The organism is Microcoleus sp. S1D4, from assembly GCF_036700765.1.
In the GTDB taxonomy this organism is placed as follows: domain Bacteria; phylum Cyanobacteriota; class Cyanobacteriia; order Cyanobacteriales; family Microcoleaceae; genus Microcoleus.
Window position 1 is genome coordinate 1 of record NZ_JAUBPP010000012.1, and the last position, 57,671, is coordinate 57,671.

Genomic DNA, 57,671 nt, shown 5'->3' on the forward strand with positions numbered 1-57,671 from the left:
GTAGGCATCTGGTTTACCGCTTTGGGTATCTCCACGATGGCTTTCAACTTGAACGGTTTCAACTTCAACCAATCGATCATCGACTCTCAAGGTCGTGGTATCAATACTTGGGCTGATGTGATCAACCGCGCTAACTTGGGTATGGAAGTAATGCACGAGCGCAACGCTCACAACTTCCCGCTTGACTTGGCTGCGGCCCAAACGACTCCCGTAGCAATGGTTGCTCCTTCTATCAACGGCTAAGTTTTAGTCTGAGATTACAAAAAGCGCTCCTAGAAATAGGGGCGCTTTTTGTTTGGGGAAAATTCTGTATTTGTATTAGCACTTACGCACGGGTGGTCAAAAACCGGGTTTTACGAAAATTTTTCGTTATAGTCCACAGATTAGCTAAAAAACCCGGTTTCTTTGGTCTAATGGGTAAGTTCTTGCGATCGAGTTTTATTCGCGGATGGCAGATCAATATGATGCGCTGAATGCTTTTATGCGATCGTTGAGATAGAAGTTCAGAAGTGCGATTAAAAAAAAATTATGAAACCTCTTGCACTCATGCACTCTCCTCTCTTGAAGTTATCTGCGTTTATCTGTCTGTTATCTGCGGTCACTCTATTTATTAATTAAATATTTTGCATGGTGCGTCACTTTGGCATTTTTTGCCCAAACTATCTGTCATATCAAATCCGGTAGCATCGGAATGATTCAGATATATATTCTCGGACTCTGTGTACTCTGCGTACTAATAAGGTTAAATCATTCCGATACAAGCGGAAACGATATCACAGGTGATGCACCCTACATCTATCTGTTAATAATCAAATAGCGATCGCCCCATCCCCTCTCCAATAACAAAAGAAGACCGATCGCACCCAAAATACTCTGGATACCGATACCGCAGGATCGTGGGGGGTTCCCGCTGCTTTTACCAACGTCGAAGTTTGGGAGGGGTCGATCGCAACTTTGGGCCGATTTGTCGCTCAAATTAAGTGGCCGCTGGGAATCGGTACGCTAATGTTGGAGGACGGCTCCATGGTGCAGGGCTTTTTGTGCGAATCTTATGCTGTCGCAGGTGCGATGGATATTTCTAATTTCGGCGGTTGACGAGCTGATAACTCCGGCTTTTAAGCTAAGTTAGAATGGCAAATTTCTACCACTGTGCCAAATCATGCCATCAGCAGTACCTAACATTATCATCATCACAACTCCAACCCCCTCCAGCGGTGGTACCAGCCCCGGAGGGTCAGTAAAGGCTAAGAATGGCACCAGCGGCCCCGACTCCCTCAGCGGTACTGGGGGCGCTGACTTGATATTCGGTTTGGGCGGGCCTGACAGCATTTTCGGCTTGGGGGGAAACGATTCCCTCTACGGCGGCGACGGCGACGACTCAATTACAGGCGACGCGGGCAATGATTTGCTGTTTGGCGGTTCAGCCCGCGACAGTGTTTTTGGCAACGCGGGCGACGATACTATCTACGGCGGCAAAGGTGCTGACTCGGTAAGCGGCGACGAGGGCAATGATTTGCTATTTGGCAACCAAGACAGCGATACTTTGTTGGGCGGCGCGGGCGATGATACCCTGTTTGGGGGTAATGGTGACGACTCGCTGTTTGGCGGTATTGGCGATGATTGTTTGTCGGGCGATAGCGGCAGAGATACTTTAACTGGCGGCGCTGGAAATGATACTTTTGCGATCGGGCGTTTTGCAGATGGCGATGTGATTACCGATTTTACTGTTGGTACTGATAAAATTCGCTTGAGTGCCGGCCTCACCTTTGGCGAACTCAATATTTTCGCTGGATCTGGAACTTCGACGAGTACAATTATTCAAATTACAAGCAGCAAGGAAATTCTGGCTACTGTATTGGGAGTTACTTCTATCCCTAGGGCGGACTTTATTTTTTAATTGGGAATCGATAATCGGGAATTGGTAATTGGGAATTAAGCTTGCGGGTACTTTTGAATCTGAAGTTTTTAATGTTGAAGTTTTCAACTCAGGTAAGGCTTGGGCGTTGTCAGTAACCAAGATATCTCAAAACTTTTCAACTTCCTTCTACCTTCTTCCATCTATTCCTGAAACTTGTCAAAAAATCCGTTGCCGAACTTCCTTCTGACCAATGACCAATGACGGATGAATGGTGAATAATGAATGATGAATTAGAGGGCAAATTTTGCCTTTTTTCTAGTTACTTGTATCATATGTTATTAGCTAATACCACCCTAAACAATGCTAATATCTATTGATTTATGACTAATAGATAAGGGTAATTCTTGCTTTTTTTGTTCATTTTTATCATGTATTATTAGCTAAAACTGACCCATAAAATGCTAATAATTGATAACGATCATTCGACTTCGCTCAGGCTAAAATAACTAACAACTAACAACTGCCAACTAACCACTGACAACTACCAACTAACAACTAACAACTAACAACTGCCAACTGCCAACTAACAACTGCCAACTAACAACTGCCAACTGACAAATGACTATAGACGGTTTTCTCAATCTTAACAAACCTGCGGGCATGACATCTCACGACTGCGTGGGGCGAGTGCGCCGAATATTGCAACTCAAGCGAGTCGGACACGGAGGAACCCTCGATCCTGCGGTGACTGGCGTTTTGCCGATCGCCCTGGGTAAAGCAACCAGACTGCTGCAATTTCTCCAACACCATAAAGCTTACCGAGGTACGATTCGGTTTGGTTTAAGTACCGCTACCGACGATTTAGAAGGAGAAATCATCCATTCTCAACCTGTGCCGGATTTGAGTTTAGAAAAAGTCCAAGCTGCACTGCCGAATTTTCTGGGAAAAATTGAGCAGTTTCCGCCGAGTTTTAGTGCGGTTCAGGTGGGAGGAAAACGTCTTTATGAGTTAGCTAGAAAAGGCGAAACTCTGGAAGTGGCTGCTAGAAATGTTGAGGTTTTTCGGCTGGAAATCTTGGATTGGCGGCCGGGGGATTTTCCTGAGTTGGATTTGTCGATCGCCTGCGGGCCAGGTACTTACATTCGGGCGATCGCGCGGGACTTGGGCGCACTGTTGAATGCAGGCGGTACTTTGGCTTGTTTGACTCGTACCGAAAGCAGCGGTTTCTCGATCGACCAAAGTCTCACTTTTGCACAATTGGAACAGCAAATACAGGAGAATACATTCAGCCCGATTTTGCCCTCGGTGGTTTTGGGACACCTAGGCGCGATCGTCCTTTCTCCTGAATATACCAAACGCTGGTTTCAAGGACAGCGCCTCCCCATTCCCGAAACAATAACACCGCAGGAAACACAGAACAATTCCCCCGCAAACTTAAACTTAATACCCCAACCTCCCTATCCCTTGCAAGTTTACGATACAAATGGTAAATTCTTAGGTATCGGTCAAGTAGCTTCCTCAGAAACAAGTACCATATTGTCTCCTCAAATTGTGCTTTAGTTATCCAAGAGGTAAAAATGAAAATAGGTATAATTGGCGCGGGAAATGTTGGCGGAACTCTGGGACGAATTTTAAGTCAAAAAGGTCACTCGGTTGTATTTGGTGTCAGAGATCCGCAGAGCGCAAAAGTACAGTCTGCTGTAGCTTCTACAATAGGAAATGCACGAGCTACTAGCCTTGTAGAATCTGCCAGTAACGGTCAACTTTTTATCTTAGCAACGCCTTGGAATGGCACGCAAGAGGCGATCGCCGCTGCGGGAGATGTGACTAGAAAAATTATTATTAACGCTACAAATCCGATCGAGCTGACACCCGCTGGACTTGCTGCAGGACTGACAATCGGACACACAACTTCGGCGGCAGAAGAAATTGCAAAATGGGCGATCGGATCGCAAGTTGTGAAAGCTTTTAACAACATCAGCGCAAGCTGTTTAAAAAATTTGCACTTCTGTTCGCAAACAGCAACCGCTTTTATTTGCGGAGACAATATAGATGCCAAGAAAATTGTCACTAATCTCGCGCAAAACATCGGATTTGAAGTTGTAGATGTCGGGGAACTCAAGCAAGATCGATTGCGGAAACCGCTGGGGATGTTGTGGATTAACCTAGCTTTCAGCGGTATGGGACAAGATTTTGCGATTAACTTAATCCAGCGCTGAGGTGAAAATTGTGAAAGCATTGCCGATCGGATTAATTCGATGCTACAAAATGGTGATTTCTCCTTACTTACCTAACGCCTGTAGGTTTCAGCCCACTTGTTCGCAATACGCGATCGAAGCCATAGAAAAATTTGGGACACTCCGCGGCAGTTCAATGGCCGTTAAGCGGATTTTGCGCTGTCATCCTTTTCATCCTGGGGGTTACGATCCAGTACCTCCCAAGGATAACGAGGAAAATTAATTTTTAGTTATCAGCATAATTTTAGCTATTAATTAGTGCGATCGAGAGGCTTTGCACCCTCATGGCTAACACTCCCGAGGGGAATTATACCATTTGAAATACTTCGACTTCCTTGGGCTAAGCTCCTCGGACAAGTCGCCCTCCAAGTTTGAAATTGAACAATTGAAAATGGCTGATGAATTAAGGGTTTCCAACCAGGGCAAAGGAGTTGCATTATTCTAGGGGATTGATACCCCGACCCGATCCTGGGTATGGTGTATTGATAACAACAAAATTGGAGCGGTGCCGACAAGAGTACGCTCGATCGGTTGCGTACTCTTCTAGGCACATATTCGTTTTGGTTATGGTCATCGATCTGACATGATATGATGCGGTTAAATTCGCAGCACCAAGTTTTTTTAAATGAATAAAATTCAGTAATATTACTGTTATTGTTCACAACTCAGCAGCTATATAATGGTACAAACAGAGTACAGGGGATGCGAGTTGATATGTCTGCTACCGCAATCGGATACAAAATGTTGTCCCATACTATGGCCGTGCTCGGCCAAAAACAAGCAACTGGGAAACTCCTGTTAGAACAAGGGGAACAACAGTGGCAACTTTACTTTTTTCAGGGTTGTTTGGTTTATGCTACAGGAGGATCGCACAGGGCGAGGCGCTGGTACAGGGCGATCGGGCAACACTGTCGCAACTTTCAAGTCGATCTTAGAGACCTTGATGCTGGGGAACTTTGGGAATATCAACTGCTTCAACGAGGGATAGCAGACAGCGAAATGAGCCTGGAACAAGCTAAGGCGATCGTCCGCAGCAGCATTTCCGAAGTGTTCTTTGCTCTGATCGGTCAATCGGGTTTGCGCCGGGAGTGGCGTCCCTCTTCAAAATATTTTTCTAAAGTTATCTCTACTTTGATGCTGTCCGTAACGGAAGTAGAGCAAATTTTGTGTTCTACAGAACAAATTTGGCAGCAGTGGAAAGCAATGGGTCTGTGGCTGGTAGATCCAGAACAAGCACCGCTTTTAAAAGCGTCCGCCGAATTGCAGAAAAATCGATTTAGTTCTAATTCTTTGATGGCTTTGGCTAACGTCTTTAACGGCGAAAATACTCTTTGGGATATTGCATTTAAGAAAAAACAGTGCGTCACAGTGGCAACTCGCGCTTTAGTTAATTACATCAAGCAAGGTTTAGTAAATTTCCGCACAGTACCAGATTTACCATCGCCGATCGAACAGTGGCGCCTTGCCGCTGCGATCGCCCGCCCCGGTCGCCCTTTGATTGCTTGTATCGATGACAGTCCCACAGTCTGCGAATTTTTAGAGCAAATTTTATTGCCGGCAGGGTATCGAGTCCTAAAAATTCAAGACCCGATGCAGGGAGTGGGCATTATTGCCAAACACAAGCCTGATTTAATTTTTATGGACTTAGTGATGCCGAATACAAGCGGCTTTGCTTTGTGCAATTTTTTGCGAAAAACACCGGCTTTTCGCGAAACTCCGATCGTGTTTTTGACAGGTCAAGCCAGTATAATTGACCGCACGCGAGCAAAATTAACAGGTGCTTCCGATTTTTTGAGCAAGCCTGCGAGTCCAGAACAGGTTGTGCAAATAGCTGATAAGTATTTGAAGGCAAAAGGCGATCGCAGCCCTTTAGCCACGCGCCACCACGATTTACTCAATTCGCACCAACTTACCTTAGTAAATTCTTGAACCAAAATTCTGCTTAAAAAGTATCGCTGCCGATCGTGTGGATCAGCCTCGGGCGCACTCTACAAGCATTTAGGCCGCAAGCAAGCTCTCAACCGTGACAGTCATCAGTCATGAGACTTGAGTTGCACTCAATCGCAAACCAGATTGAATGTATCTGCGTCCATCAGTGTTTGTACGCTTGAAATCTGCGGTTAACATCATCAGAGATTGACGGATTGAGGGATTGAGGAATCAATACCTTATTTTTCGCTGGAATTGCTATAATCCATCAAACTTAATATTTTAACTATGAGCGATCGAACCCCGCAGGTAAGCGTGGTAATTCCGGCTTACAACTGTGCAGCTTACATCTGCCAAGCCGTAGATAGCGTGCTGCACCAAACCTATACAGACTGGGAAATTATTGTAGTAGACGACGGTTCCCGAGACGACACCAGATTAATTTTGGAGCAATATGGCGATCGAATTCGTTACATTCACCAACAAAATCAAGGAGTTTCCATCGCCCGAAATCGCGGTATTGAGCTAGCCCGAGGAGAATTCATCGCCTTTCTCGATGCAGATGACTACTTTTTACCCCACAAATTAGCAGCACAAATGGCTGTATTTGCAGCGCAACCAAATCTAGGAATAGTCCACAGTGGCTGGCGTCAAGTCACCAGTACAGGCGAACCGATAAAAGATGTCCAACCCTGGCAAAACGTCCCTAAATTAGACTTAGAAATGTGGCTGCGGTGGAAACCAGTATTACCTAGCGCGATGGTATTTCGCCGCCATTGGTTAGAGCGCGCCGGCGGATTTGACCCTCGATTTCCCCCAGCAGAAGATACAGATTTAGTGCTGCGTTTAGCCTTAATGGGATGCGAAGCAGATTGGCTGCAGCAAATAACTGTTTGCTACCGCCAGCACGAACAAAGCGCCATGTACAAAGGTTTACCGCAGGCTAAATCCCTCGCAGCCGTCACGGACAATTTTTTTGCCCGCCCCGAATTGCCCGATAAAATACGTTTGTTGGAAAAGCAAATCAAGTACAGTACCTTAGTTTGGATTGCTTGGTATTTGTACCGTACCGGGCATTCTGTTGAAATGGTAGAGTTTTTGCAGCGTTCTTGGAATTATACGCCTTATTTGCCTGTGGAAACAGTAATTAATTGGGCGGACTGTTTTGCAGAATTTTCGCGGGATGCGGGGAATGAATTCGATGCAGATTTATTAGCTCAATCTGCTGAGTGGCAGCAGTTAATGCAGTGGACAATGCTGGCGATCTAATTTGGCTTTAAATTGTCTGTCAACAATCGGAATAGTCAATTCACTGTTAACAGTTAACAGTTAACAGTTAAAATCATTCCGGTGTTACCGGAATTGATATGACACACTAGGGCGGGTGAAACCAAGTTTTTCAGCGTTGTTAAAGACTAAGAACCCATATTTGCTTCAACTCTCAACTGTTGAAGGTTTCTGTTCGTTAGCCGCCTGGATATCCTGCCACCAAACATAGACATAAGGCCAGATCAATGTCTCATCATCTAGCTTCACTGTCACCTCATAACGGTTAATATGCGTGAGTTCCCCAGTTCTGCCATTCAAATACAATTGTTTGGGATTGTCGGTGATAATTTCTACTTTTTGATTCAACAGCGGCTGCATCTGGGTAGAAGAACCATGAAACGGATTTTTGCCTTTGAGCACATAGCCACCAATCACAGATAAGTACATTGAAGCCATAAAAAATACCGTCAACAAACCCACCATTAGCAGAGTTTTTTGTGGCAAGAAATTGGTATAAACGCTCGCAACTCCTAGTACCATAGTTCCGAAAAACAAACAACTTGGCAGTACCAGCCCATCTCCCAGAAACACGATACCAAAAAATATCAGTACGAGCTGACAAGCAAATAATGCAGCCACCCAACTCCACCCAGCTAGCAACGATGAAGACAGCAGCCAATTCATTGCTACAATCAGGACGATCGCCATTGCCACAATCCAAACCGGTGGCGTATCATACTGTGTGAAGGGAAGAAGCACAAAAAACACTAAAGCATAGGCACAACTCGCAATAATATAGGCAAATTGACCAATTATTTCGTTCCTGTTCAACATTGTTAAAAGAGTGACACTGTCGATTACTTGGGGTCGATAGACTTAACAAATTGTTGCACGGGCTGCGGTAGAGCGGGCACAAAAGTTTTTCTAAAACCCTTAACATCAAATACTCGCCACAAAATACCCACCGCCACCGTCAAGAAAAATAACGCTCCCAAAAAATTGAACGCACCAGACAAAAAACTGCTATTTCTTTTTTTAGGTGGCGTAATATTTTTCATCCGATATACAGCCGGCTCGTAATCTCTAGACTCCTCGCGAATGCGGGGCGGCTTTTTGGCGCGCGGAGTCGCACTGCGGTTCCCAGTGAAACCCGTGTGATTAGTTTTAGTAGAAGCGATCGGCGAATTCAACTCAGAAGTGCCGCGCATCCCCGTGAACTTGCTAGCAGAAGTCCCGGTTTTACCGACAGCAACATCCTGAATTCTGCTGTTAGAGCGCTGAGTCGATTGGCGATCGGCGAGGGTACGCATCAAGCTTTGCAATTGCTGAGTCACCGCCGGCGGGCGTTCCCCTTTCCTCGCCCAATTTAACAGCATCGCCCCGGTAATCCCGCAGAGATTCGCAGCCCCGACAGAAGCCAGCCGCTTCAGTAGAGGCTGGCTGTTTGACACAAAAATCAACAAAGCCTCCGGGTGTTCCTGAGCCAAACCGTAAACGCACTGAGCCGTCGCCACCACGAGCATTGCTTGCTTGCTTTGATTTTTGATCGAAGGTTCAAGACCTCGGTGCGTCTCTTGAGCGTCAGTTGCAATCCAGCCGCTTTCGGCAAAAAAGCGCATAAATTCCTTAGCGATTTGTTCGATAGCCGGTTCCACCGCTTCGCCGGTAAGACGATCTATTTCGTCGTACACTACTTCCGGGATATAGCAAGTTCCCACCTTGGCATATTCTTGCCAAACTTGGGTTCTGCCAGCCATCAAAACATCTGCATCAAAAGTTACCAATATAGGAGGAAGTTGATTAGCCATGACTTTATCCTAGATGTTCAGATAAGTTATTTAAACTCGATCGAGTTTAAACAAATTTTGGGTTGTTCAAAAATCTACTTTCGGTAAAAGATAAATTGCTAGGGGCCGCGCCCTTAATTGGAAATTAGTAGTTAGGAATACCGTCGCCTTCAGTTCCCCAGTTCGATCGCCTAATTCCTAGATTTGACTAATTTACTGCAACGCCAGAGTCTGTTACCAAAGACCGGCGGCTGCTGTTAGTTCCCGATTCCCAAACGGCCGGCCAAAGCCGGAGTCAAGGGTAAAAGCGCAGCAATCATCAAAAACAAAGCTAGCAAACCCAAAGCCGCACGAGCGTCATCAGGCTCAGTCAGTTCGTTGAGGCTCGGCCGCTCCAGATTCCGCTGTAAAATCAGAATCACGATCGCCCAATATAGAGCCAAGGGATTAACTAAAGAAGCGATCGCCAGCACTACAAACGTTGCCAAAGTCGCGCGACTGGCAATTTTGCGGCCGTAGATTGCTTGTATAATTCTACCCCCATCCAACTGTCCTGCAGGCATCAAATTAAGCGCCACGATTACCAAGCCCAACCAACCGATAACTACCAGTGGGTGAACGTCAACAATCGGCTGCAGCAAAGCCGAACCCAACACCACTTTTGCCAAAGCCCCCACCAAAACCGAGCCCTTGAAATATTCTGCAGGAATTTGAAACAAACTGCCGGGGTGAGAAAGCAGCAAACCTGTAATCAGCATTAGGAGAGAAACTATTCCGCCAGCCGCCGATCCGGCAAAAGCGATATCAAACAAAACTTTACGGTTGGGAAGCAGCGACTCAAAACGTTCGATCGCCCCAAAAGAACCTATTTGCAAAGTTGGTATAAAAAACGGCCAACTCAAACCAACATTGTATTTATTTGCTACCACTCGGCGAGCAATTTCTCCCGATCCTAAAACCGCCCAAATTCCCGCCGCCACTGGCAGAACTTCTAGATATCGATGCGGAGAACCAAAGAAATCGAAACCTAGCAGCAAACCGCCAGTTTCCAAGCTAGTAGCAATTGTTGCCAGCAGCAGCACGACTGCTAGGATTTTTTGAGATACGGTAGTTGGCTGCGGGTCATTTGTGCTTGGCAAGATAATAACTACCGGCTTTTCGTCCTGATTGTCTACTAAAAATAGGCGGTAGCGATCGTTTAATCTTGCTTGCAAACTTGCGGTCAAACGCGAGTGTACTTGTTCGGGGTCTCCCCGGAGATTGCCTTTCAAGATTACCCCATCTTGATAGGGAATTGTTTCTGTGGCAAAGAAAGTATCAATGCCAAAAATGCCTTGAATTGCCTTGAGGTCTTCAACAGGAACAGGAATTATTTCTACTTCATTGGTTCCTGGTGGCGAGGTGACGGTTTTAATCGTTTCTTTGGCTGATGTCGGCTGCGAGTCGGGGGGCGAGAAACCATCGGTTTGGGGCTTTTCTTGGGCAGTATCGCGCGACTTTAGCACTGCATCCAAGGCAGCCTGACGCAATTGCCGGCCCAGATAAATGTATAATCCTGTGGATGCCACCAGCAGCAACAATACTGCCACTAGATTGAGGTAAATCCCGGCGGCGAACAAACCAAAGAACAGCAGCCAAGGAGTCATCAGCGCCACTGACTGCAACCAAGCCAAAATTCCTAGTTTGCCTTGATCTCTGGCGCGATAAAATCCCCAACCCAGAATTCCCACAGAAAGCAATAAGAGTGCAATTGTTGCCGTATTGTCCGATGCAATTAGTGGCATTCCGGTTGCTTGGGCTAATAGGGGCTTTAATCGATCGATCGCGGTGTCGTAGGGCAATAGCATTAAATCTTGGGGAATATACAATATATTTGCTGGGATCATTATCCAAACCTGTCGGAAACTAGCCTGAACTAAGGATAACTCTTGAGGGCTACTCGGCCCACAACAGCGGTCGCTGTTTTAACTTTGCCAGCGACAGGCTATTGACACGATGGTTTTTTTATGATAATACACCGACGGCGACCAATAGATGCGGAGATGAGTAGTGTCGATCGGGAAGCGGGAAAATGGGTAGCAGTTGGGCCGGCGGGACTTTTTTACAGATTTGACTTAGTGCGGGATGACCGAATTCGGAACAAATGCAGGACAAACAAGGTTTGAACCAGTCTCGCCATTCAAATCAAAAACGTCTGAAAGCATTGCTGTGTATAGTGTTGTTTTAACGGGTACGGCAGGACTTGAACCTGCGGCTCGCTGCTTAGAAGGCAGCTACTCTATCCAACTGAGTTACGCACCCAACTCAAAAATCGCTAACAACATTATTGTATCGGTGCAGTGTGCGATCGAGCAAGTAAATATCTGATAATTTATCCAGAAATCGGTTTGATCTACAAAAATAGGGCATCAAGGGCGATCGCCCTCAATGTCAAAAACCGAGACGATAGGAGCGATCGTATTACCAAAAAACCAGATCTAGTCTCTGGATTTGAGTCACAAGTCGATCCTCAGTGACTAACTTGTCGCTCATGAGCGATGTTTGGTAACATTCGGCTCAACTTGATATTTGATCAAAATGTGGTAGAACTAGGAGTGAAAGACTCAGGTGCAAATCCCTGATGGTACGGAGCCAATATATAAGGTTCCTCTACGACATCAAAGCAAAATAGTCGATCGCCCGATCGGTACGATCGCGAAAATCAAGCGTTGCCAGTACAGCATTCCCTGGTGCGCGGGGAATTTTTTCCTTAGTGCATTAGTTGAAACGCCATGGTTGAGAAACAATCTCAACTGAGAAATTTGTTAGCATTAGTTAGCAAAAAAAGGATCGCAACGCTTGAGGAGGGCAATCCTGCTAATGTAAGTGGACTCATTAAATCAAGAATCCCCAAACCTAAAGGCTAGGGGAACCTCACAAGCACAGCACCTCGGCCATGACAGGAGTCAAATCGCAGTGTCATGTTTATTCTGAAACGGCAGGACGTTGAAATAACCAATTATCAACATCCAAAACGGGATCAACAAATTCCCATTCTCAATTATCAGGGGCAGACTTTTCGCCTGATCAGCGCCTTCAACGGCAAACAAGCAGAAGACGCCAGAGCCTTGTGGCGGGACTTAACCGACAATCGAGGCAAAGCCTGCGTTCTGCTAGAAGAGCCGGATAGGTATAGCGTCTGGGGAAAAGTCCGTTTAGATCAGCTTGCGGGTGAAGAACAAGCAGGTACAGAATCTGCATCATCACCGCTGTTCGCGCAGGGTTGCCTGCTGCTGCTCCAAGCTGTTTACTTCGATGTAGAAGACCTCTTAGGCGCAAGGCAAGCCGCATCGTTTCAGAAAGATATCGCCAAGATATTTCAGCAGGGCAACTTCCCCCAGGCAGACTCGGCTGATGCGATCAAAAATTGGCTGACCGTTAGTCCCTTGCAAAATCATAAGGTGCCCCCTTGGCAAGAGCAACATCTCAAAACCTTATTGCAAGAACTCCACCGTTTGGGCAAATCATATTTTGGCGATACGGGCTTCGCTGAGGGAGTGAGCGATGTACTGCAAGATATGCCAGCACCGGAGCGCACTCAATTTTTAGATTGGCTGAAACAATCAGCCCTCAACAAGTTATGGATTGCAGCATAAACAATCTTTGACAATTGCTCAGACAATTGGCAGCAGATAATTAAGCTGAGATAATTGCACTGTAGGGGGTACGGGATATACACGTGGGAATGCCAACTTGTACGAACAACCAAATTGTTGAGTCGGTTTTGGTGCCACCTACAGTCTAGCAATTTAACTAAATTTCGATCGCAGTCCCCACTCACAATCATCGATCTGATTGGGGTAGTGCGAAACAAAAAAAACAGAGACAGCAACATTTGAGGGTATGATTTCAGAGATGGATTTGGTACTGTAAAAGCCTTAATGGTGAAGACACAGACCTTACTTCTATCATTTATTATTATTTCCGGACAAAAGATCGACTAACAACTAATTCCTCGAATTAGTAAATAGATATTATTCTTGCTTAGTCTTTCTCTTAGTGTACGAGGGCAAAAGTCCCGACGGCACGCTGAGGACGCCAGTTTTTCCGGGAGCGTCAGACAAAGGTTATTTGGCGAAAGAATCCTCATCTACAATCACAAATTGAGATGGGGTGGGTTCAACCGCTAGTTAGGTTTCGTGAAATCCCTATGAGTAGCACTTCAGAAAAGTCATCTACATCTGCATCTTTACTGTCAGCTCAGACCCTAGTAATTGTGGGCATTGTCTGGGCTGTAATGGCACTGCTGTTCTTTTTGCTGTTCAGCGTTCCCCTCTCACCAGAAGAGGGCTTACCTCTTTGGTACTCGATCGGCACCTATGTTTTTGAATGCGGAGCATACCTAGGAGCAGCTTTAGTTTGTTTTAGAAACTGGCAAAGCCCGCACATGGTCAGCGGGCGCAACGTTTGGCTGGGCATTGGTCTAGGGATGCTCTTCTATTTTATAGGCGGAGTGCTGTTCGGGATTTGGGAACTCTATTTCGAGTTAAACCCGGACGTTTCCCCAGCCGATGCCTTTTATTTGGGCAGTTACGTGCTACTGATTGGGGGCATGGTTGCCGCCGTGACTTCAAAGCGGCTGAATTTAGAAATTTGGCAGTGGGGTTTGTTAGCAGGAATTGCAGCCTTCGGAATTGCCGTAGCTATCTGGGTTGCGGCACCAAACTCTTGGAGAGCGCAGCTAGGAATGGCTCCGCCACCGAGTCTAGAAATATTAACAGAAACCGATCCAGCAACCCAACCAACAGCCTCCGCCCCTGCTTTGGATTCGTCCAAGTCAAAGACAAAAGGAGCGGCTGCGGCCGCTGCTGTAGAGGCACCTGAAGAAGCAGTAGAACCAACTAAAGCTCCAGGATGGATTGTAGCACTTGACAAAATACTGTCGCCTTACGCCTATGCAATCAATTTGTTTTACATCGTCGGGGACGTTTTCCTGCTGATTATCGCTACTGCACTGCTGCTGGCGTTTTGGGGAGGACGTTTTTCGCAATCTTGGCGAATGATTGCGGCTGCAACTTTTTCGCTTTACGTCGCAGATATGTACTTTAAATGGCGCGATACTCAGGCTGAGGGTAGTTATCAAAGCGGTAGTTTGCTGGAAGTCTTTTTTGTTTTCAGCGCCATCCTGTTCGGAATAGGAGCTATCTTGGAACATGACATCTCAACCCGTTCTCGCCAGAGCAGGCGGAGTCGCCGCGCTGCGTAGCGATTGGAGACTGGGATGTCCGAAACAAGAGATGGGGAGGCGAAAGCTTTTTTACGCTCGCCTGCCTCTCTCAACTTGAAATCACAAATGAAAAATCACAGTTCGCCGATCGCACTTCCTGCGTTTTTTCATATCTTTTTGCTGGAAAACTTGGCATGACGCCTACAAAACTCTCCGATTCAGACAAACGGGAACTCCTGCGGCTGTACCGACAGTCAGACGAGAATACTATCACTCTAGCAAAGCGCTACGGAGTAAGTAGTTCGACAGTCAGGCGCATCATTCAGGGCGCTTTGTCGGAGTCGGAATACGAATTTCTAGTCCAGCAAAAACAAAAGCGTTCCTCCGCCAGCAGCGCTGTTTCTGAACCGACAGATATAACTGCCGAGTCGGCGGCTGAGGGCGAAACCGATCCGGCTGTTGTCACCCTGTCGGAGTCAGTCCCTGTCCCGAAGTCAGCCTCAAATTCGAGGCCTACTCTGACAAAGCGTTCTTTATCGGCCGCCCAGTCGGATTTGGTTTCGGCTTTGCCAGATACTTTATCAACCGATGTCGATAGCAGCGACAGCGCTGCTGTGACTGGGGGACAGCAGCCTGTGCTGCTAGAAGCAGAAAAGGTGGCGGGTGAAGATTTTAGCGATTTCGAGGAAGATGAGGACGATTTAGATGAGGACGATTTAGATGATGACGACGCGGACGATTTAGACCATTTCGACGAAGATTTAGAGGATGAAGATTCTCTGTTTGAAGCCAGTCTGCTGGGTTCGATGTCGGGGGATTCGAGCGAATTTCGGGCTACTGGGCTGATTGAAGTTTTGCCTTTAAGCGAAGCGTCTGTGCCCCAAATTTGCTATTTAGTAGTCGATCGGGCGTCCGAGTTAATCACTAGACCTCTGAAAGCTTTTGGCGAACTCGGTCAAATTCCGGCGATCGAAATTCGCGAGAAAACCCTACCAGTATTTGACAATCACCGAGTAGCGCGCCGATTTGCCACTCGCAATCAAAGAGTTTTCAAAATTCCTGACGGCCGGATGCTGCAAAAAGCTGCGCCTTACCTGCTAGCTAAGGGAATTACTCGGCTGTTGATTGACGGTCAGGTGTATTCGATCTAAGCCTTCAGCAATTAACTTAATATTCTGCGGTGTCGGAGTCTTGTGAATTTGCCTGAAAGTTGGCACGCGAACCTTGGGACTCTGAAAGGTTCCACAGCGGTTGCAGCAGCGCACCGCCGATCAGTCCTGCACTAATACTCAACGCCAATACTAATCCTACGGGCATTTGTATGGATTTAAAAAAGATAAAGTTTAAGGATACTGGGGCCGCGTTCTGTACAGAGATTATGCCGATCGCGCTGGCTAAAATTGCTACTAAAAAACTAATGGCGAGTAGAGGAATTGTTTTCATAAAAGGCTTGACAAGCTAATAATTTAACTGATATTATTTTTTAATAATAGAAATTTTTGTCAAAATATTATTTTTGCAACCATCCCATTATTAGATAATATACAACGAAATTCCCGAAAAAGTCAAGTAGATACTAAAAAAATTAGGTTATTTTTAATTTAAACCAAGAAAAATAAAAATAAACTTTAACAAATCCAACTGTATTGCAAGTATATAACTGGCCGAGCAGTATCAATGATTAATTTTAGTTATTGTAATATTTTAATAGGGTGCGTCAGTTGTAAAATCTTGGCTAAATACAGAGTGGATGATTGCTGGCACACCCGAGGGACTAGGGACTCAAGAATAGGTAAGGTGCGCGCTGCGCGCACCTTACAATCTCAAGGCTTAGGGAAATGCCCCGCATTGGGATAAGTTAGAATTTAAGCAGCAGGTTCTAAATGGGAAATGACCTTTTCCATGTATTCAGCAACTTTGGTTTCTTTTTCCACAGAGTTGGTTTCCATGTAAACGCGCATCAAAGGTTCGGTTCCCGAAGGCCGCAGCAGTACCCAACCGCCGTCTTCTAGATAAAGTTTAATGCCGTCTTTGCGGCCGATTTCCTTAACGCCAATACCCGCTATTTCCGTGGGGGGATTCTTGGTAAAAGAATCCAAAACGGCTGCTTTGTGAGCTTCCTCTAGGTGCAAGTCCAAGCGTTTGTTGTACAGGGGGCCGTCGGCTTCCTTGATGGCTTCTTCGACTAGCTGAGAAAGCGGTTTGCCTTCGTAGGCGATCGCCTCAGCAACTAGCATATCAGCCAAAATCCCGTCTTTTTCGGGGATGTGACCCAAAACGCTCAAACCGCCAGACTCTTCGCCTCCGATGAGTACCGCAGTTTCCCGCATTTTTTCGCCGATGTATTTAAAACCGACTGCAGTTTCGTAGATTTTTAAACCGTATTTGGCGGCCATATTGTCGAGCAAGTGGGTAGTTGCGACGGTACGGACGATCGCCCCAGTCAAGCCTTTATTCTTAACCAAGTGGCGGCCCAAGAGCAACAGCACAGTGTTTGGAGTCAAGACATTTCCCAACTCATCAACAATACCAAAGCGATCGGCATCGCCATCGGTGGCCAAACCTAAATCAGCCGAATCTTTTTTAACAGATTCCACCAACTCGACTAACTGTTCGCCCTTGGGTTCGGGCATTCCGCCACCAAACAGCACGTCGCGGTAGGTGTGAAAACTTTCGACATCACAGCCGCAGTGTTCCAAAACTTCGTCAAGATAACCGCGAGAAGTCGAATAGAGAGCGTCGTACTTGACCTTTAACTTAGCAGAGCGAATCCGCTCCACATCGATCGAGGCATAAAGAAACTTCAGATATTCGGGTTTCGGATCGAAAGTGGAGATTTTATCGTTGTGGCTACCGATTGCTGGCGCATCAGAAGCACCAGCAATATTTGCCACAATTGTATCGGTAATTTCTGGGGTAGCCGGGCCGGCGTAGTCGGGGATGTATTTGATGCCGCAGTAAGGTGCGGGATTGTGCGATGCGGTGAACATCAAAGCGCCTGCGGAGTTTAGATGCTTGGCGCTGTAGGCGATGACTGGTGTCGGACAATCTCGATCGACCACAAGCACAGTCCATCCCAAATCTGCCAATATTTCCGCCGACGTGCGGGCGAACTCGTCTGCCAAAAAGCGGGTATCGTAGGAGACTAGAACTGGGCGGTCTTTGGTGTAAGCGGTTTCGAGGTAACTGGCGATCGCCCTAGTGACTTTTCGCACGTTGGCAAAAGTAAAGTCATGGGCAATCAATCCTCGCCACCCATCGGTTCCGAACTTAATTTCTGTTGAATTGCTGGCGCTCATTTTATCACTTCCTCTCGTCCTACTAATCCTACCCGAAGGCATAGCTTTAAAGACGTAGTGGCCGCGGTCTTTTTGAGGTGCGCCGAAGCGATCGCCAGCAAGAATACCCGCGCCAAGCCCAATCAACCCGATCCTATCCTTGTGTGGGCCCGATCCGACTTTTGGCAGAGGGCTCGAAGCAGCTAGAGTTGGTAAAATCTGATATTGGGCGCGCCAGTTTATCTAAATTCGGGTTTTGAAAGCTGGTTGGGCGATCGAATAGAGGGGGAAAAGTTGCGGGCGATTCATCAAAAAACCCAGAATCAATTAGTCCGAGGGCGATCGCGAACTGTCACATAAATTTTACTAAAATCATAAATTTAATTATTTATTTATAAAAGCCTCTCCTAGAATGTGTTACTGTTTTCTAACAATCGCAAGGCTAAAAATAAAGTTCTTGCTTCACCGAAGGAAATAAATTAATCAAAGTTATCGTTATAGCGTGATGTAGAGTAGATTCTTTGAGAAGGCAGGAATTTACAAAAACGAACCATAACAAAAATTAAAATTTTCAAGCAACAGTTTTTTTAAGGTCAACGAAATTTTAGTTCTCAGCTTTTAAGACAAGTTGAAATTATTTTAAGCTTTTTTTACCACAAAAAATCGGTTGACAGACTCCCCTTTTTCAGGTGACAGCAAACAGTTGACAGTTAGAGAAAAAAATTAAGGTATATAGCGGTTATCAAGCATTATGAGGTATGCCCGATGCCCGATGCCCGATGCCGCATAGTACCTCATATGAGAGCTTCAAAGGCTATAGCAGTTCTATCTCTCATAGGAGGTATCCCTCAGTTGAACAATTTCTCAATCCCCAAATCCCCTAATCTAAAATCTAAAATAGACTGATGAGGTATCCCTCAATTGATTAATTTCTCAATCCCCAAATCCCCCAATTCTAAAACCTAAAATCTAAAATTATTACTGAGCGACTTGCACACTCGCGTCTTGGGAACCCGCGAAGTCGAAGCAAGTCTAAGTAAGCTGAAGTATCTAAAATAGATTGACTCCTCACCACGCTTGAAAAAGGCTATGAAGATCGCCATCTACCTGTGATCCAGCGCACAATCAATAGCGCTATTAACGTGCAATCTATAAAAGATGCAGGCAGTCAAGCTAAATAGCTTACTGTTTTAAGCACAATGGCGGATGACTTTTAGCCTCAAAATGGAGAAAATTGTAGTTAACAACTGTAAAAATCAGGAAATCGATCGGGTGCGAATTTATCAAAAAACGAGGTTTATCATGACAAGTATTTCACAAGTATATTTGAAGTCTTTATCAGCAACCAACGAGATTCAACAGGACGACAGTTTTGTAACACGGGGGATGAATGAATCTGACATTCAAAAAAATCCCGAGGCGGGGGGTGTTAACGTTTCTTCCTTAGCAGTTAGCTGGGCAAAAAAATATTACAATACAGTCGAAGCACGAGAAAACCAAGCATCGCGGCAAATTCCCCACAGCCCGCAGTCAAATAATTTTGATGAAAATCGAGTCCAAATTGTTGACAAATTGATAGATACCCTAAAAGTAGGTAGCGAGATAGCTTGGAATAAAGTAGAAGCTGTTTTAGGGGGACAAATAGAGCAGCAGGCGATCGATGCGAGCTTAATTGATCGTGAAGAAATTTTGGCCGACACTCGCGCTTTATATCGCAAAGCAATAGAGGCTTACGGCGATAGAGAACCAGCTTCTCGTTTGTCAGTGCTGGTGGGAAAAGATATTGTCAAAGTGAGGCGGAAATACTCACAGAGAGATTCCTTAGTGCTAGGATTTGTGACGTTGGAGTTTCAATATACTAGCAAAATCTTGTTAGGATGTCTTTCGGAGTCAGAGCGATCGGAATTTACACCCTACTTAAAAGTTGTAGATGACTACCTGCACAGTCCCTACGGAGAGATTAACGAGGCTGCAGCGAATCAGCCACCGAATTCAAAAGCTATCTTAGCGGTTCAGCATTTGTTGCAGCACGCGACTCAGATTGCTAGTGCAGTGTACGATCGAGCTAGTTCCCAGCATCCAGGATACCGCAGCAGCAGCGGTTATTTGAGCGATCGCGATGTAAAAATTTCTAGTATGCGGGATGTCGAGATTTTTCAAAGCTATTTGTGTTGGTGCGTTTTGGAAGAAAGCATTGGCCCGGTACAGCAAGAATTGTTTCCAATGTGCGTGATGCTTTACCCAAAACTTCATGTAAGTTGGGAGTTAGTGCAGGATATGCTGCTGATTTTGTTTTGGGAAATATCCGATCGGCTTCCTGCTGAAGATTTAATAGTATTTTTACCTTATTTGCGGACTGTGACAGAGATGTTTTCCAGCGATGTCTTTGAAAATTAATGAATTGAAAATTGGCCTCAAAATTTAGCCACAACCTATTTAAAACTAAAAGCTGCGACGGCCAAACATCCCCAACCGACAATAAAAGCAACTCCCCCCAGTGGCGTAATTGCACCCAGCCATTTGATGTCAGTCAAACTCAGGGCGTACAAACTGCCTGAAAAGACGATCGTGCCGGCAATAAAAGCCCATCCAGCCACTGCAAAAAACCTTTGAGACTCTTGGGCGCGGCTTAATAGCAAAGCGACGAGTAATAGAGCTAGGGCGTGGTACATTTGATAGCGGGCTGCGGTCTCAAAAATTGCTAAAGCTCGATCGGTCAATTGATTTTTCAAAGCGTGGGAGGCGAAAGCACCGCCTGCAACGGATAAACCTCCGAAGAGGGCCGCGGCTGTGAGGAAGATTCGGGTTAAGATTAGTGATGACATATTTTAATGATAATTGAATTTTATTTTATTTAATTTTACGGTTGGGTGGGGATTGTCGATCGGGTTATTGGTTGGTAAGGACGGGTTTATCAAGATAATCTGTGGGCGACGAAAATCATCGTTGAACCCGCCCCTACAAATTTATCCTAATATTTTACCATACCTGTAGGGGCGGGTTCGCCTAAATCTTTGAGACCCACCAACAAATTATAAAAACCCGCCCCCACCCAACCCAGAAATCAAAAAATAATTCAATTTAAAGGTTAAGCGGGGATAGTTGATCGGGGTTATTTGTGGGGTGGGGGCGGGTTTACAAAGATGATCTGTGGGTGGCATAATCGATCGGTTAACCCGCCCCTACAAACCTGAAATAGCTACCACTCAAGCTCAAATTTGACCCTCCTTGCAAAATGCCAATCAATTCATTTTGAGCCCCCTTGCGGTAAATTGCCGTACCAGTTTGGTTAGCTTGCGAGAAAGGAACTAGCACGTAATCATCGGCTTTACCCTGTAATTGAATACTATCTTCACTGGCATTAAAATCAGTAATGAGCGCATAGTCACTATCGCCGTTATCGTAGTAAGTGTTAGTGACATCTCCCAAAACGAAAATATCGCTGCCACCTCCGCCAGTTAAAGTGTCAATTTCCTCAATTCCGGGGTTAATGGCATTGATATCAACTCCGGTGAGAATATCGTTGCCACTATCACCTTTAATCGCATCGTTACCAAGTCCGCCGAGAAGGGTATCATTTCCATCTCCACCGATGACAATATCTTGCCCTTTTTCACCATCTAAGTAGTCATCATTGAGATTGCCTGATAACACATCTTGACCTGAATTGCCAAATATTTTATCATTTCCTTGACGGCCGGAAATAGTATCATCTTCCTGGGTTCCATTGATAATATCATCTTGAACAGTGCCTTGCAAGCCATTATTCGGGTTAGCAAAACCGAAACCTCGGCTACCAAAAACGGCATAACTTTTGCCGGGAGAATCTTGAAATAAACTGCCGGGTGCGCCAACAATTATATCGTCAATGCCATCGCCGTTAATATCTCCGCCACCGCTGACAGCAGTGCCAACTAAACCATCGGTTTCTACTCCATTTAAAACTAAGGCATTCTTACCGTTAGCTTCTGCTAAGCTGAAATTAGCTGGAAATTCCTTACTTCCAAAAACAACAAATGTTTTGCCTGCATTGTTTTTATCGTCAGAATTGGCGCTGGAGGCTCCTATTAATAAGTCGTCAAAGCCATCTTTGTTGATATCTCCGGCATAGCTAACGGCGTTTCCTGCTGAGCCTTCGGCATCGAAACCGAAGATGGTAAAGCCGTTACTGCCGTTCAAGTCAGCAGGGTTGAGGATGACAGGAAATCCCTCTTTTTTGCCAAAAATTACATAGGTTTTACCGGCGTTAATTTGGTCGCCAACTGTCGCACCGGGAGCACCAATTACGATGTCTTTATTGCCGTCACCGTTGATATCTCCTGTGGCTGTAAGTGCGATACCGGAACGTTCTTCAGCACTGATGCCGGCGATGACAAATCCGGTAGTTCCATTTAATTCTGGGACGTTAACGCTGCCAGTAAATCCTCCTTGCTGACCGAATATAACGTAAGTTTTGCCTGCATTAATGCCGCCGTTGGTAGTACCGCCATCTGCACCAATTACGAGGTCAGGGATGCCGTCGCCGTTGATGTCGCCGCTGCTGGCAGTACCGCTAGAATTGCCGTCAATGCCGTTAATTACAAAGCCGTTGTTGTTGTTAATTTGAGCTATGTTTAAGTTAGGAGAAAAACCTGTGGTGCGGCCGTAGATGACGTAGCTTTTACCGGGTGTGCCGCCGAGGGGGCCGGGTGCGCTGATGAGTATGTCATCAATGCGATCGCCATTAATATCGCTAATGCCTGTGGCAAAGAGGCCGGCGTAGTCAAAGGTGTTGCTTCCTGTGACGGCAAAACCATTATTTCCGTTCAAATTAGCGAGGTTAAAATTAGCAGGAAATCCTTGGTTTGTGCCGAAGACAATGTAAGTTTTTCCGGCATTATTTTGACCGTTGACAGCGGCACCGAAGGCACCAATAATAAAGTCTTTGATGCCGTCGCCGTTGATATCGCCGGCACTGCTGACTGTTCCGCCGCTGAAACCTTCGGCATCAGTGCCGTTGAGGGTGAAACCATTTTGTCCGTTGAGTTGGGAAAGATTGACGCTGGCGGGGAATTTTTGATTGCCAAAGATAACTTGACTTTTGCCTGCGGCGTTGACGTTATTGGGGTCGGCACCGAACGATCCGACTATGATATCGTCAATTTTGTCGCCGTTGATATCTCCGGTTTTGCTAACAGCAACTCCTGAGAAATTACCTGCTTCTGTGCCGTTGAGGACGAAGCCGTTATTGCCGGAAAGGTTGTCAAGTTTGAGGCTGTTGATGTTGATCTTAACGGTGGCGGCTTGTATTTGTTTGCCGTCTGTTAGGAGGTAGTTAAATTTATCAGTGCCGGTGAAGTCTATGGGTGGGGTGTAGGTGAGTTTGTCGTCGCTTTTATCGTCTGGGGTATTGTTGTTGTCGAGGGTGATGATGCCGCCGGCAAGGGATTTTGCGTTGAATTCTTTGATGGAGAGGGGGTCTTTTGCGGTGGTATCGTTGGCTAAGACATCGATTTTTGTGGCTGTGTTGACGGTGGTGGTGGTAAAGTCGCTGTTGGCGGTGAATGGGGAGGCGATCGCAAGTATGCTATCTGGATCGGGTGCGTTGATTGCTTCCTCAAGAATGTCTGGATCGAAGTCAGTGAGTACGAGGTCGATGATAGCAGCTTCGCGGGTGGTGGGATTTTTGATGCGATCGCCTATTAGTTGTTCGGCTTTTGCAACATCAGCGGGGATTAAGTCGGAGATTTTAACTTTCTGGCGGGGGTAGTTTTTCAGGGTAAAGGTGTTGGTGTTTTCACCCGGTTTGTAGTCGAATAAGGATTCTGTTTGATTGACTCGCCAGCTATCAGAGTATTCGCCGTAAAGTTGCTGTTGGGAAACTGGTTCAGGAATTACAGTTCCGTCGCGTTTTACTAAGTCATCTTTGGGGTTTTTGTTGAAGTTGCCAAGTAGTCCTTTGACTTTGCCTTCGCGATCGTCGGTGAGGTAAACTTCAACATTGACCCGACTTCCTACCTTTGCAACTAATTGATCGCCTGTGGGATAAACAACGGTATATGTGTTCCCTTCGCGATAGATACGGCCTTCTCCAATCGCAAGTGCATCATCGTTGGCAATTTGGGTTGGTTGGCCATCAATTAAAAGTCCTTGGTCTTTGTAAATTCCTATGCGTTTCCCACCCAAAACTGTTGCTACGGCGGTGTTATCGGAGACGTTGCTGCGGGGGTTGTTGTTAATGGGTTGTTGCCGCACTTGAATTTTTAGGTCGCCAGTTGTTGATTCAATTAACGTGAATTCTCCTGCGGCTTGGAAGTCGTGATATTGTTTGTCGATGGTGACGATGCGGGGGTCGTTGTAAGTTTTGCCTCCATTTTTGGGCTTTTCGGGTTTTTGGTCGTCGTCGATGATAGTGCCTGTGGCTTCAGAGGAATCTGTGCCTTTACAGTCAGCAAAGAGTTTACCAGCTTGATCTTTGACTGTAAGTGTGAAAGTTTCATTGTCTTCGGGTGTTGTATCTCCAGTAACAGGAATTTTAATTTCGCCACTGGTTTGACCTGCTGCAATTGTGACTGAGCCACTACCTTTAGGTGAGCTATATGATAACGTTACTGCCTCGTTTTGCACATCGCGTAGTGTTACTGGGAACACCATGTCTTTAGTGCCGCTATCTCCTTCATCTATGCTTGCGTCTGAGACTGAGACGGGTAAGTTGTAGGGGATTTCGTACTCGACTTCAACAGTTAGACCTTTCGCGCCTTCAGAATTAGGTTCAACTTTCTTGGGTTCAATTTTTTTGTAAAAAGGGTATTTCGATAGATCCTGCAAGTCAGTTCCCCATAAAGGAAGCGGGTCGGCAATCGAGGAAGTTGAAAATTTATTTTCTAAAGATAAAGCTGGACCAATCTGAAAACCTGCACTACCTGACTTTGCTGGAAATTCAAGTTTAGCCTCAAGCTTGACTGCTTCAGCTTTAATAGAACCCTGCGTTACGAACCCAAAGTTATTCTCTACCTCGCCAGAGAGTTCATACTTAGCTTTTACCTTTAAAACTCCGCATCCTTCCGAAGGGACTTGAAAGCTGTACTCTTTACCAAAGTCTTCTAGTGTTCCTGCTTGGGTTTGGATCGGTTTTCCCTCTTCCTCGACTGACATTGTAACTTTGACAGTTTTAGGATCAAACTCAAGGTCTTGCTGTATAGCAAAGCCTCCACTGGCTTTGAGATCGAGAAGATCGTATCCTAGTTTTACTTTTCCTCTTGTTTCTTTAGCATTTTTATCGGCTGTGTCAAAGTTATTTCTGGCTTGTTCTGCTTCATTGGTAAGCCTTTCAGCCTCTTTTAATGTTTCAGGAGTAGGAGATAGTCGAAGAAATTCTAGCTGATCTTTGAGATCGTTTTTGGCTTTGTCTTGTGCCGCCTTTTCTTTAAGAGAGTTTGGAAACGATATACTATTACCTAATGCCTGTAATGGTGGGAAAATTAAAGATAACGCCTTGTCCACATCAATTTCTAAGTTGATAATGTTATTTGATGTACCTGATGCTGCTATGCTTGGCAAACTACTAATGCTATCTTTGGGAGTGGATTTTTTGAACGCTAGAACCTTAGGCAGTTCTAAACCTATGCTACCTATGTCATTGGGAAACTTGATTTTTGTACCTTCCTTCAATAAGGTAGATAAATTATAGTTTAACTCTGCTTTTCCAAGAGAGCCTCCCAAGTCAAAACCATCTAACTTAAAAGGGTTGCTTGGATTAAAGGGGTTTTTGACTTCTATATCCTTGAAACTGAATTTGCCTGGTTCTAAACCAAACTTAATACCTGCATCTAACTCTAATCCTTCCGAACCTGTAAATGAGCCACTAGAACCTAATGCTAGAAAATTTTCTGTGTTTAATTTAAGAGTGATTTTCTCATTGGGTTTAGCATTTTCAGGTAATCCCTCAACGTCTACAGTGATAGGATAAGAGAATTTTAATTTTCCTGAATCAGCCTTAGCATAGGCTTTGCCAACTAATGTTGCATTAAGTTCTCTGGTGAACTTGATACCAGAACTGTCAATAGTCTCTTTTGGCAATTCATATGTTTCTTTGAAAAAATCTATATCTCCATCAAAAGAATCAAAGTCAATTCCTTCCGCAAAAAAGTTGAGTGTCTCTGACTGAGTTTTCTGCTCAATTCTCACCTTTTCTCCACCCAAAACAACCACCGCCGAATCATCCTCACCCTTCAACCCCGCCAATTCCCCCTGACTCAACACCTTACCTTGAACTAAATCCGAAAAAATCTCCCCCTCATCCCCGATCGCATCTACACTATTAATCTGCGAATCAACAAAATGCCCAAACTCTTCCAGCAAAACACCCGCAACAGCCGTAACATTCTCCGCATTTTTGGCAAGGAATTCCCGCGACAGATAAATCTTCCCAGTCGCAGCCGCAAACGCACCCAAAGCACCATTAATCTCAGCTTCGGAACGAATCTCAATCTCTGGAAATTCGCTAAAATTTCCCTGTGTCCAAGCTGATGCTAACTTGACTGCTTTCTCAACATCAAAGCTATTGCCGAATGCTACCTGCATCTTAGTCAGAAAATCTGGACTTGTCGCCAAACTGCTGAGGGAATTCTGCGCGATGCCTACGGCTGGCTTCGCCTCCGCACTTCCCATTCTCAAAGCGCGATCCTCAACACCTGTACCCACTTCAGTACCGAAAAACTCATCATCTGTTAGCCATTTCATAATCCGATCTCCTCAAAAAGCTAATTGTTGCCAAAAAAACAAGAAGCCGGAGAAGGGGCGATCGCACATAATGCGTAATCACCACTTCCCCAGCCCCGCGAAATTCACAATCGTCTCGGACTGTATTCAATTGTTTGAAATTACGATGCTTGAAATTACGACACTGCCGACCATCCCAGTCGTACAGGATAGATGCTTGTGGGTGTACTTCCCGTCAATTAATAATAAGCTACAGCATTTAATTTAACCTGTCAATACCTTGCCCTATCTTTGTTGTACAAGTTTCATAGTTGGGTTAGGGCGGGTTTATAAAGACGATCTGTGGGTGACGAAAATCATCGGTGAACCCGCCCCTACAAATTTATAGGAAAATTTTACCAGACCTGTAGGGGCGGGTTCGCCTAAATCTTTGACACCCATCAACAAATTATAAAAACCCGCCCCCACCCCACCGATCGCACCTATTCCTTTGAATTCCACTCCCGAACATCTTCCTCAGAAATATGATACCGATAATAAGTTGAACCCTTCACAGTCACTTGAATTTTACCTTTACCCCTTTCCGCCCTCTCACTCTCAATAGTCACCTTGCCAAACCCTGTTTCTTTCCAAGTTTCACACAAAATCTTCTCAACTTGATTCAAAACCTTATTAATCGGAGTCTCTTTGCTTTCTGGCCCTGATGGCATATCTGTTTCCACCTTCTGAGTAGACTTAGCTTTGCTGTTGCTGTCGCCTGCTTTATTATCCCGATCGCCTGCTGCATCCTCTGATACAAACCTCATAGCTTTTTACCCCCTAAATTTCAGCATCTATATAGATTTCGGAAATAGCCCTATGTTTTTACGCATAGTTCCAGCTTTTGTAACAAACATTTACACGATCGCTCCCAGTGTCGCAGACGATGACGCACAGCATCGCACAACAATTAGCAGCGTTGCATCCGTACAATTCCCATCCGCCAGAAACTCCATACTTCTTACCTCCAAAATGGTATTTGCAAAAATTTAATTATTGAATAAATTTTTAACCCGTAACTCAGTGTAAAATCAATAAACATTCAAAACTCACAATTGTGCAGTCACAAGCAGCAGTCATTCGATTTTAGATTTTAGATTGGATGATTGAAGAATTGACCCCACGGATCGAGACGGGGGCTTGAGGATTTGAGATTTGGGATGCTTTCGATTGATTCCACGGATCGAGACGGGGGCTTGTACCACCTTTGAAATTCTCGGTCGCCAACTTCTGACATGGCGCTGCCACGCGCGCTCGCACTTCCACAGGCAAACTACCCATGAATCAAGCAGAATTTATCACCATTTACAACAATTTAGGCAACAAATGCAAGCAAGTTTTGCAGCAAAAACTAGCTGGAAAACCCAACAAACAAATCGCCAAAATTATCGAAATTAAATCAGAAGCAACTGTACGCCAACATTTGACAACAGCATATCAAGCCTTTGGTTTAGGAGACGACAAGCGTTCTAGCTGGTCAGATTTGCAGTCATTGTTTTTTCAATTCATGCCCGAACTAATCCCAACGAAACCAAAACCACAACCATTAAATTCTCGCTGGGTAGAACGAACTTCAGATATTACTAAACTCCAAAAATGGACATCAGAAAACTTCAAAATATTGATAATAGTAGGAGAAGGCGGCATCGGCAAAACTACCTTAGCGCAGCAATACTTGGCCAGTTGCCAATTTGACAAAAGATTAGATATGAAAATCGCCTACACTCCAGAAGACTTGCGGAGTGCCGATTCATTTGTGCAGACTTGGCTGCAACAAGATTTTCAGGAAGATGCACCCAGAGATTTTAGCCTCAGTTTAAACTTACTAGAAAAAAAACTGCGTCAAATCAAAGTCGCAATTTTCATAGACAACTTAGAACCTGCCTTATGCAACGGTATGTTTTTACCTGAATACCGCAATTATGTAGAATTACTGCGGGTCCTGTGCGATCCGAGAATCAAAGGAGTCACCCTGATTACCAGTAGAGAAAAATTAAAAGAACCAGATATCAGAGGCGTTCAAACTCACAGTTTGACAGGCTTGAGTCCAGAAGCATGGCAACAATATTTTGAATATCCCAAAACTTCGGAAGATTTACAAGCTCTGCAAGAAATGCACGCAGTTTACAAAGGCAATGCTCTGGCAATGGAGTTGCTGTACAATGATATTCACAATAATTATGATGGAGATATTGCCGAAGCTTGGCAACAAAACCGCCAGGAATTACAGCAGCTAGATCCATTTTCGTTTCTTATCAACAATCAGCTAAATCGCCTCAACGATCACTCTCAGCAAGCTTACCGCTTGCTATGCCGTTTGGGAGCTTGTCGGTATCAAGAAATTGAATGGTTGCCAGATAGTTGTATCAAGGCTTTGCTGTGGGATGTAACGCCAGCAGAACAATTGAAAGTAACGCGGCAGTTGTGCGACTATTCCTTGCTACAATTACATCGGGGCAAATACCGAATGCACCCAGCAATTCGGGCGCAGGGTTTGAATCAGTTACAGAATAGCAGCGAATGGGAACAAACTCAAAGGGCGATCGCTCAACATTGGTTTTCTAGTGTAGAACACATTCAATCCCCTCAGTTAGGTTTGCAAGTTTTAGAAGCTTATTATCATTTCCGAGAAATTGAAGATTATGATTCAGCGTGGGATGTATTGTGCCGCCCTGCCATACCTATTTTACCAGAAGAATTATTTCTATATTTTTTATCCTGGGGATACATTAACCAAACTTTAGAATTAGCAGACAAATTGGTAAATCGAGTTTCACCTAACCGGGAAGCAAGTCTGTATCGCTGCATCGGCGACTGTCACGCCTATCTGCTAGCAGATGGTTTTGAAGTAGCTCTAGAATATCACCGCCAAGCTCAATTTGCCGCTAAGCGTGAAGGCGATCAATGGACAGAATTTAACTCATACAGTGATATGGGTTTGTGCTATATTGCTGCTGGTGAATACGATTTAGGATTAGCTATTTATCAGGCAAAAGTTAATCTAGCTTTATCTCCAGTATCTCCTGCCATTCAATCTCGGCTAAATAGTTGTTACTGCGAAGTTGCTCTTTTGCATTCATATTTAGGACAAGCGAGTGAGGCGAAGGCAGCATTGAAAGAAGCTACAAGACACTTGCAACAACCTTTAGAAAGCGTTCCGCCTTGGCAAGCTTGTTGGGATTTGAATATGGCTGGTTTGGCTCAAAAACATATTGGCGAGTACGAACAAGCTAAGCAAACTTTAGAAAAAGTTGTGGCGATCGCACAAAATTGTAACTTTACATCAGACATCGCCCGTGCCTGGTACATTTTAGGTGATGTTTTTCGGGAAAGTAATGATTTTTCAGCTTCTTTAAAATATCAAAACCAAGCTATTGAATTTTATACTAAAATTGGTGCTAAGTATGAATTGGGTATTAGCAATTATTATATCGGGCTGACTTACCGGGATTTGGGAGAATTAGAAATAGCTCAGAATCACTGGCAGCAAGCTATTAAAATATTTAATCAAATGAAAACGCCTAAACTGGTGACAAAAGTTGAAGCTTGTCTCAATGGCAATTTGAGCCAAGAAAGTGTAAAATGAAAAGTTGTGAGTTTCAGAAGTGCAAGCTATTCCTACAACAGCGCAAGTATGGCAAACCTTCGTTCTTTGTTGCTGGGAAACAAAATTGTATCGGAGTGTTCACTTAGTCCTTATAGATGAGCGGACAGGAAATGTGTTCATCTTAGTTGGTGAAGAAATCGAAATCGAAATTAAACCCAATGGAGAATGGATTAAATAAATATGAAACCCAACTTCAATGAAATGAGCAAAAAAGAGTTACGCGCTTATGTACTCGCTCATCGAGATGATGATGAGGCATTCTATGCCTTAGCTGACAAAATTTCTGCTGACACAGCGAATAAAGTGCCACTTCCACTCCTGAAATCTTTAGAAGATATGGAAAATTATCCAGAGTTTCTGGAAAAACTTCGTGGAGATCCGGGCCACCAAGAATCAGCTTAGATGTAGTTGGGGCGGGTTAACCTAAATCTTTGACACGCATCAAAAAATTATCTAAACCCGCCCCAACAGCCAACAAACGATCTAAATTGACCTCGGAATTTGCTGATATTTTAACCTATTTCCGCACAGCTTCCAGCAAGCGAGAATAGTAAAAGCTAGTGCTAGTCATCGCTGTTCTGTTAATAACAAATCCATTGCTTTCTAGGATTTTGATAATATCTGCTTCGCGGTGCTGGTAAGCTCGGGTAGTTTTGCTTGGCCCTGGGAAAAGTTCGCCAAATTTTTTGAGGGCGGTAAGTGCTAAGGTTTTGGGAGCAAAACTGAGAATAAGTCGCGATTGGGCGATCGAGCTTAGGTGAGCGATCATTTCCGCGGCTTTATTTTGAGGATAGTGGATCAGCACGTCCAGACAAATAACCGTGTGAAATTGGCCGGTTAAGGCTTCTAAATCTTGGGTTGCAAAGGATATGTTGTAGAGCTTGCCGGGAACTGCTGTCGATCGATCGTAGGCTTCTGCTACCATCTTTTCAGAGAGATCGCTAGCGCAAACAATTGCACCAGCCTCAGCTAGGGGAATGCTCAGAGAGCCCACACCGCAGCCGGCATCGCAGACAGCCAGCCCCCGCAAATTGCCGTCAGCTTGCAGCCATTCGATGACTGTATCTACGGTTTTTTGGTGCCCGGTGCGGATGTCTAGCTGCACTTTGTTGACTTTGCCGTCGCCGTAAATTCGCTGCCAGCGATCGAATCCCGTCGAGTTAAAATACTGTCTAACTATAGTCTTGTCGTCTACCAAATTCATCGATCTGCCTGCTGCTGAGTTATTGCCAACGGTTTGATATTATAGCAGAAGTCATTAGTAATTAGTCATCAGTCATCAGTCATTAGTCATTAGTCCTTAGTCCTTAGTAATTAGTCATCAGTCATTAGCCATCAGGAAGAAGAAAGAGGTTCGAGGCAAGAGGTTCGAGGCAATAAGCAATCAAACGCAAGCATTTCAGCTATTTAGAACCTCCTAATTGTCTGGCGCGATTGGTATTGTATAGCACTCAGGCTCGGACAACGCGCCAGCAAGTTAGAGCAATTAACGTTGAGATGGGATACTTTCAATTGTGGATAAAAATCTAAAATCTAAAATCTAAAATAGTCTGTGCCAAGTTAATTCTTTTGTCGCTGCATTCAAATTCCAGCGCAAAAGTTGAGCAGCAGGTTGGCCGATAATTCCCGAAAGTCCGATCGCCTTTCTGGGAGATTCAGTTGCTAGGGCGATCGCACTTTCTGGCTCGCAAATCCCCCACTTCACCAAATTCTGCACTCCCGCCAACAGTGGCAGAGTTGTACCTGCCAAAGTAGCAGATTCCAGGGGCGTGTGGTAATCCAATCTTACCCAAGCCGTACCTTTTCTGACTTCAATTTGTCGGGAATCCCAAGGATAAACACCTTCAGGCAAACCCAAAGGAGCTAAAGCATCGCTGACCAAAAAAATGCCTTTTTCGTACCCGCCTGCGCGAAGCAAAAAATCGATCATTGTGGGAGAAACGTGCTTTCCGTCAGCAATTAAACCGCATTTTGCGCCCGGATAAACGATCGCAGCGCCCAACAAACCCGGTTCTCGGTGGTGCAAACTCGGCATCGCATTAAAAGCGTGAGTTACCATTGAAGCACCGCTGGCAAATGCTTGCTGCGCTTGCTCTGCCGTTGCTTGGGAGTGTCCGAGACTGACGGTAATTCCCAAACTTTGCAAGTAGGGAATGACTTCGCCCGTGCTGTCTAATTCAGGTGCTAAAGTAATTATTTTGACAACTTCGGCACAATCTCCTAAAACTTGTTTGACATTTTCTATAGTTAGCGGTAGTAAAAACTCAACTGGGTGAGCTCCTCGCTTCTGCGGGTTGAGAAAAGGGCCTTCGAGGTGAATCCCGATAATTTCCGCTGTTTTTGTATTATTTGTTGCTGGAGCAGAGTTTTTTGCACTGCGGATATAATCAGCTACCGTCGAGAGCGATCGCCTAAACTTTTTCAGCGAAGTTGTTACCAAAGTTGGCAAAAAAGCATCTATTCCCTGATTCCATAAAAATTGAGAAATTTTAGGTAAAATTTCAATATCTTTGCTTTCTAAATCGGGAAAAGCAAAACCGAGAGCTCCGTTAATTTGCAAGTCAACACCGCCCAAGGAAATCCAATCGCCTGCTGCATCAACCACTTGCAAATCTGGAGGACAAATCCGTTTAAATACTGCATCCATCGGGCAAACTTCTTGAATGATGCCCCCTTCGTCAACAGCAAGCATTTGCAACTCCTTGTTACCGGGGATGCGAGCATTCAGAATATTGATGGGGGAGGCAGTTGGGGTTGTGACTTCAGTCATCCGATTTTAGATTTTAGATTGTATATTTTAGATTTTAGTAGATTTTAGATTTTAGATATTTCGGCTTCGTACTGCAAGTGTGAGTTTTCAAATTTTAGATGCTTGCATTCGATTTGAGATTTTAGATTGCATATTTTAGATCCTTCGGCTTCGTTTTACAAGTTTGAGATTTGTTCGCCTCGTTCTGGGGGCAGGTGATGAGGATGCGAAGCTTTTTGCTTGCTGCATTCTTGGCTTGTGACTAAATTACTCTCCTGCATCAGTTTGGCTACAAAATATCTAAATTTTAGTTAACGCCATAATTTTAAATTACCATTAATCTGAAATCTCATATCTGAAAATTGCATGAATGAACCGATAGTTGGAATTATTATGGGCAGCGATTCGGATTTGCCTACCATGTCTGATGCGATCGCCATTTGCGAAGAATTCAACATACCTTGCTCTGTGGCGATCGTCTCGGCCCACCGCACTCCCCTACGCATGGTAGAATACGCCCAAACCGCTCACCAACGGGGCTTGAAAGTCATTATCGCAGGTGCTGGGGGAGCGGCACATCTGCCGGGAATGGTAGCATCTTTAACTCCTTTGCCAGTGATTGGCGTGCCGGTACCGAGCCGCCACCTGCAAGGAGTAGATTCGCTGTACTCGATCGTGCAAATGCCAGCCGGGATACCGGTGGCAACAGTAGCGATCGGCAATGCTAAAAATGCCGGCTTGCTGGCAGTTCAAATATTAGCAGTTTCTCAGCCAGAATTGCTAGATCGAGTCCTCGCATACCGCAAAAATTTGTCCGAATCTGTAATGAATAAACAAAATCAGCTAGAAAATGTAGGTTATCAGAACTATCTCAATCTGAACAATAATCTATAAACTTCTGTAGTAGAATTGGAAAGTTTTCGGGTTCTTACCGATCGGAACAGTTATAAAAAGGGCGAAAATGATCAAAATGACTGTCGGGAAAAAAAAATCGAAACAATTCAGGCGGGAGTCTTTAGATTTACCAGCGAAATCTTTTACAAAAGTTAACAGGTTCCAGAAATTACAAAGGGCGATCGCCCGCCTGAGCCCGAGTTGGCAAGCCTGCATACCCTTAGCTGCGATCGTATTCTCGCTTTGGGGATATGCCGCAGTAGCCCAAACGCCTGCCGCCCCAACCACCGAGGCACAATTGGCCAGCCTCAAAGTGGGCATGGATACCATGTGGGTGATGGTGACTGGAATGCTAGTGTTCTTTATGAACGCGGGTTTCGGTATGTTGGAAACCGGTTTTTGCCGTCAAAAAAATGCGGTTAACGTGCTGTCCAAAAACTTGATTGTTTTTGCACTGTCAACGATCGCGTTTTGGGCGATCGGCTTTGCGTTAATGTTCAGCAACGGCAACGGTTTTATCGGCAGCAGCGGCGGATTTTTCCTGTGGAATGTAGCTGACAACAGCCCCGCCACAGGAGATGCTTATCAAGGCATCTTCACCGCATTAAACTGGACGGGAGTACCCCTCAACGCTAAATTCTTTTTCCAATTAGTTTTTGCCGGAACTGCTGCCACGATCGTTTCTGGGGCCGTTGCAGAGCGCATTAAATTCCTGGAATTCTTAATTTTCTGCTTGCTGTTAGTAGGCATTGCTTACCCGATTACCGGACACTGGATTTGGGGTGGCGGCTGGCTTGCAACAGCAGGATTTTGGGATTTTGCCGGTTCGACGGTGGTTCACTCGGTAGGCGGTTGGGCTGCTTTGATGGGAGCAGCATTTCTCGGGCCGCGGATGGGCAGGTATCGCGAGGGCGATACTGTAGCAATGCCGGGACACAACATGAGTATAGCGACTCTAGGCTGTTTGATTCTGTGGTTGGGTTGGTTCGGGTTCAATCCCGGTTCGACAATGGCACTCGATCCAAACGCGATCGCCCACATTGCCATCACCACCAACACCGCCGGTGCCTTCGGGGGAGTTGCTGCAACGATTACAGCTTGGCTCTACCTTGGCAAACCCGACCTTTCGATGATTATCAACGGCATCCTCGCCGGCTTAGTAGGAGTAACAGCCAGTTGCGCTTGGGTCAACGTCCCAAACTCTGCCATTATTGGCACGATCGCCGGCATCCTGGTAGTTTTCGCAGTAACTTTCTTCGACAACTTGAAAGTAGACGATCCTGTAGGGGCAACTTCAGTTCACTTAGTCTGCGGCATCTGGGGGACTCTGGCAGTGGGCTTGTTTGCTGACGGACCGACAACAGGTCTTTATACCGCAGGCCCGGCAGCCGGATTGCTCGTGGGCGGAGGTTTCGGTCAACTCTGGGCGCAGTTGGTGGGCGTTATCTCTGTAGGCGGGATGACCGTGTTGCTGAGCACGATTTTTTGGGTGGCACTAAAAGCTTTGCTGGGTATCCGCGTTTCTCCTGCTGAGGAGGCTGAAGGTTTGGATATCGGCGAACACGGGATGGAAGCTTACAGCGGTTTTGTGAAGGAAACTAGCTTGGAAAACAGAAGTGAGACCAGCTACGGCGGTTATGCTGGAGGCTCCGGCGGGAGGACTACTAAACTTTAGAGCACCCCTTGAGAGGGTGCGATCGATCGACTTTCTTCAGCTTTCTGGCCCTAGATTGGCAATTTTTAAGTTAATCTAGGGCTTGATTCACCGAAAAACCCTAATCTGAAATAGCCACCGCCTGCGGATGCAAGCCCGGATTCCTCTAGATCCTTTTAATCCGAGTCGATCGTTCTGGCGTTGCTTGGCCAACCCTTGCAATTACGTTTACAAACCAAGTTGGTGCTTAAGAGCCCGTTTAACAAAAAATGCTACGGTATAACAGCTCTCAACCCTTATGGAGTAAATTATATGGAGTAAATTATTCTACAATCTAAAATCTAAAATTGTCGAATTTGTGTGCCAGAAAGTTGGGCAGCCAGATTTTTCATCAGAAAACTGGGTTTAAAACCCCGTCCCTTCAGCAAGCTCATGGCAAGCCTTTGAGGACGGCTTTTAATACTGGAAAACTTTTTCAGGCTTGACAGTATTTTCCCTAAGTCTAGTAAACTAGAGTTTAGATACAGGTAAAATAACCGCTAGCACCAATGGGCGAGAATCCAAAACGACTGGCTAGAAAACAATAATATCTCGTGGGTAGCGAACACCACAAAAACATAGCTAGGGTAGCCACCGCGCACCCATATAAGAAAAGTCAAAAACTTAGTAGTTAGATGTACAAGGGCATACGGAAACTTGGGAAGTGATTCCTTAACGCTTGGGGAGACAAGCCCTCTGGGGCTATTCAAATTAGACTCACAACTTCGTTCAATCGGACAGGTTTTTGGTTGAAATATTGCCGAAAGGATGGATAGTTTAAAGGTGTGTCAGTGAACCAAGAATCCCCGCGCGTTCACGCGCCCGGAGTGTCAAGATAAAGTAGTATGAAAAAGCAAAGTTCTGCATCGCCCTCGCCCCCTCCCACATTACAGTGCTTGATTCTTACCAGAACTGAGGCGAAAATCGAGCGGTAAAATTTGATGCAGCAATTAGTGCTAATGATTCAGTGTGGTGTCTGCAAATAGCTTGAGTTTATGGAGAAGTTTGGAGGAGTTAGCAAAAGTAGAACTCATAAATCCCTCTTAGGGATGGAGGTTAGGCGATCGAAAAAAATGCCGGTTTGGGCTTTCTTATCTCTGGTGACAAACGCGCTACTAATAGCCGCGATCGCTCAAATGCTCGCCAGGGGACACAACATTACAGAAAGCTCTACGGAGAGTGCTGCAGTTGCAGGAGGCACTGAGGAACTAATTAGCTCTGTGACGGCGACAAACTCTGCAAAGACATTGCTAGACGTACCCGTTCCCGGACAGCGACACAAATGGACTTACCAGGAGTGGGTGATGCAGTTGGGCCGGGAAGCTGAGGCGGTGGCGGCGAATCGACCCCCAAAACTCAGTGTTTTGGCTGGGGATTCTTTGAGTATGTGGTTTCCAGCAAAGATGTTGCCGCCCGATCGCATTTGGCTCAATCAAGGGATTTCGGGGGAGACTTCCGTGGGTTTGCTCAAGCGCTTGCAGTTGTTAGATCGCACGGCACCCGATACGGTGTTTGTCATGATCGGGATTAACGATTTGCTGCGGGGCGCCACCGACGAAGGGATTTTGGACAATCAGCGACAGATTATTCGCGATTTGCGGTGGGCTCACCCGAAAGCACAAGTGGTGGTGCAGTCGATTTTGCCGCACAGCGGGGAACAAGCAACTTGGGAAAATCGCGATCGGCTGCTGGCGATTCCTAACAGTCGGATTCGCTCCATCAATCGGCGGCTCAAAGAAATTGCTAGTTCTGAAAATGTTTTGTATCTCGATTTGCAGCCACTGTTTGCGGATGCTGACGGCAATTTACCAATCGAACTAAGTACAGACGGCTTGCACCTTAACGATCGGGGTTATCTGGTTTGGCGATCGGGCCTGCAAATGTTTGCTCAGATGCAGTTAAAAAATTAGTCAATAGTCAATAGTCAGTAGTCAATAGTCATTTTAGCCTGAGCGAAGCCGAAGGCTAGTCATTAGTGCTGCCCCTCCGAGCTAACGTTATTAGTTAGGGCTTGCTGAAAAAGTCCACAAATCGAATCTAGGTGCCAAACAGCTTGAAAAATGGGAGATTCGGAGATGGGTTCCCAAATTTACTCCACAATTTTCCACCGAAATCCAAGGATTTTGAGCCGACAAACGTCATAACGAGAGCACTTTTTTGTGTTTAAAATCTTGCAACCATTGGTAGTCATAACTTCTAGTTCTATTCAGCAAGCCCTAGTCATCACTCGTAGTCGTCACTCGTAGTCGTCACTCGTAGTCAGCAGTGAGAAAGATGAGGATCAATTCATATTCTCCCGAAGTCTTCCCCTCTTTACCCGATCGCGATTTGTTCTGAGCTTCGCCGAAGGAAGGCTTTATAGCTTTCTTCCCCTGTCGCGTTTTCGCTTCCACGGGTTATGTCAAATACCGGGAAATATATTTAAGAAATCCAATTTTTGAAATATCTAGTATACCTTGATACAGAATAATAGTTTCTACAAATGGTGCAATCCAAAAGGCATAGGCTATTAGATTGATAGTTGACCAATTTAGATCGATCCAGTTGTGTGAAGTCGGGCGGTTGAGGACTAGGGAATTATCTATTGAAGATTGGTTCCGCTCAAACAGGGACTTAAAACCAAATAACTATTGCATCTAAAATCCTCGCATCTAAAATCGGCTCCGTCTTCCCTAAAAAATGCTGAGTATTAGAAGGTAAAAATAACGTGTTCAAAAGAAGTTTCACGATCGGCATCCTCGCACTGTGGCTGTTAAGCGGGCCGCTGATGGACAATGCCTTAGCTCAAGATGCTCCTGCTGCGGTTCCTGCGGCGGCTGCGGTGGTGGCGAATCCGATCGACACCGGCGATACGGCATGGATGTTAGTGTCATCAGCACTGGTGTTGTTAATGACACCAGGACTAGCATTTTTCTACGGAGGACTGGTGCGATCGCGCAACGTCCTCAATACCATGATGATGAGCTTAGTCATGATGGGACTGATCGGAGTCACATGGACGCTGTGGGGCTACAGTTTGGCCTTTGACGTTTCCACTCCAGCCTCCCAAGGCTTTGCTAAAGGGATCGAAAGCTTCATTGGCGGCCTGGACTGGATGTTCTTAAACAACGTCGTCGCAGACAAACCAGATCCGATCGGCTACGCACCTACAATACCCCACCAAGTATTCATGGTTTACCAGATGATGTTCGCCATCATCACTCCCGCCTTGATTTCCGGGGCGATCGTCGAACGGGTAACATTCAAAACCTACTTCTGGTTCGTGCTGCTGTGGTCAACCTTCATCTACTCACCTTTAGCCCACTGGGTTTGGGGTAGAGGGTGGCTGGGAGCGATCGGAGCTCTAGACTTTGCCGGCGGTACAGTCGTCCACATCAGTTCCGGCGTATCAGCCGTAGTCGCAGCTTGGGTAATCGGGCCCCGCAAAGACCACTTGAACAAGCCCCACACCCCCCACAACGTACCCTACGTCTTGCTAGGAATTGGACTGCTGTGGTTCGGCTGGTTTGGCTTCAACGGCGGTAGCGCTTTGGCATCCGGTTCCTTAGCCACAGTAGCTTTTGTCACCACAATGATTGCTACCGCAGGCGGCGGCTTAACTTGGACAATCATCGAATGGGTGTTCAGAGGCAAACCTACAGCAGTCGGAATTGCTAGCGGTTTCCTAGCGGGATTGGTAGGAATCACACCCGCGGCTGGATTCGTGCTGCCAGTGGGGGCGCTTTTGATCGGATCGATCACTTCGGTTTGTTGCTTCTTTGCCGTTAGCTGGCGAGCTAAGCTGGGATTTGACGACACTTTAGATACCTACCCGATTCACGGCCTCGGCGGGACTGTAGGAGCGTTGCTGACTGGCGTATTTGCGACTAAAGCGGTTAACGCTGCCGGAAATGACGGGCTGTTTGCTGGAAATCCGGGGCAAGTCGTGACCCAGTTTATAGGTGTTCTCGCTACTTACGTGTTTGCGGCTGTCGGCACTTTTGTGATTTTGAAAATTTTGGGGCAGTTTATGGAACTGCGAGTATCCTCATCTGCTGAAGACAAGGGTTTGGATATTGACCTGCACGGTGAAGAAGCTTACGGTGAGGATTTTGCCGGCGGTTTCAGTTCCTTTGAATCTGGTTCTCCTTTTGCGCCGAAGAAGGTGGGAGGCTGATTTTTTAGGGTAAGTGCGATCGTGTAGAGATGCAGTTATCTGCGTTTCTACGCTTTTTTTTTACGAACCGCGAAGGCGCAAAGAGCGCGAAGGAAGAGGAGGAAGAAGGGTTAAGATGAGAGAATTATTCGTTTGATGCCTTCTTTGAGGATGGGAACGTTGAAGTTGATGAGAAGACCTAGGGTTTTTTTTGTCATTTTGAGATAGGAGATAACTTGGGCGTCGTTGATGGGGGCTAGCTTTTCGACAGCTTTTAGTTCGACAATTAGGATGTCGCCAACCAGAAAGTCTAGTTGACCTTCCCCGACTCGATGACCTTTGTAGTTGATTGCTACTGGCTTTTTAGGCTCACAAGGTATCCCCCGTATCCCAAATTCAACTTCTAAGGATTCCTGATACACTGATTCTAAAAATCCTGGGCCCAACAGCCGATGCACTTCAATGGCGGCCCCAATCGCTCTATAAGCCAATTGTTCCACCTGTTCGCCCAATTCTCTCATTCTTCTTTCTTCTTCCTTCGTGTCCTTCGCGTCTTCGCGGTTCCTTCCCTCTTCCCTCTCACTCTGTCGATCGCACAAATAGCATATCTCATCCCTCCCTACTGAAGCAAATAATCCCGATCGCGCCCAGGCCTTCTAAAATCAAAGGTAATTCACCTAGATTTGAACTCAATACCGCATGGATACTAAAGCTTTTAAACGATCGCTCCAACAGTCTGAAAACTACCACCGCAAGGGTTTCGGACACGAAGCTGAGGTAGCTGACGTGATGCAGACTGCTTATCAAAGCAGTCTGATCCAGCAAATTCGCGACAACAATTACAGGCTTGAGCGCGGTCGCGTCACCATCCGGCTGGCTGAGGCTTTTGGCTTTTGCTGGGGCGTGGAACGCGCTGTGGCTATTGCTTATGAGGCTCGCCAGCATTTCCCCACCCAACGGATTTGGATTACTAATGAGATTATTCACAATCCTTCTGTCAATCAGCATTTGCGCGATATGGAGGTTGGTTTTATTGCTGTTGAAAAGGGACAGAAAGATTTTTCGGTTGTCAGTAGCGGCGATGTGGTAATTTTACCGGCTTTTGGGGCTAGTGTTCAAGAAATGCAGTTGCTTAATGATAAAGGCTGCAAGATTGTTGATACTACTTGTCCTTGGGTTTCTAAGGTTTGGAATACTGTTGAGAAGCACAAGAAGAAAGATTATACTTCGATTATTCACGGTCAGTACAAGCACGAAGAAACTGTTGCTACCAGTTCTTTTGCTAATAAGTATTTGATTGTTTTGAACTGGGCAGAAGCTGAATATGTCAGCAATTATATCTTGCACGGGGGCGATCGTGCTGAGTTTTTGGCTAAGTTTAGCAAGGCTTATTCTGCTGGTTTTGACCCGGATTTAGATTTGGAGAGGGTAGGGGTTGCCAATCAAACTACTATGCTCAAAACTGAAACTGAGAATATTGGTAAGTTGTTTGAAAAGACGATGCTGCGAAAGTTTGGGCCGTCTAATCTTAATGAACATTTTCTGAGTTTTAATACTATCTGCGATGCAACTCAGGAACGGCAGGATGCTATGTTGAGTTTGGTCGAGGAAAAGTTGGATTTGATGCTGGTGATTGGCGGTTTTAATTCTTCTAATACTACTCACTTGCAGGAAATTGCGATCGACAAAACTCTTCCTTCTTATCACATTGATTCTGCCGAGCGCATTTTACCTGGAAATCGCATCGAACACAAGCCTTTAGGGGGAGATTTGATTGTCACCCAAAATTGGCTGCCTGATGGTAATATTGTGGTGGGCGTTACTTCTGGCGCTTCGACTCCAGATAAAGTAGTTGAGGATGCGATCGATCGCATTTTGACAATGAAAGCCGCTGTTATTGCCTAATTATCTGGTTCGGACACTGCACTCAAAATCATCATTTTCTCCGTGCAGTGCGATCGTCTACTTCCCAGACTATAATTTCGATACCAGCGGATTTGATGCCATACCATTTATCAAAAGTCGTGCAGCAGTAATCCTAGGGTGCGCCGTCATTAAAAATCCTTAAAAAAATCGACTTTTAGGGTAGCGACGCACCCTAGGATTACCCCTAAAAATTATCCGCGTAAATCTCCGTTTATTTGCGGTTCGCTTCCTACCAATTTCTTCCCTTTTAAACAATATTTTTTGAATAAAAGATTTAAAAATAGCCTTTTTTTTGAGTAAAAAGCTTGACAGACTTGAATTTATAAAGTATATTTTAAATAATGGAAGTGGTGGCAATTTTAAAATTAGACTTTCCACTTCTATTATTTAAAATATACCACAAAATTTAACTTAAATCAATAGATAAAAACTCCTTTTTTTGCGCGACGATTTTAGATTTACTTGCAGCGCCGTGAATCAAGCGAGTTGATTCGGAAGTTGAGCTGGCTGTTACCGATAGGGGAATTGGGATTGCTGCGAATTTTATGCCCTAGGTGTTTGAGTGTTTCCGGCAAGCCGATGCTACGATTACTCCCAATTATAGTGGTTTGGGGCTGGGGATATCAATTGTGCGACAGTTGGTGGAACTGCACGGCGATAGGGTTTGGGCCCAGAGTCCGGGACTGGATATCGGCTCGACTTTTGCTTTCCGCCTTCCTTGGATTCAGATAAATTCGATCGCCTGTGAGGAAGCACAGGTGTTTGCGGGCGCTGGTAATTTACGGGGAGTTAAGGTTTTGGTGGTTGATGACGAGGTTGATTCGCGGGAATTTATGAGGTTTGTCTTGGCAGATTCCGGGGGCTGTCAGGGCTGCATCCTCAGCAGCAGAGGCGTTGGAGACTGCTGCTGAGTTTGTGCCGGATGTTGTGGTGAGCGATATTGGAATGTCGGAGGAAGACGGCTATTGGCTGCTGAAAAAGCTGCGCTGTTTGGCTGGGGGAAAAGGAGGGAAATTACGGGCGATCGCCCTGACGGCTTATGCTAGGGAGGAAGACCGCGCGATGGCTTTGAAAGCTGGTTTCGATCGGCATCTGGCTAAACCGGTGCAACTCGATGTCTTGGTGGAGACGATTGTCAGTTTGAAGCTGCAAGCGATCGCCAATTAAAACAACCCAATTAATTATTAGTAATTATGTTGGTAGTGAGATGACCGTCCGCATTCGGAAGGACTAAAGTTCTCACTACGAACCTGTCATAAAGTTGGTTTGTAGTGAGGACGACCGTCCGCATTTGGAAAAAACTAAAGTCCTCACTACGAACCTGTCATAAAGTTGGTTTGTAGTGAGGATGACCGTCCGCATTTGGAAAGGACTAAAGCCCTCACTACGAACCTGTCATAAAATGGCGATCGACTGATTAATTTGTGTTAATATTCTAAAATATCCAAAAACCACGCGGTAATTAAGTGGACAAACTTCAGACAGACATAGAGGCAATTTGCTCTCAAATCGAAGCTTTGCGCCGGGAACGCCAGCAGCTCAGCATTGGCGCTGCTGTCCCCGCAGGTGATTCGCCTCAAGCCATCGCCGATGCTTACCGCCGTCACGCGAGGGAAACAGCAGAAGTCTCGGCAGAAGTCAAAGGGATAGATGACGCGATCGCAGCTTTGTCTGCTCAACTGAATCAAAAACAGCAGCAGTCCGTAAATTTGCAAAGAATCAGTCCGATGGAGCAGCAAGTTGAAGAGGGAAGAGAACTCGCTCGCGGACACGCAGAACGGATTAACCAACTGGCGGGGGAACTGGCTGCTGAAGTGAAAGAACTTAAAGCCATCGCCGACCAAATTAGTCCCAGTTACTGGCAGGTTTATTACAAACCTTTTATTACGGGTTTTAAAAGTATTTCTGTTCCCTACGTGCGATCGGACGGGGATGTTTGGACTATTGTCAATCGAGTAGTTTAGAGAGGCTGCGGGATCAGAAATCGGCAGCACTCAAAACATTTTTTTCTGTCCCTATTCCTCAATTTCAACCACGCAGCAGTTGCTTGATAGTTCCCACCAATTCTTGAGGGTGAAATGGTTTGGCAATGTAAGCGTCTGCTCCTTGTTTCATTCCCCAGTAGCGATCGAACTCTTCGCTTTTGCTCGAACACATTACCACAGGCAAATTCTGAGTTTTGGGGTCGCTTTTGAGCCGGCGACAGACTTCGTAGCCGTTCATCCGGGGCATCACGATATCCAGAACAACTAAATCCGGGCGGTTGGCTTTGATTTGCTCTAGAGCTTCTACGCCATCACTAGCTACTGTGACGTTGAGTCCCCTACCTTTGAGCAAGTCGGCGATCATCTCCCGCAGAGTGACGCTATCATCAACAACCATAACTGTACTCATAGAAAAATCCCTACCAAGTTTCTGGGTTGAAACGTTCACATTAACGTTTGCATTAACGTTCGCCTTCAAAGGTGTCTGTTGCCGATCGAGATTGCGCTCTGCTAGATGTAGTTTACCCACGTTTGCTGATTTCCCAATCATTTTCTCAAGAATCATCGCGAAATCTCAAATATCCGCGCAATCTCGGTTGACACGCGAGGCTATGTCCGTTAGTCTATCATTTTCTTTCTCAAATAGTACCTTTGTGAAAAAATCAAGGTGCTGCTTGGTTGTGCGTTTCCCACCGAGGGACGGCGGCGCGCCGCCGCCACCAGGATCAAAATTTGTCTAATTTTGATTTTGTGTACCTAAAGTCGAGAGCTTTTGATCGTAGAGCGTCTCTATACCCACCGGGCGTTGTCGGTTGCTGTGATTTGAGTCTTTGCAGCCGTTAGCCACCACTCCCAAGACAGAAGCTCCAGAAAATTTTAATTCTTCTAAAACTTTGCTAACTTGCGATCGGTCTGTTTTGGCCATTTGCACGACCATAATCGTAGCGTCGGTGTGAGCCGCGATCAAGTGGGCGTCTGCTAAGCCTGATAGTGGCGGGCTGTCATAAATCACTAAGTCAAAAAATGCTTGAAATTGCTCCATCAGATACTGCATTTTTTTGGAAGAAAGCAGCTTGATCGGATCGGAGGGAATTTGACCTGCTGTGAGGACGAACAAATTTTCTTGGTTGGGCGCTCGCACAATCGCGTCGTTGAGGCTGATATCTGTGGAGATGGCATCGCCGAGGCCGCGCAGGTTGGGCAGTCCTAGCCTAGCGTGCATTTGCGGGCAGCGCAAATCTGCATCTACTAACAATACTCGCTGTCCGACGGCTGCTGCTATAGCGGCTAGGTGCAAAGCTACTGTAGATTTGCCGTCTCCGGCTGCTGCTGAGGCGACTAAGAGCGATCGAAATGTCCTACCTGCACTGAGCAAGTGAATGTTCGTGTAGAGCGATCGAAATGCTTCTAAAAATTGATAGTCGAATTCGCTAAAAATGCTTTTGGCTCCCAGCATCGCAGCAGTCGGTGTGACTTCGACAGGTTGAACAACTTCGACTTTTGACTTCGAGTGCGATCGAGCCGATGTGAGTTTCCTAGGTCTGGCAGTTTGTCGCCGCTTAACTTTTTTGGTAAACGGAATCACCCCTAGCACTGGCAATCTTGTGGCTGTTCTCAGCGATTCTGGAGTGTGGAAAACATTATTTAGCACCTCTACTAGCAACCCTACTGCTATGCCCAGCAGACTGCTTAAAATTACCGCCAGCGCTAACTGTTTTTTGGTTTGTTTGACGGTAGCCGTGACAAACTTGCCAAATTTGTCTAGCGGAATTTCTGGAGGATTGATCAGTACCCAAGGTATTTGCTGCTGAGCTGCATCAATCCGCAAAGCTTCTCGTTTTGCCAAAAAGTCTGAAAAACTCTTAGTAACTACTTGCAGTTCCTGCTGTAAATTGTCGTATTGCCGCGTTGTCACTGAAAAATTTCTAATTTTTTGGTTAAGAGCATTTTGCAAAGCAGTCATTTCGCGATCGCGCGCTTCAAATGCTTTGATTTGGGTCTCTAAATTTCCCATCACCACTTGTCTTGCTTGTTGATTCGCGGTTAAAATCAGTTGTTCCCGACTTTTGCGTAGTGCTAAAACTGGCAAACTGTCTTCTCTGTACTGAGCTAATTTGTATGACAAATCTGAGTCAACCTTCTGAATTTGACCTAACAGTCCAGCGTAAGCTTGTCCTTGGGTCACCAGCAACCCCTGGGGATTATTTTCTTTAAGTAATTGTTCGTAGCTTTGGTAAAGGTTACGCAGCCCTTTTAGTTCTACTCGGAGTCCTACTTGTTGGCCCCTAATGCTTTGAACTTGTTCTGACAGAGATCTTCCCTCTAGTTGGGGGTCAAACAAGTTACTTTGCTGCCTCAGTCTTTGGACTTGCAGTTGCAGAACTTCCACTCTTTCTCGGAGCTTTGGCATCTCCATATCTATAAATTTAATGCCTTGATTGATACCCGTCAGACGCTGCTGCAAGCTATATTCTAGATAAGCTTTAGAAATTTTATCCAAGACGGCATAAATTTTCTTTGGCTCTGAATCTTTATAGCGAATTCTTAAAATCTTTGTACCTTGCTGTTTGCCATCTTTCGTGTAGCTTACACGGTCTATCGACATTTTTAATGTCAATTCGGTGTAGGTCATTTTGGGATACCAAGTTCGCAACTCCTTCACCACTGGCTCCATCATTTTGGGACTGCGTAAAATCCTAATTTGGGTTTCGTAGTCTAATAAGCTAATTCCTTCTATATTAATTCTTGCTAAGTCTGCACCGAGAGTATTGTTTAATTGTTTGGATTGTAAACCTTCAACTGTGGCTGGTTCTACTAAGAGGGAAAAAGAACCTTCATAGTCTATCTTTGTGATTTTAGAAGTGACAACGATTGCTATTCCTGCGATGGTACTCAAAGCAATGGTGGCTGCCGCCATCACCAGGAAGCGGCGGCGCAGGACTCCTCCAAGCCAGGACAAGTCTAGCTTTTCTTCCTCTGTTTCCTGAACGAAGGTATCTCTGTAGTTTTGATCCGAAAAGTCAGGCAGTTTGCCATTAGATTTGGGCGTGAAGGGTTGATAATCTTGTCTGTTATCCATATTCAGCCTGGGTATTTTTGAGGTTGATATTTTTGAGGTTGATATTTTTGAAGCTGCCAGGTCGCGGCTGGGTAATCTTATTGTTTAGTTTATTCTAGCCTTTGCCAGGAATTATCCCCCTCACCCGCCGGCCGCATTCTTACCTGAATAAAAATCGGAGAACGTTTATAAAATTTAACACCCCCGTAGCTGGCCCGACAGGCCCGATTACAGCGTTCATGCGATCGACAAAATTGACGAGACCCTTGCGAGATACGATAATCATGTCGTTGTTACGAAGTTGAGGATTGGTTTCTTCGTTAATTCCTTGAGTTAAATTGACTTCGATCGTCCGTTTAGTAGCTGTACCGTCCTGATTGAGGCGGACTAGCTCAACTTTATCCCTTCTAGCTCTGGTATTCTCGTAGCCAAAAAATCCTCTGGAAACTAAAGCTTGATTCAGTGTGGCATTAGCTGGGAGCCTCAAGGGATCGAGGGATGTTCTGAGTTCTCCTACTACAAAAACGTTAATGCCGGTGGGAGCAAAGTTAGTGCTCGCGAGTACGCCAGCTTCTGCAGGGTTGACGATCGTAGCTTTGGGCACGATGATCGTGTCTCCCTCCTGGAGGATTGTATCTTGGGTGCCGTCGCCGGACTCTAGGAACTGCCACAGGTTGACTGGGATAATTTGTTCGCCTCTTCTGGTGACGCGCCGCACTTGGATTTGTCGGATGTCGGCATCGGAGGTGATGCCCCCAGCTAGCTGAATCGCCCGGATGACGGTGGGAAAACCTTCGCGGCTGAGGTCGTTTGTGGTGTTGCCACCGATGACGACGTAAGCCCCCGGCCTGGTGACTTGACCAACGATGGAGATCGATCGAGGTTTTTCTGGCGGCGGCGAAAAGTTGGCGATCGCAAATTGACGAGCTTCTGCTTGGTTGAAGTTGGCGACTGTGGGAATCACGATTGTGTCTCTGTCTTGCAAAATGATGTCTTGAGAGATGTCTCCTTCTTGCAAAAATTTCCACAGGTTGACGTTGAGCACTTGATCGGGGCCGTCTCGTTGGGGACGGCGGACGCGGATGTTGCGGATGTCGGCGACACCCGTAACGCCTTCTGCGAGTCTGATCGCTTGGGTGACGGTAGGGTACTGGACACTCGGCGAGGCTCCCGGGCCAGGAGTTAGGGTAATGGTGAAGTTTCCGGGCCGGGTGACTTCTCCGATGACACCGACGTTGAGGGGGCGGGCGGCGACGAGGCTGACTGTGACTATGGGATCTTTGAGGACGCGGCGGTAGGCGTTGCGGATGATGTTGGTGGCTTCTACTAAGGTGCGGCCGCGGATTGAGACCAAGCCGATCAGGGGCAGGTTGACTGAACCGTCGGAAAGAACTTCGTAGCCACGGCTGAGTTCGGGTACTTCGAGTATTTCTACTTGGATGCGATCGCCACCACCGAGTTTATAGCTTTCGGGGTTTCTCCTGATGGGCGCAACGGTCGGGGCTTGGTCAGCGCCTAGCGGGATGGGCACTTGTGCCGGGGTGCTTCTGGGGTCAGCGATGACTGTGGAAGCAAACAAGACCAAACCCACAACCGACGGGGCGATCTGTCTTGGAAAATGGGTGTTAACCATAGGGCACCTAATTTTATTCACTATGATTTATATAAGTTTAGCCTTTTTAGTGCTGGGCCAAAAGCTGATTATTTTAAGCGATCGCCCAAAAATCGGATGCTGTATTTTTGCTTGATGACTAATTTTTTTGTTAGCGTGGTTTCGGGTTGAGCGCTATATTTTAGATATAGATAACTTGACCTATTTTTTGATAAAGGAAAGCAATTATGACTGAACCCGTGTCTAAAGCTAATATGCTGAAAGGGCTGATCTTAGGAAGTTCTTCATTGACATTAATTTTGATTGCTATATTCGCGATCGTGACGTTGTTCTTGTTTCAATTAGCCAGCCGTAAAAAAATAGGTTTAGTTTTTGAAAAAACCTTTGCTATTTTTTATATTTTCATCTCTCCCTATTTGATACAAGTTCCCTTTAATTATTTGCATCTTATTAATTTGCAAGACACAAAAGGCGGTTATTTAAGTTTTATACCTTATTTTTTTTACCCGTGGGTATTATTTATTTTATTATCTAGGATTAAAATATTTTGTAGCAATTTTATCGATTATTTTTCCAAAGTATTGATTATGAATCCTTTTTTTCTATCTTATATATTAATGCCATCACTGTCTACATTGTGGTCTATATTTCCTGAACAAACACTAAGATCTGGTCTAGCTTTTTCAGCATTTACGGCTTTCGGATTTTACTTAGCAGCCCAATATAAATGGGAGGATCTATCTCATTTTTGGCGGTGGGGATACACGGCACTGGGTTTGGGAAGTTTTATAATTAAACCACCGGGAGCAGGCGACTTTGTAGGTCTGACGCAATCTAAAAATTCCCTCGGTGGAGTCCTAGCTTTATCTACGGCATTTTGGTATTTGCATTATTCTCAAGGAGCTAAAACTCGGAAAGAACGCTGGATTTCTTTGGCAATGATATTCTTTTCTTTTTACCTGGTGAGAGCTAATAAGTCGGGAGCTGCTCTAGTTATTACTATCATATTAATCATTGCTGTTTCCTCGCTAAGTTTTCTAAAAAAATTAAGTTTTCAGTGGGCATTTACTGCGATTATATGTTTCCTGGTGGTCAGCATAATTATGACGGTTTTTGTACTAGACAACCTAGAGGATATTGTGGTAGGTGGGTTAGGCAAGGACTTGACTCTAACTGGGCGAACCGAATTCTGGCCGCAGTTAATTGATGCGGCCAACCAGCGCCCCTGGTTTGGCTACGGATACGATGGCTTTTTTCAACAAGATAAGTTAGGCCCCGCTACTCCTGCTTATTTTATTTATACTACTAATGGATTTCAACCAAAAAATCCTCACAATGGTCCGATCGGGATATTGTTAGCCTTTGGTTGGCCTGGATTAATCTTAATGATGATTTCCCTGCTGCTAAATTTGGTTTATGCCATCCGGTATTTGAGTCGTAGCACGCTGGAAGAAGCGGGAATGCCTATTTGTTTTCTGGTTTATCTTATTATGAGCAACATCACAGAAGGTTATATTTTGGGAAGCGGAAATGCTTGGCTGAGTTATGTAATGTTGACAGTTCGACTTGCCCTAGATAATGCTAGTAACACTTCCAACAGTAGCAGCAACCCTCAAAGGCGTTCTGTAGCTCGCACTGTCCACTGAAGTAAGGTTCCTTGCGCGTATCGCAGATGTGCCAAGCTGTGCTATAATAGTATCATCTAACGAGTCTTATTCTGCAGGATAGCCCAGCCTTCCACAACCGCCTTTATATTTTATCAACACTTAAAATCTTCTGATGCTCGATAAGTTAACTGCGGTCAGTCAAAAGCTTGGGCCTGGTCTGCGCCAGGTACTAAGCAACATAGCTTGGCTATTCACAGACCAAATCTTGCAGATGGTTATGGGTCTGGTGGTTGGTCTTTGGGTAGCTCGGTATCTGGGGCCGGCTGAATTTGGCTTGCTCAACTACGCCGTTGCCTTTGTGTCTCTGTTTAGTGCGGTGGCCTCAATGGGGTTGGGCAGAATCGTCATCCGCGATATCGCTCGCAACCCTGAATGCAAAAATGAGACCCTAGGAACTTCCTTCGGACTGCAATTTATTGGTGGTCTGATTACTCTGGTGTTAACTGTCACCGTGATTTCCCTACTTAAGCCCAATGACAGCCTGACTCGCTGGCTAGTGGGAATCATCGCGGCAGGAACTATTTTTAATTCTTTTGAGGCCATAAATTTTTGGTTTCAGTCCCAAGTCCAGTCAAAATATACAGTGTTGGCGAAGAATTCGGTATCTTTTTTAGTCGCCGCTGTCAGAATTGGGTTGGTAACATTTAAGGCTCCGCTACTTGCCTTCGCCTGCATTCGATTGGTAGAGGTGGCAATGGTAGGAATGGCTTATGTATATTTTTATCAGCTTACTGGCAATAAAATTAAGCATTGGCAATTCAGTTGGGAGCGGAGCAAGGAATTGATCTTGGAGAGTTGGCCTATAATTTTGTCAGGAGTGGCAGTTTATGTGTACTCGAAAACCGATCAGATTATGCTCGGTTCTATGAATAAAAATGCTGAACTGGGGTATTATGCTGCGGCTGTTAAAATTTCAGAAATCTGCGATTTCTTGCCCATGATACTATCTAGCTCTATTTTTCCCAGATTAGCGAATTTGAGACATAATAATTATCAAGAATATCTAAATAAATTTCAAATTTACTCGGATATCATGATGTTTTTTTGGTTGGGAGTAGCAATCCCGATTTCATTGCTTTCTCCCTTAATAGTGCATCTGCTTTACGGTGATAACTACGCGAAATCAGCAGCAGTTTTGACACTCTATGTTTGGGCGCAATTTGGCAGTAACTTTGGGTTGGCGCGGAACACCTACTTTACCATAGAAGGTCAGTTGCGCTACAGTTTTTACTTGACTGTGGTTGGATCTCTTTTCAATGTGGGATTAAACTTGCTACTAATTCCTAAGTATGGAGCTTTTGGAGCAACTGTGGCTACTTTAATAACTTATTTTTACATGATTATATTAGTCAATTTCTTGATTAAGGAATTGCGGCCTTTTGGAAGATTTATCTGGCGCTCTCTCAACTTATACGAGGCAGCTCGTAGAATCAAAGGATTAATACAGTGATTGAAATTAAACCCAACATCCAACAGCGATCGAATTGCCCCTATTGCGGAACAGAACTTAATCCCAAAAGTCTTTTGTGGCAGGGAATTCATATTGTTATAGATTCTAAGTGTGGCGGATGCGGCAGCGAAATCATCGACGAGCTCAAAGTAGGTCATGGAGTCATAAACTCCCTGCAAGTCGATTTAAGGAAAGCAGCAGTTTTTGCGGAGAATGCTTTCGCAAAGGATTGGTTGGGGAAAGCGTTACTCAACTCACTCCAAAATCCTCGATCCGAAAAACTTGAGATTGCAAAAGAAATTTTTAAGCCCTGCAAGCGAGTAATCATTTTAAACTGTATCGATCATCTTTATGGTCACTCCCTGTTAAAGTTGCTAAATGCACCAAGGCACTTAGACGACAATCCTGAGTGTGGATTAGTGGTGATAGTGCCTAAGTTTTTAAGGTGGATGGTTCCGGATGGAGTTGCTGAAGTCTGGACAGTGCCTATTTCTTTACAAAATGGTCAAAATTACTATCCCAGCTTCGCTGAGTTTGTTGAGAAAGAAACTAAACGCTTTGAAGAAATTTACGTCAGTGAAGGTTATTCTCATCCAAGTCGGTTTGACATCACGCGGTTTAGTGGAGTACCCAAACACAACTTTGAGAAAGAGGAAATAAAAATTACTTTTATTTGGCGGGAAGATCGCCTGTTAGTTAACCGTTTGCTTTGCCGAGGTCTGAGAAAGCTGAATCAAGGAGAAATCGCACTGGCATTGCAAAATGTGAAAATTCACCAGTGCTTTGAGAAAATAAGGTTGCAAGTACCAGAAGCAAAATTTGCTGTGGCTGGTCTGGGCACAACAACTAAGTTCCCCGAATGGATTGAAGATTACAGGGTCGATAGTTTCAATGAAAAAAATGAAAAAGAAATATGCCGTGTTTATTCAGAAAGCCGCTTAGTAATTGGTCTTCATGGCTCTAATATGCTACTGCCTTCTGGTCATGCTGGCATGACAATTGATTTGATAGATGAGCGGTGGGGGAACTTTGCCCAAGATGTTCTATACCAAGAAAGCAATCCCAGGATGGCTGCTTATCGCTATAGATTTTTGCCATATCAGACTAAAAATGATACACTGGCATTCATAGCGGCTGTGATGGTTCTGAAGTGGTCTAAGTTTCAATCTCAAATGATGGTTGATGTTGTTAATTGAAATTGTGAAGAAAAACTGACCTATAACCATCAAATAGACTGTGGCATGGGTCAGGTTGAAGTGGCAAGTCTGATTCAGTCACTCAACAATATCGCCATAACACTTGAATCCCGACTGTCGGGAGTATGGTTAAATCTTGTAAATTTAACATCCAAATACCACCGGGAACTCAAGTTTGAAGTTATCATTATATAAAATTTATGGAAAAATCCAATGAAAAACAGAGGTTCTGTGTATATACTCACTGGAATGTGCTGCGATCGAGAAGGTGAAGAGAGTATTTATCCTCAAGGATTAAATATCAAATCTTCATCAGGCCAGTTCCAATCAATTTACTGGCAGTGCGTTGTAGTATTTTTTGCTACGAGTGTGAGAAATAATCCTAGTGCCAATCATATCTTGTGTACCAATGCAGAAAAATTACCCAATCTAGGCAACTTCAACATGGAAGAATTTTTTGCCAACATCGGTGTGAAGGTGGCTCATTTACCTTTCACCTATAAGCATCCGCTAGAATACTTCCACGCTTTCAGAAGTACATATTTCAAATTCAATATTGTTAAATACCTCAAAAACAACTCGGACTCGAACGATATATGTATGTCGCTAGATTCTGATTGCGTGTGGGTTAATTCGGTAGATAGAATGATAGAAGCAATCAAAAAAAATGGGATAGCTACTTACGAGCGCTTTTACCCAGAAGATCAAGCGATTAATGGTTTGACTAGAGCAGAAATGCAAAAAATTTACTCTGAACTAGGGTACAATAGTGAGCAGGCTCCTCCTTATTTTGGAGCGGAATTTATTGGAGGAACAGGAGAGAATATTAAAAAATTATCTGAAGAAATTGACTTGATTTGGAATATTTCTTTAGAAAGGTTTGCACAAGGCAAATCAAAATTTAATACAGAGGAGCAGATGTTAACCTATATTTATAACAAGCAAGGGTATGCACCGGGAACGGCAAACCCTTATCTTGAACGGATATGGACATCAGCGCAATTTTACACGGCAAGTAAATCAAATTTTCAGCTTGATGTTTGGCATCTGCCCGCAGAAAAAACTAGGGGAATTAAGAGACTTTTCCTACAAGTATCTAATCCCAAATCCTTGTTTTGGACTTTGCCAGTGGGAGAGGAGTTTATGAAATATGCGGCCGGATATCTAGGGATACCAAAACCTAATATTTCTAAAATAATTGTTGATACTTTAGAAGAGAAAAAATTCGGCATAAAAAGGAGACTATCTCAGGTTAAAAATATCATAAAGCGATGATATTTTACCCAAAAAAAATTGTGGTTTCCAATATATATATCGTTCAAAGATCAAGTTTTCCAAACTTGATGATGAAGAAGACCTAAGTAATCATTAAAGACATAAGAGTAGGAAAATAAATGTATGACTGGCAAGTAAAAACCCCAATTGTCTTGATTATCTTTAAACGCCCTCAAGAAACACAAACGGTTTTTGAGGCAATTCGTCAGGCAAAACCCCCGAAATTGCTAGTAGTTGCTGACGGCCCGCGTCCAGATAGGCCTGGAGAAGATCGAGAATGTGCTGCCGCTAGAGCTATTATTGACCAAGTAGATTGGGACTGCGAAGTTTTGAAGAATTACGCAGACGTAAATCTCGGTTGTCGGCTGCGAGTTTCTAGCGGTATGAATTGGGTGTTTGATACGGTTGAAGAGGCAATTATTCTTGAGGATGACTGTCTCCCTCATCCTACATTTTTCCGCTTCGCTGAAGAATTGCTCGATCGCTACCGAGACGACCAGCGAATTCTGTCAATCTCTGGTCAAAATGTTCAGTTTGGGCGGAGAAGAACTGATTATAGTTACTACTTTTCTCGCTACAATCACTGCTGGACCTGGGCGAGTTGGAGGCGAGCTTGGCAGCACTATGATTTAGATATGAAGCTGTGGCCCGAAATTCGTGATGGGAATTTTTTGATGGATGTACTGGGAAACACTAATTCTGTCAAAGTCTGGACAAATATTTTTCAGCTTTGTTATGAAGGGAAATTACAGAGTTGGGCTTATCAGTGGACATTTGCTAGCTTTATTCAAAATGGTACGAATATTCTTGCCAATGTCAATTTAGTTTCTAATATCGGACATGGTGTAGAGGGAACTAATACGGAGGATGTGAACAGTCCTTACAGTAATATGCCTGTAGAAGCTATAACATTTCCAATGAAACACCCGCCCTTTGCAATTCGGGATAGACAAGCAGATAATTTTACTGAAAATACTTTATATGATTACGATCCGCCGTTGTTAAGGAAGGTGCAAAAAAAAGTCAGTAAACTTTTGAAACAAATCAGGTAAAATTAGCTATCAATCTAGAGGAGAGGCAGGGGAAATGAAGGTTGTACTTCTCAATAGTTCTGATACTGAAGGCGGTGCAGCCAGGGCAGCTTACAGGCTGCACCAAGGTTTGCAGGGGATTGGCGTGTCTTCGCAAATGCTGGTGAAAAATAAGAAAAGCGGCGATTCAAGTGTAATTTCGTCACAGAATAGTATTACAAATAAGTTGGACAAGATTATTTCAACTTTATATAACTCGCCATTGCGACTTTACCCTGAGAGAAGGCCTGTTATTTTTTCTACAGAATGGTTGCCAGATTCTCTAGATGTCCAAATTTCCCAAATTAAGCCTGATATTATTAATTTACACTGGGTTTGTGGGGGTTATTTACAAGTAGAGAGTATTCCGAGGTTTAATCAACCCTTAGTCTGGACGCTGCACGATATGTGGCCTTTTACAGGTGGATGTCACTACAGTGAAGATTGCGATCGCTACGCTCAATCTTGCGGTAGCTGTCCGCAACTTCACAGCAGCAAAGATTCGGATCTGTCGCGGTGGGTGTGGGAGCGGAAAGCTAAAGCTTGGAAAAATCTTAACCTAACTCTGGTTAGCCCTAGTGTTTGGTTGGCTAAATGCGCTAGTTCTAGTTCTTTGTTGAAAGATTATCGAGTTGAGGTAATTCCTTACGGCATCAATACTCAAAAGTACAAGCCGATAAACCGCGAGTGGGTGCGAGAAATTCTGAATTTACCTCAAGATAAACAAATTGTACTTTTTGGCTGTGCGAGCGGAACGGGCGATCGCTGGAAAGGATTTAATCTGCTAGTATCGGCTTTGCAAAGCCTCAGTAAATCGGGCTGGAGCGATCGTATAGAGTTGCTAGTTTTTGGCTCTTCAGAGCCGTCCAACCCGATTGAACTAGGTTTTAAGGCACATTACTTAGGTAAATTTGCTGATGATATTTCCTTAGCAATAGTTTATGCAGCAGCAGATGTCTTCGTCGCCCCTTCTATTTATGATAATTTGCCGAACACGGTGATGGAAGCCTCAGCCTGCGGTATCCCCAGCGTCGGATTCAAGATCGGGGGAATGCCAGATCTGATAGATCACTGCTCCAATGGATATTTAGCTAAACCTTATGAAACAGAGGATTTAGCGCGAGGGATTGCTTGGGTGCTAGAAGATTCAGAGCGACACCAAAAGCTTTGTCGCAATGCACGAGAGAAAGTTGAAGCAAAGTTTACCTTAGAAGTGCAAGCTCGCGAGTACCAAAAACTGTATGAAGAAGTTTTATATACTGCTAAGTAAGTGAAACTAATTAAACGCAGAACTTCTCTGGTATTGATTATGCCATTTTTGAGGTGTTTATTAGTATATTTTCGGAGAGGCGACGTGTTGATTTATACAATAATTTATTAGTAAATTATTGTCTGGGGAAATCTGGAAAAATCAAAAAATCAGCGATCGAGTAAATATCTTGATAGTTGCGACAGATTAAGTTAATAATTGGATAGCACTCGAAGTCGATCGGCATTGTCGATGGTCAGAGAGCAGTTTTCTACTAATTTTTCACCAATAGCCAAATCTTCAAATATAGATGGAGCAGATGAGTATAGCAGTCCTGATGACTTGCCATAACCGCAAGTTAAAGACTTTGGCCACTCTAGAGTCGCTCTTTAAGCAAATATTAACAAGTGAAGTTGCACTCAATACTTATCTGGTAGATGACGGCAGCACTGATGGCACAGCCGAAGCAGTACAGCAAACTTATCCTCAAGTCAAGATTTTTTCTGGAGATGGGAACCTATTTTGGAATGGGGGAATGCGCGGGGCTTTCAGCGAAGCAATGAAACACGATCCCGACTACTACCTGTGGTTAAATGATGACACTATTATTTATTCAAAAACAATAAGTGTTTTGCTAGAAACCGCTCAAAAATTATCAGAAAAAGGAGAAACCAAAGCAATCATTGGCGGTTCAACCTGCGATCCAGAAACTGGTCAAACAACATACGGCGGTGTGGTGCGAAATAACCCTTTGCACCCATTTCGATATGGGATCCTAGAACCAACAGAAGATCCTCAAATGTGCGATACTATGCACGGAAACTGCGTATTAATTCCCCGCAGTGTTGTGCAAATAGTCGGCAACCTCGATCCGGCTTTTGTCCATTATATTGGTGATTGGGATTATGGTTTACGAGCCAGACAGAAAGGATGTACAGTTTGGATTGCTCCGGGCTATTTAGGTACTTGTTCCCTCAACCCCCAAGTTACCAAAATGGCTGCTGAGAATTTAAGCGAAGGATTAGATAAAATGAGTAAACCGAAAGGTTTATCATTCAAAGATGCTACCCTGCAACCAGCTCAAGAGTGGAAAGTATTTGCTCAACGGCATGGTGGGTTGTTGTGGCCAATTTATTGGCTGCTACCTTATCGCAGGTTAGTTTTGCTCTCAGTGTTGAGTAAACTGGGATTGACTAAAAACAAAACTCAAGGTGAATAGGATGGTTGACAAAAATGAAGTTCGCATCGCTTGGCTCGTTCCTTCTGCAGAGTTTGGGGCCTATTGGCCACCGGTTTTACATGAGCTCAAAAAACTAATTCCGAACACGATTTTTTATACAGGTCGCCTTTGGCCTCGCTACGATCCGGAAGCTGCTGGTACAGAAGTCGTCGAAGTTGTGGGAGATACACAATTCATCGCCACCCAAAAGATAGAAATGGGGTACAGTCGTGGTTATATTAAAGCTACTCCTGCGATTATTTTTCCTCTTTTAAAATTCAAGCCCCAGGTCATTTTTGCTAGTGGATTTTCGATCTGGACATTGGTAGCTATAATTTTTAAGCCTATAGGGAAATGGCGACTGGTTTTAGTTTATGAAAGTAGTTCCCCGAATGTAGACTTTCGAGATTCTAAGGTGCGATCGACGATTCGACGATGGATGGGTAAATTTGCGGATACCTTTGTTTCTAATAGTCGCCGAGGTAAAGAATATTTGGTTGAAGTGATTGGGGCAGCCGAAAGTAAGATATTTGCTCAACCTTACATGGTTCCTGATGCTAAAGCTTTGGTAGAAAAAATAGAC

General features: G+C 44.9%; 48 protein-coding genes, 1 tRNA gene and 1 pseudogene (1 of these 50 running past the window's edge). 33 read left to right on the forward strand and 17 right to left on the reverse strand.

Features of this window, described 5'->3' with window-relative positions; all coding sequences use genetic code 11:
• From QT998_RS14210 to QT998_RS14245, 8 genes and pseudogenes are all read left to right on the forward strand, one after another.
• Positions 1–243 (forward strand): annotated as a pseudogene (locus QT998_RS14210) (photosystem II q(b) protein); the annotation flags it as partial.
• 630 nt (positions 244–873) lie between these two features.
• Positions 874–1,095: an allophanate hydrolase-related protein gene (locus QT998_RS27505; RefSeq protein WP_442921976.1), complete on the forward strand. Its 222-nt coding sequence runs from the start codon at positions 874–876 to the stop codon at positions 1,093–1,095.
• A gap of 64 nt (positions 1,096–1,159) precedes the next feature.
• Positions 1,160–1,897 carry a calcium-binding protein gene (locus tag QT998_RS14220; protein ID WP_333115148.1) on the forward strand — a complete coding sequence of 246 codons (738 nt, stop codon included), beginning with the start codon at positions 1,160–1,162 and terminating at the stop codon, positions 1,895–1,897.
• A gap of 579 nt (positions 1,898–2,476) precedes the next feature.
• Positions 2,477–3,418, forward strand: a complete 942-nt coding sequence (truB, locus tag QT998_RS14225; RefSeq protein ID WP_333115146.1) for a tRNA pseudouridine(55) synthase TruB — start codon at positions 2,477–2,479, stop codon at positions 3,416–3,418.
• Positions 3,419–3,420: 2 nt separating this feature from the next.
• Positions 3,421–4,077 (forward strand): NADPH-dependent F420 reductase, encoded by a 657-nt coding sequence (locus QT998_RS14230; protein WP_442921977.1) that lies wholly within the window; start codon positions 3,421–3,423, stop codon positions 4,075–4,077.
• 10 nt (positions 4,078–4,087) lie between these two features.
• Complete coding sequence (yidD, locus tag QT998_RS14235) at positions 4,088–4,318, forward strand: membrane protein insertion efficiency factor YidD (RefSeq protein WP_194012858.1); 231 nt, start codon at positions 4,088–4,090, stop codon at positions 4,316–4,318.
• A 491-nt stretch (positions 4,319–4,809) separates the two neighbouring features.
• Positions 4,810–6,024, forward strand: coding sequence for a response regulator (locus tag QT998_RS14240; protein ID WP_333088383.1), 1,215 nt, complete (start codon positions 4,810–4,812; stop codon positions 6,022–6,024).
• Positions 6,025–6,312: 288 nt separating this feature from the next.
• A complete protein-coding gene (locus QT998_RS14245; RefSeq protein ID WP_333115143.1) occupies positions 6,313–7,293 on the forward strand; it encodes a glycosyltransferase family 2 protein in 981 nt (326 codons plus the stop codon).
• A 165-nt stretch (positions 7,294–7,458) separates the two neighbouring features.
• Here QT998_RS14245 and QT998_RS14250 read toward each other — a convergent pair whose 3' ends face one another.
• From QT998_RS14250 to QT998_RS14265, 4 genes are all read right to left on the reverse strand, one after another.
• Positions 7,459–8,127, reverse strand: a complete 669-nt coding sequence (locus tag QT998_RS14250; protein WP_333088379.1) for a hypothetical protein — start codon at positions 8,125–8,127, stop codon at positions 7,459–7,461.
• Positions 8,128–8,150: 23 nt separating this feature from the next.
• Complete coding sequence (locus tag QT998_RS14255) at positions 8,151–9,101, reverse strand: PIN domain-containing protein (protein ID WP_194068072.1); 951 nt, start codon at positions 9,099–9,101, stop codon at positions 8,151–8,153.
• A gap of 236 nt (positions 9,102–9,337) precedes the next feature.
• Positions 9,338–10,864 carry a site-2 protease family protein gene (locus tag QT998_RS14260; protein ID WP_333088423.1) on the reverse strand — a complete coding sequence of 509 codons (1,527 nt, stop codon included), beginning with the start codon at positions 10,862–10,864 and terminating at the stop codon, positions 9,338–9,340.
• Between the two features lie 443 nt (positions 10,865–11,307).
• Positions 11,308–11,381, reverse strand: a tRNA-Arg gene (locus QT998_RS14265).
• A gap of 659 nt (positions 11,382–12,040) precedes the next feature.
• Here QT998_RS14265 and QT998_RS14270 point away from each other — a divergent pair.
• From QT998_RS14270 to QT998_RS14280, 3 genes are all read left to right on the forward strand, one after another.
• Positions 12,041–12,715 (forward strand): Npun_F0813 family protein, encoded by a 675-nt coding sequence (locus tag QT998_RS14270; protein ID WP_333088376.1) that lies wholly within the window; start codon positions 12,041–12,043, stop codon positions 12,713–12,715.
• 554 nt (positions 12,716–13,269) lie between these two features.
• Positions 13,270–14,325, forward strand: a complete 1,056-nt coding sequence (locus QT998_RS14275; protein ID WP_333088375.1) for a hypothetical protein — start codon at positions 13,270–13,272, stop codon at positions 14,323–14,325.
• 155 nt (positions 14,326–14,480) lie between these two features.
• Positions 14,481–15,437, forward strand: a complete 957-nt coding sequence (locus QT998_RS14280; RefSeq protein ID WP_333115139.1) for a hypothetical protein — start codon at positions 14,481–14,483, stop codon at positions 15,435–15,437.
• A 16-nt stretch (positions 15,438–15,453) separates the two neighbouring features.
• Here the strand turns inward: QT998_RS14280 and QT998_RS14285 are convergent, their stop codons facing one another.
• Together QT998_RS14285 and QT998_RS14290 are read right to left on the reverse strand one after the other, a co-directional pair.
• The gene (locus QT998_RS14285) at positions 15,454–15,729 is read right to left on the reverse strand and encodes a LapA family protein (protein WP_333115138.1); all 276 of its coding nucleotides are present in this window, start codon (positions 15,727–15,729) and stop codon (positions 15,454–15,456) included.
• Positions 15,730–16,151: 422 nt separating this feature from the next.
• Positions 16,152–17,585 carry a phosphoglucomutase/phosphomannomutase family protein gene (locus QT998_RS14290; RefSeq protein ID WP_333115136.1) on the reverse strand — a complete coding sequence of 478 codons (1,434 nt, stop codon included), beginning with the start codon at positions 17,583–17,585 and terminating at the stop codon, positions 16,152–16,154.
• Between the two features lie 204 nt (positions 17,586–17,789).
• Here QT998_RS14290 and QT998_RS14295 point away from each other — a divergent pair, with 204 nt between their 5' ends.
• Positions 17,790–17,924, forward strand: coding sequence for a hypothetical protein (locus QT998_RS14295; RefSeq protein WP_333088369.1), 135 nt, complete (start codon positions 17,790–17,792; stop codon positions 17,922–17,924).
• Between the two features lie 846 nt (positions 17,925–18,770).
• Positions 18,771–19,961 (forward strand): hypothetical protein, encoded by a 1,191-nt coding sequence (locus QT998_RS14300; RefSeq protein ID WP_333218060.1) that lies wholly within the window; start codon positions 18,771–18,773, stop codon positions 19,959–19,961.
• 35 nt (positions 19,962–19,996) lie between these two features.
• Here the strand turns inward: QT998_RS14300 and QT998_RS14305 are convergent, their stop codons facing one another.
• The 4 genes from QT998_RS14305 to QT998_RS14320 form a co-directional block, all read right to left on the reverse strand.
• Positions 19,997–20,389 (reverse strand): DUF423 domain-containing protein, encoded by a 393-nt coding sequence (locus tag QT998_RS14305; RefSeq protein WP_333115132.1) that lies wholly within the window; start codon positions 20,387–20,389, stop codon positions 19,997–19,999.
• 346 nt (positions 20,390–20,735) lie between these two features.
• Complete coding sequence (locus QT998_RS14310) at positions 20,736–26,285, reverse strand: VWD domain-containing protein (protein WP_333115130.1); 5,550 nt, start codon at positions 26,283–26,285, stop codon at positions 20,736–20,738.
• A gap of 306 nt (positions 26,286–26,591) precedes the next feature.
• Complete coding sequence (locus QT998_RS14315) at positions 26,592–26,765, reverse strand: hypothetical protein (RefSeq protein WP_333115128.1); 174 nt, start codon at positions 26,763–26,765, stop codon at positions 26,592–26,594.
• Positions 26,747–27,070 carry a hypothetical protein gene (locus QT998_RS14320; protein WP_333115127.1) on the reverse strand — a complete coding sequence of 108 codons (324 nt, stop codon included), beginning with the start codon at positions 27,068–27,070 and terminating at the stop codon, positions 26,747–26,749. The genes QT998_RS14315 and QT998_RS14320 overlap by 19 nt, the downstream gene beginning before the upstream one ends.
• A 52-nt stretch (positions 27,071–27,122) precedes the next feature.
• On the opposite strand from QT998_RS14320, the gene QT998_RS14325 reads away from it, so the two are divergent.
• From QT998_RS14325 to QT998_RS14335, 4 genes are all read left to right on the forward strand, one after another.
• The gene (locus QT998_RS14325) at positions 27,123–27,296 is read left to right on the forward strand and encodes a hypothetical protein (protein WP_333115126.1); all 174 of its coding nucleotides are present in this window, start codon (positions 27,123–27,125) and stop codon (positions 27,294–27,296) included.
• Between the two features lie 286 nt (positions 27,297–27,582).
• Positions 27,583–29,889 carry a tetratricopeptide repeat protein gene (locus QT998_RS14330; RefSeq protein ID WP_333115125.1) on the forward strand — a complete coding sequence of 769 codons (2,307 nt, stop codon included), beginning with the start codon at positions 27,583–27,585 and terminating at the stop codon, positions 29,887–29,889.
• Between the two features lie 19 nt (positions 29,890–29,908).
• Positions 29,909–30,088: a DUF6888 family protein gene (locus QT998_RS27510; protein ID WP_442921972.1), complete on the forward strand. Its 180-nt coding sequence runs from the start codon at positions 29,909–29,911 to the stop codon at positions 30,086–30,088.
• A 2-nt stretch (positions 30,089–30,090) separates the two neighbouring features.
• Positions 30,091–30,312 (forward strand): DUF6887 family protein, encoded by a 222-nt coding sequence (locus tag QT998_RS14335; protein ID WP_333115123.1) that lies wholly within the window; start codon positions 30,091–30,093, stop codon positions 30,310–30,312.
• 115 nt (positions 30,313–30,427) lie between these two features.
• Here QT998_RS14335 and bchM read toward each other — a convergent pair whose 3' ends face one another.
• Both bchM and nagA read right to left on the reverse strand, forming a co-directional pair.
• Positions 30,428–31,114: a magnesium protoporphyrin IX methyltransferase gene (bchM, locus tag QT998_RS14340; protein WP_333115121.1), complete on the reverse strand. Its 687-nt coding sequence runs from the start codon at positions 31,112–31,114 to the stop codon at positions 30,428–30,430.
• Positions 31,115–31,450: 336 nt separating this feature from the next.
• Complete coding sequence (nagA, locus tag QT998_RS14345; RefSeq protein WP_333115120.1) at positions 31,451–32,680, reverse strand: N-acetylglucosamine-6-phosphate deacetylase; 1,230 nt, start codon at positions 32,678–32,680, stop codon at positions 31,451–31,453.
• Positions 32,681–33,025: 345 nt separating this feature from the next.
• On the opposite strand from nagA, the gene purE reads away from it, so the two are divergent.
• The 3 genes from purE (at position 33,026) to QT998_RS14360 (ending at position 37,156) form a co-directional block, all read left to right on the forward strand.
• A complete protein-coding gene (gene purE / locus QT998_RS14350) occupies positions 33,026–33,553 on the forward strand; it encodes a 5-(carboxyamino)imidazole ribonucleotide mutase (RefSeq protein WP_333088332.1) in 528 nt (175 codons plus the stop codon).
• A 76-nt stretch (positions 33,554–33,629) separates the two neighbouring features.
• A complete protein-coding gene (locus QT998_RS14355; protein WP_442921527.1) occupies positions 33,630–35,228 on the forward strand; it encodes an ammonium transporter in 1,599 nt (532 codons plus the stop codon).
• A 1,013-nt stretch (positions 35,229–36,241) separates the two neighbouring features.
• Positions 36,242–37,156 (forward strand): SGNH/GDSL hydrolase family protein, encoded by a 915-nt coding sequence (locus tag QT998_RS14360; RefSeq protein ID WP_333088329.1) that lies wholly within the window; start codon positions 36,242–36,244, stop codon positions 37,154–37,156.
• Positions 37,157–37,495: 339 nt separating this feature from the next.
• Here the strand turns inward: QT998_RS14360 and QT998_RS14365 are convergent, their stop codons facing one another.
• Positions 37,496–37,639 (reverse strand): hypothetical protein, encoded by a 144-nt coding sequence (locus QT998_RS14365; protein ID WP_333088326.1) that lies wholly within the window; start codon positions 37,637–37,639, stop codon positions 37,496–37,498.
• 314 nt (positions 37,640–37,953) lie between these two features.
• On the opposite strand from QT998_RS14365, the gene QT998_RS14370 reads away from it, so the two are divergent.
• Positions 37,954–39,402, forward strand: a complete 1,449-nt coding sequence (locus tag QT998_RS14370; RefSeq protein ID WP_333088323.1) for an ammonium transporter — start codon at positions 37,954–37,956, stop codon at positions 39,400–39,402.
• 110 nt (positions 39,403–39,512) lie between these two features.
• Here the strand turns inward: QT998_RS14370 and QT998_RS14375 are convergent, their stop codons facing one another.
• Positions 39,513–39,980, reverse strand: coding sequence for a GxxExxY protein (locus QT998_RS14375; protein ID WP_333088321.1), 468 nt, complete (start codon positions 39,978–39,980; stop codon positions 39,513–39,515).
• A 100-nt stretch (positions 39,981–40,080) separates the two neighbouring features.
• Between QT998_RS14375 and QT998_RS14380 the strand changes: the two genes are divergently transcribed.
• The 4 genes from QT998_RS14380 (at position 40,081) to QT998_RS14395 (ending at position 43,271) form a co-directional block, all read left to right on the forward strand.
• Positions 40,081–41,286, forward strand: coding sequence for a 4-hydroxy-3-methylbut-2-enyl diphosphate reductase (locus QT998_RS14380; protein WP_333088318.1), 1,206 nt, complete (start codon positions 40,081–40,083; stop codon positions 41,284–41,286).
• Between the two features lie 575 nt (positions 41,287–41,861).
• Positions 41,862–42,218, forward strand: a complete 357-nt coding sequence (locus QT998_RS14385) for an ATP-binding protein (RefSeq protein WP_333088315.1) — start codon at positions 41,862–41,864, stop codon at positions 42,216–42,218.
• Complete coding sequence (locus QT998_RS14390; protein WP_333088312.1) at positions 42,202–42,474, forward strand: response regulator; 273 nt, start codon at positions 42,202–42,204, stop codon at positions 42,472–42,474. The genes QT998_RS14385 and QT998_RS14390 overlap by 17 nt, the downstream gene beginning before the upstream one ends.
• A 299-nt stretch (positions 42,475–42,773) precedes the next feature.
• A complete protein-coding gene (locus QT998_RS14395) occupies positions 42,774–43,271 on the forward strand; it encodes a hypothetical protein (protein WP_194009488.1) in 498 nt (165 codons plus the stop codon).
• Positions 43,272–43,335: 64 nt separating this feature from the next.
• On the opposite strand, the gene QT998_RS14400 is transcribed toward QT998_RS14395, so the two are convergent.
• The 3 genes from QT998_RS14400 to QT998_RS14410 form a co-directional block, all read right to left on the reverse strand.
• Positions 43,336–43,701 (reverse strand): response regulator transcription factor, encoded by a 366-nt coding sequence (locus QT998_RS14400; protein WP_039886668.1) that lies wholly within the window; start codon positions 43,699–43,701, stop codon positions 43,336–43,338.
• A 327-nt stretch (positions 43,702–44,028) separates the two neighbouring features.
• Complete coding sequence (locus QT998_RS14405) at positions 44,029–46,371, reverse strand: GumC family protein (RefSeq protein ID WP_333088310.1); 2,343 nt, start codon at positions 46,369–46,371, stop codon at positions 44,029–44,031.
• Between the two features lie 139 nt (positions 46,372–46,510).
• Entirely contained in the window at positions 46,511–47,983 is a 1,473-nt protein-coding gene (locus QT998_RS14410) for a polysaccharide biosynthesis/export family protein (protein WP_333115118.1), read from the reverse strand.
• Between the two features lie 218 nt (positions 47,984–48,201).
• Between QT998_RS14410 and QT998_RS14415 the strand changes: the two genes are divergently transcribed.
• The 8 genes from QT998_RS14415 to QT998_RS14450 all read left to right on the forward strand — a co-directional run.
• Positions 48,202–49,608 (forward strand): O-antigen ligase family protein, encoded by a 1,407-nt coding sequence (locus tag QT998_RS14415; protein WP_333218062.1) that lies wholly within the window; start codon positions 48,202–48,204, stop codon positions 49,606–49,608.
• Positions 49,609–49,741: 133 nt separating this feature from the next.
• A complete protein-coding gene (locus QT998_RS14420) occupies positions 49,742–51,079 on the forward strand; it encodes a flippase (protein ID WP_333115116.1) in 1,338 nt (445 codons plus the stop codon).
• The gene (locus tag QT998_RS14425) at positions 51,076–52,275 is read left to right on the forward strand and encodes a hypothetical protein (protein ID WP_333115115.1); all 1,200 of its coding nucleotides are present in this window, start codon (positions 51,076–51,078) and stop codon (positions 52,273–52,275) included. The genes QT998_RS14420 and QT998_RS14425 overlap by 4 nt, the downstream gene beginning before the upstream one ends.
• 213 nt (positions 52,276–52,488) lie before the next feature.
• Positions 52,489–53,550 (forward strand): hypothetical protein, encoded by a 1,062-nt coding sequence (locus QT998_RS14430; protein WP_333115114.1) that lies wholly within the window; start codon positions 52,489–52,491, stop codon positions 53,548–53,550.
• Positions 53,551–53,669: 119 nt separating this feature from the next.
• Positions 53,670–54,602 (forward strand): glycosyltransferase family 2 protein, encoded by a 933-nt coding sequence (locus QT998_RS14435; protein ID WP_333115113.1) that lies wholly within the window; start codon positions 53,670–53,672, stop codon positions 54,600–54,602.
• Positions 54,603–54,636: 34 nt separating this feature from the next.
• Positions 54,637–55,890, forward strand: coding sequence for a glycosyltransferase family 4 protein (locus QT998_RS14440; protein ID WP_333115112.1), 1,254 nt, complete (start codon positions 54,637–54,639; stop codon positions 55,888–55,890).
• 289 nt (positions 55,891–56,179) lie between these two features.
• The gene (locus tag QT998_RS14445) at positions 56,180–57,088 is read left to right on the forward strand and encodes a glycosyltransferase family 2 protein (protein ID WP_333115111.1); all 909 of its coding nucleotides are present in this window, start codon (positions 56,180–56,182) and stop codon (positions 57,086–57,088) included.
• 1 nt (position 57,089) lies between these two features.
• A protein-coding gene (locus QT998_RS14450) for a glycosyltransferase family 4 protein (RefSeq protein ID WP_333115110.1) crosses the window boundary here: on the forward strand, positions 57,090–57,671 show its 5' portion. It continues 579 nt past the right edge of the window; only the first 582 of its 1,161 coding nucleotides appear in the window; the start codon lies at positions 57,090–57,092; its stop codon lies beyond the right edge, outside the window.

Bases quoted from the DNA above. Each gene is read 5' to 3' on its own strand.
- QT998_RS14220 (WP_333115148.1), top strand. From the start codon at position 1,160: ATGCCATCAGCAGTACCTAACATTATCATCATCACAACTCCAACCCCC.
- truB (WP_333115146.1), top strand. From the start codon at position 2,477: ATGACTATAGACGGTTTTCTCAATCTTAACAAACCTGCGGGCATGACA.
- QT998_RS14240 (WP_333088383.1), top strand. From the start codon at position 4,810: ATGTCTGCTACCGCAATCGGATACAAAATGTTGTCCCATACTATGGCC.
- QT998_RS14245 (WP_333115143.1), top strand. From the start codon at position 6,313: ATGAGCGATCGAACCCCGCAGGTAAGCGTGGTAATTCCGGCTTACAAC.
- QT998_RS14250 (WP_333088379.1), bottom strand. From the start codon at position 8,127: ATGTTGAACAGGAACGAAATAATTGGTCAATTTGCCTATATTATTGCG.
- QT998_RS14255 (WP_194068072.1), bottom strand. From the start codon at position 9,101: ATGGCTAATCAACTTCCTCCTATATTGGTAACTTTTGATGCAGATGTT.
- QT998_RS14260 (WP_333088423.1), bottom strand. From the start codon at position 10,864: ATGCCACTAATTGCATCGGACAATACGGCAACAATTGCACTCTTATTG.
- QT998_RS14270 (WP_333088376.1), top strand. From the start codon at position 12,041: ATGTTTATTCTGAAACGGCAGGACGTTGAAATAACCAATTATCAACAT.
- QT998_RS14275 (WP_333088375.1), top strand. From the start codon at position 13,270: ATGAGTAGCACTTCAGAAAAGTCATCTACATCTGCATCTTTACTGTCA.
- QT998_RS14280 (WP_333115139.1), top strand. From the start codon at position 14,481: ATGACGCCTACAAAACTCTCCGATTCAGACAAACGGGAACTCCTGCGG.
- QT998_RS14285 (WP_333115138.1), bottom strand. From the start codon at position 15,729: ATGAAAACAATTCCTCTACTCGCCATTAGTTTTTTAGTAGCAATTTTA.
- QT998_RS14290 (WP_333115136.1), bottom strand. From the start codon at position 17,585: ATGAGCGCCAGCAATTCAACAGAAATTAAGTTCGGAACCGATGGGTGG.
- QT998_RS14300 (WP_333218060.1), top strand. From the start codon at position 18,771: ATGACTTTTAGCCTCAAAATGGAGAAAATTGTAGTTAACAACTGTAAA.
- QT998_RS14305 (WP_333115132.1), bottom strand. From the start codon at position 20,389: ATGTCATCACTAATCTTAACCCGAATCTTCCTCACAGCCGCGGCCCTC.
- QT998_RS14310 (WP_333115130.1), bottom strand. From the start codon at position 26,285: ATGAAATGGCTAACAGATGATGAGTTTTTCGGTACTGAAGTGGGTACA.
- QT998_RS14320 (WP_333115127.1), bottom strand. From the start codon at position 27,070: ATGAGGTTTGTATCAGAGGATGCAGCAGGCGATCGGGATAATAAAGCA.
- QT998_RS14325 (WP_333115126.1), top strand. From the start codon at position 27,123: ATGTTTTTACGCATAGTTCCAGCTTTTGTAACAAACATTTACACGATC.
- QT998_RS14330 (WP_333115125.1), top strand. From the start codon at position 27,583: ATGAATCAAGCAGAATTTATCACCATTTACAACAATTTAGGCAACAAA.
- QT998_RS14335 (WP_333115123.1), top strand. From the start codon at position 30,091: ATGAAACCCAACTTCAATGAAATGAGCAAAAAAGAGTTACGCGCTTAT.
- bchM (WP_333115121.1), bottom strand. From the start codon at position 31,114: ATGAATTTGGTAGACGACAAGACTATAGTTAGACAGTATTTTAACTCG.
- nagA (WP_333115120.1), bottom strand. From the start codon at position 32,680: ATGACTGAAGTCACAACCCCAACTGCCTCCCCCATCAATATTCTGAAT.
- purE (WP_333088332.1), top strand. From the start codon at position 33,026: ATGAATGAACCGATAGTTGGAATTATTATGGGCAGCGATTCGGATTTG.
- QT998_RS14355 (WP_442921527.1), top strand. From the start codon at position 33,630: ATGACTGTCGGGAAAAAAAAATCGAAACAATTCAGGCGGGAGTCTTTA.
- QT998_RS14360 (WP_333088329.1), top strand. From the start codon at position 36,242: ATGGAGAAGTTTGGAGGAGTTAGCAAAAGTAGAACTCATAAATCCCTC.
- QT998_RS14380 (WP_333088318.1), top strand. From the start codon at position 40,081: ATGGATACTAAAGCTTTTAAACGATCGCTCCAACAGTCTGAAAACTAC.
- QT998_RS14400 (WP_039886668.1), bottom strand. From the start codon at position 43,701: ATGAGTACAGTTATGGTTGTTGATGATAGCGTCACTCTGCGGGAGATG.
- QT998_RS14405 (WP_333088310.1), bottom strand. From the start codon at position 46,371: ATGGATAACAGACAAGATTATCAACCCTTCACGCCCAAATCTAATGGC.
- QT998_RS14410 (WP_333115118.1), bottom strand. From the start codon at position 47,983: ATGGTTAACACCCATTTTCCAAGACAGATCGCCCCGTCGGTTGTGGGT.
- QT998_RS14420 (WP_333115116.1), top strand. From the start codon at position 49,742: ATGCTCGATAAGTTAACTGCGGTCAGTCAAAAGCTTGGGCCTGGTCTG.
- QT998_RS14430 (WP_333115114.1), top strand. From the start codon at position 52,489: ATGAAAAACAGAGGTTCTGTGTATATACTCACTGGAATGTGCTGCGAT.
- QT998_RS14435 (WP_333115113.1), top strand. From the start codon at position 53,670: ATGTATGACTGGCAAGTAAAAACCCCAATTGTCTTGATTATCTTTAAA.
- QT998_RS14440 (WP_333115112.1), top strand. From the start codon at position 54,637: ATGAAGGTTGTACTTCTCAATAGTTCTGATACTGAAGGCGGTGCAGCC.
- QT998_RS14445 (WP_333115111.1), top strand. From the start codon at position 56,180: ATGGAGCAGATGAGTATAGCAGTCCTGATGACTTGCCATAACCGCAAG.